34 protein-coding genes and 1 tRNA gene are annotated in these 42,289 nt (G+C 39.0%); 18 read left to right on the top strand and 17 right to left on the bottom strand.

All coding sequences use genetic code 11. The features are described 5' to 3' along the window. Window positions 1-230: 230 nt before the first annotated feature. Together lpdA and B9Y87_RS21450 are read right to left on the bottom strand one after the other, a co-directional pair. Complete coding sequence (gene lpdA, locus B9Y87_RS21455) at window positions 231-1,637, bottom strand: dihydrolipoyl dehydrogenase (protein ID WP_085500998.1); 1,407 nt, start codon at window positions 1,635-1,637, stop codon at window positions 231-233. A 116-nt stretch (window positions 1,638-1,753) separates the two neighbouring features. Then, window positions 1,754-2,212 (bottom strand): Lrp/AsnC family transcriptional regulator, encoded by a 459-nt coding sequence (locus B9Y87_RS21450; protein ID WP_085500997.1) that lies wholly within the window; start codon window positions 2,210-2,212, stop codon window positions 1,754-1,756. Between the two features lie 156 nt (window positions 2,213-2,368). On the opposite strand from B9Y87_RS21450, the gene B9Y87_RS21445 reads away from it, so the two are divergent. The 11 genes from B9Y87_RS21445 to ribB all read left to right on the top strand — a co-directional run bounded on the left by B9Y87_RS21445 (window position 2,369) and on the right by ribB (window position 13,626). Further along, complete coding sequence (locus tag B9Y87_RS21445) at window positions 2,369-3,589, top strand: aminotransferase class I/II-fold pyridoxal phosphate-dependent enzyme (RefSeq protein ID WP_085500996.1); 1,221 nt, start codon at window positions 2,369-2,371, stop codon at window positions 3,587-3,589. 61 nt (window positions 3,590-3,650) lie between these two features. Beyond that, window positions 3,651-5,126 (top strand): Na+/H+ antiporter NhaC family protein, encoded by a 1,476-nt coding sequence (locus tag B9Y87_RS21440; RefSeq protein WP_085500995.1) that lies wholly within the window; start codon window positions 3,651-3,653, stop codon window positions 5,124-5,126. Between the two features lie 363 nt (window positions 5,127-5,489). Beyond that, window positions 5,490-6,134, top strand: a complete 645-nt coding sequence (locus tag B9Y87_RS21435) for a peroxiredoxin (RefSeq protein WP_085500994.1) — start codon at window positions 5,490-5,492, stop codon at window positions 6,132-6,134. A gap of 75 nt (window positions 6,135-6,209) precedes the next feature. Beyond that, window positions 6,210-6,524, top strand: coding sequence for a thioredoxin family protein (locus B9Y87_RS21430; protein WP_085500993.1), 315 nt, complete (start codon window positions 6,210-6,212; stop codon window positions 6,522-6,524). Beyond that, a complete protein-coding gene (locus tag B9Y87_RS21425) occupies window positions 6,505-6,762 on the top strand; it encodes a DUF6952 family protein (protein ID WP_085500992.1) in 258 nt (85 codons plus the stop codon). The genes B9Y87_RS21430 and B9Y87_RS21425 overlap by 20 nt, the downstream gene beginning before the upstream one ends. A gap of 186 nt (window positions 6,763-6,948) precedes the next feature. After that, on the top strand, window positions 6,949-7,455 hold the full coding sequence (tpx, locus tag B9Y87_RS21420; RefSeq protein WP_085500991.1) for a thiol peroxidase: 507 nt from the start codon (window positions 6,949-6,951) through the stop codon (window positions 7,453-7,455). After that, a complete protein-coding gene (locus tag B9Y87_RS21415) occupies window positions 7,448-7,813 on the top strand; it encodes a diacylglycerol kinase (protein WP_072861222.1) in 366 nt (121 codons plus the stop codon). The genes tpx and B9Y87_RS21415 overlap by 8 nt, the downstream gene beginning before the upstream one ends. A 128-nt stretch (window positions 7,814-7,941) precedes the next feature. Continuing rightward, entirely contained in the window at window positions 7,942-10,323 is a 2,382-nt protein-coding gene (locus B9Y87_RS21410) for an FtsK/SpoIIIE family DNA translocase (protein WP_085500990.1), read from the top strand. Window positions 10,324-10,354: 31 nt separating this feature from the next. Further along, window positions 10,355-10,999, top strand: a complete 645-nt coding sequence (locus B9Y87_RS21405; RefSeq protein ID WP_085500989.1) for an outer membrane lipoprotein periplasmic chaperone LolA1 — start codon at window positions 10,355-10,357, stop codon at window positions 10,997-10,999. 72 nt (window positions 11,000-11,071) lie between these two features. Then, window positions 11,072-12,487 carry an LptF/LptG family permease gene (locus tag B9Y87_RS21400; protein WP_245808773.1) on the top strand — a complete coding sequence of 472 codons (1,416 nt, stop codon included), beginning with the start codon at window positions 11,072-11,074 and terminating at the stop codon, window positions 12,485-12,487. Further along, a complete protein-coding gene (gene ribB, locus B9Y87_RS21395; RefSeq protein ID WP_085500987.1) occupies window positions 12,484-13,626 on the top strand; it encodes a 3,4-dihydroxy-2-butanone-4-phosphate synthase in 1,143 nt (380 codons plus the stop codon). The genes B9Y87_RS21400 and ribB overlap by 4 nt, the downstream gene beginning before the upstream one ends. An 82-nt stretch (window positions 13,627-13,708) precedes the next feature. Here the strand turns inward: ribB and B9Y87_RS21390 are convergent, their stop codons facing one another. The 5 genes from B9Y87_RS21390 to B9Y87_RS21365 form a co-directional block, all read right to left on the bottom strand. Beyond that, on the bottom strand, window positions 13,709-14,497 hold the full coding sequence (locus tag B9Y87_RS21390) for a 3-keto-disaccharide hydrolase (RefSeq protein ID WP_085500986.1): 789 nt from the start codon (window positions 14,495-14,497) through the stop codon (window positions 13,709-13,711). 233 nt (window positions 14,498-14,730) lie between these two features. Beyond that, window positions 14,731-17,025 (bottom strand): GH92 family glycosyl hydrolase, encoded by a 2,295-nt coding sequence (locus B9Y87_RS21380; RefSeq protein ID WP_085500984.1) that lies wholly within the window; start codon window positions 17,023-17,025, stop codon window positions 14,731-14,733. Between the two features lie 44 nt (window positions 17,026-17,069). Continuing rightward, complete coding sequence (locus B9Y87_RS21375; RefSeq protein ID WP_085500983.1) at window positions 17,070-18,278, bottom strand: DegT/DnrJ/EryC1/StrS family aminotransferase; 1,209 nt, start codon at window positions 18,276-18,278, stop codon at window positions 17,070-17,072. A gap of 51 nt (window positions 18,279-18,329) precedes the next feature. Then, on the bottom strand, window positions 18,330-18,962 hold the full coding sequence (locus B9Y87_RS21370) for a nitroreductase family protein (RefSeq protein WP_085500982.1): 633 nt from the start codon (window positions 18,960-18,962) through the stop codon (window positions 18,330-18,332). 13 nt (window positions 18,963-18,975) lie between these two features. Beyond that, window positions 18,976-19,734 (bottom strand): sulfite exporter TauE/SafE family protein, encoded by a 759-nt coding sequence (locus tag B9Y87_RS21365; protein WP_085500981.1) that lies wholly within the window; start codon window positions 19,732-19,734, stop codon window positions 18,976-18,978. Window positions 19,735-19,843: 109 nt separating this feature from the next. Here B9Y87_RS21365 and B9Y87_RS21360 point away from each other — a divergent pair. After that, window positions 19,844-19,928 (top strand) — tRNA-Ser (locus tag B9Y87_RS21360). Between the two features lie 238 nt (window positions 19,929-20,166). After that, the gene (locus tag B9Y87_RS21350) at window positions 20,167-21,387 is read left to right on the top strand and encodes a site-specific integrase (RefSeq protein ID WP_085500980.1); all 1,221 of its coding nucleotides are present in this window, start codon (window positions 20,167-20,169) and stop codon (window positions 21,385-21,387) included. A gap of 68 nt (window positions 21,388-21,455) precedes the next feature. Here the strand turns inward: B9Y87_RS21350 and B9Y87_RS21870 are convergent, their stop codons facing one another. The 3 genes from B9Y87_RS21870 to B9Y87_RS21340 form a co-directional block, all read right to left on the bottom strand. Then, entirely contained in the window at window positions 21,456-21,659 is a 204-nt protein-coding gene (locus tag B9Y87_RS21870; protein WP_139827311.1) for a hypothetical protein, read from the bottom strand. A gap of 438 nt (window positions 21,660-22,097) precedes the next feature. Further along, complete coding sequence (locus B9Y87_RS21345) at window positions 22,098-22,946, bottom strand: RteC domain-containing protein (RefSeq protein ID WP_085500979.1); 849 nt, start codon at window positions 22,944-22,946, stop codon at window positions 22,098-22,100. A gap of 88 nt (window positions 22,947-23,034) precedes the next feature. Beyond that, window positions 23,035-25,461, bottom strand: coding sequence for an aminotransferase class I/II-fold pyridoxal phosphate-dependent enzyme (locus tag B9Y87_RS21340; RefSeq protein WP_085500978.1), 2,427 nt, complete (start codon window positions 25,459-25,461; stop codon window positions 23,035-23,037). A gap of 224 nt (window positions 25,462-25,685) precedes the next feature. On the opposite strand from B9Y87_RS21340, the gene B9Y87_RS21335 reads away from it, so the two are divergent. The 4 genes from B9Y87_RS21335 to B9Y87_RS21320 all read left to right on the top strand — a co-directional run bounded on the left by B9Y87_RS21335 (window position 25,686) and on the right by B9Y87_RS21320 (window position 28,101). Then, the gene (locus tag B9Y87_RS21335) at window positions 25,686-26,063 is read left to right on the top strand and encodes a DUF7793 family protein (RefSeq protein ID WP_085500977.1); all 378 of its coding nucleotides are present in this window, start codon (window positions 25,686-25,688) and stop codon (window positions 26,061-26,063) included. 77 nt (window positions 26,064-26,140) lie between these two features. Beyond that, complete coding sequence (locus tag B9Y87_RS21330) at window positions 26,141-27,094, top strand: helix-turn-helix domain-containing protein (RefSeq protein ID WP_085500976.1); 954 nt, start codon at window positions 26,141-26,143, stop codon at window positions 27,092-27,094. 108 nt (window positions 27,095-27,202) lie between these two features. After that, window positions 27,203-27,685, top strand: a complete 483-nt coding sequence (locus tag B9Y87_RS21325) for a MauE/DoxX family redox-associated membrane protein (protein WP_085500975.1) — start codon at window positions 27,203-27,205, stop codon at window positions 27,683-27,685. A 110-nt stretch (window positions 27,686-27,795) separates the two neighbouring features. Then, the gene (locus B9Y87_RS21320; RefSeq protein ID WP_072861202.1) at window positions 27,796-28,101 is read left to right on the top strand and encodes a DUF6520 family protein; all 306 of its coding nucleotides are present in this window, start codon (window positions 27,796-27,798) and stop codon (window positions 28,099-28,101) included. 92 nt (window positions 28,102-28,193) lie between these two features. On the opposite strand, the gene B9Y87_RS21315 is transcribed toward B9Y87_RS21320, so the two are convergent. From B9Y87_RS21315 to B9Y87_RS21280, 7 genes are all read right to left on the bottom strand, one after another. Beyond that, window positions 28,194-31,058 (bottom strand): M16 family metallopeptidase, encoded by a 2,865-nt coding sequence (locus B9Y87_RS21315; protein WP_176225703.1) that lies wholly within the window; start codon window positions 31,056-31,058, stop codon window positions 28,194-28,196. Window positions 31,059-31,074: 16 nt separating this feature from the next. After that, a complete protein-coding gene (locus B9Y87_RS21310) occupies window positions 31,075-32,469 on the bottom strand; it encodes a RagB/SusD family nutrient uptake outer membrane protein (protein ID WP_085500973.1) in 1,395 nt (464 codons plus the stop codon). Between the two features lie 10 nt (window positions 32,470-32,479). Continuing rightward, window positions 32,480-35,509, bottom strand: a complete 3,030-nt coding sequence (locus B9Y87_RS21305) for a SusC/RagA family TonB-linked outer membrane protein (RefSeq protein WP_245808772.1) — start codon at window positions 35,507-35,509, stop codon at window positions 32,480-32,482. Between the two features lie 701 nt (window positions 35,510-36,210). Beyond that, window positions 36,211-36,417, bottom strand: coding sequence for a hypothetical protein (locus B9Y87_RS21300; protein ID WP_085500972.1), 207 nt, complete (start codon window positions 36,415-36,417; stop codon window positions 36,211-36,213). Window positions 36,418-37,068: 651 nt separating this feature from the next. Then, a complete protein-coding gene (locus B9Y87_RS21290; RefSeq protein WP_176225702.1) occupies window positions 37,069-38,229 on the bottom strand; it encodes a DUF3800 domain-containing protein in 1,161 nt (386 codons plus the stop codon). A 181-nt stretch (window positions 38,230-38,410) separates the two neighbouring features. After that, window positions 38,411-38,911: an SH3 domain-containing protein gene (locus B9Y87_RS21285; protein ID WP_139827308.1), complete on the bottom strand. Its 501-nt coding sequence runs from the start codon at window positions 38,909-38,911 to the stop codon at window positions 38,411-38,413. Window positions 38,912-39,452: 541 nt separating this feature from the next. Further along, a complete protein-coding gene (locus tag B9Y87_RS21280) occupies window positions 39,453-40,403 on the bottom strand; it encodes a hypothetical protein (RefSeq protein WP_085500968.1) in 951 nt (316 codons plus the stop codon). A 234-nt stretch (window positions 40,404-40,637) separates the two neighbouring features. On the opposite strand from B9Y87_RS21280, the gene B9Y87_RS21275 reads away from it, so the two are divergent. Beyond that, window positions 40,638-42,200 carry an IS1182 family transposase gene (locus tag B9Y87_RS21275; RefSeq protein WP_085500967.1) on the top strand — a complete coding sequence of 521 codons (1,563 nt, stop codon included), beginning with the start codon at window positions 40,638-40,640 and terminating at the stop codon, window positions 42,198-42,200. The last annotated feature ends 89 nt before the right edge of the window (window positions 42,201-42,289 follow it).

Raw genomic sequence — 42,289 nt, 5'->3', positions numbered from 1 at the left:
GGTATTCATGAACCTCCTGCGTCGGTTTCATTGGAAAGCAAAGAAATCGAAGATTCACGAAATCCGATAAAAACAATAACAACCCATTGAGTAAATTGAAAGAATTATTTAATTGTTGGTTTTACTAGATTGCTCCCATTATTTAAAACTATTGTTCAAAAAACATGAGTGATCAAATTAATCCTAATTTTTACATAAACACAACAATTGTTCTTGATCCCTATAGTTTTCTATACATGTAAGGCTCTATTATCGGTTGCTGCCAAAGCAGCTTCTTTTACAGCTTCTGCAAAGGTTGGGTGTGCATGGCTCATTCTGGAGATATCCTCGGCGGATGCCCTAAATTCCATTGCGGTAACCGCTTCGGCAATTAAGTCGGCCATTCTTGCTCCGATCATATGTACTCCTAAAACTTCATCGGTATCTTTATCTGCCAATATCTTGACAAAGCCATCCAAATCCATACTGGCCCTAGCCCGCCCCAAGGCGCGCATTGGAAACTGACCTACCTTATAGGCTACTCCGGCTTCCTTAAGTTCCTCTTCGGTTTTTCCTACCGCTGCAACTTCAGGCCAGGTATATACCACACCTGGAATTAGGTTATAGTCTATATGTGGTTTTTGTCCTGCCAATATTTCGGCTACGAAAGTTCCTTCCTCTTCGGCCTTATGTGCCAACATGGCTCCCCTTACCACATCACCTAGGGCATAAATGTTGGGTACATTGGTCTGTAAGTGCTCATTTACGGCTATGGTACCGTTCTTTTCCAGTTTAACACCGGAAGCCTCAATGTTCAATCCATCGGTATAAGGCCTTCTTCCTACAGAAACCAAACAATAGTCTCCTTTAAAAGTTATCTCTTCCCCTTTTTTATCCTCTGCCTTAACAATTACTTCCTTGCCTTTGGCCTCTACCGATTTAACTTTATGGGATAGATTAAATTTTACCTTTTGCTTCTTCATTACTTTCAACAATTCTTTTGAAAGTGCTCCATCCATTCCAGGAATAATACGGTCCATATATTCTATTACCGTAACCTCTGCCCCTAATCTTTTGTAGACCTGTCCCAATTCCAATCCTATTACGCCACCTCCAATAACAATAAGGTGTTTGGGTATTTCCTTAAGTTTTAGGGCTTCTGTAGAAGTAATAACGCGCTCTTTGTCCAATTTGATAAAGGGCAGGCTTGATGGCTTGGATCCTGTAGCAATAATTATGTTTTTTGCCTCAATGGTCTCTGTTTTTCCATCGTTCTTTTTTATATTGATGTGGGTAGCATCCTTAAAACTCCCAACACCTTCATAAACCTCAATTTTGTTCTTGTCCATAAGGAACTTTACCCCGGCACAGGTCTGATCTACCACTGCCTGTTTCCTGCCGATCATTTTCTCTAGGTTGATCTTGATTTCCCCAGGAATTTCAATTCCGTGATCTTCAAAATGCTTTACGGCATCCTCGTAATGGTGGGATGAGTCCAATAAAGCTTTGGAAGGAATACACCCTACATTAAGGCATGTACCGCCCAAAGTTGAATATTTTTCTATTATCGCAGTCTTCATTCCTAACTGGGCGCAACGGATGGCTGCAACATATCCACCAGGACCTGAGCCTATAATGGCTACATCGTATTGGGTCATATTATTATGGTATTGTAAATATTAATTTCATTAATGTGAATACAAAAATACGAATGTTTTATTGTTGGGCAACATTCATATTAAATGGGATATTAACGTATTATGGACTGTTTTTGTTATACAAATACTTCTGTGGTACTTTTTACTTCATTGATGACAAAGGAACTTTGGGTACTTCCAATGTGGTTAATGGCGGTAAGTTTGGTAATCATGAACTCCCTATACTCTTCCATGTCCGCCACATATATTTTAAGGATATAATCATAATCGCCACTGGTATGATAACATTCCGCTACCTCATTTAATTTAAGTATCTCCCTTTCAAATTGAAGTACATACTCCTTAATGTGTTGTACCAATTTAACATGGCATAATACGGTAAAGGCCTTGTTTACCTTCTTTTTGTCTACCAAGGCCACATAATTGGTTATTACACCCAGCTTTTCCAGTCTTTTAATGCGTTCGTAAACTGCGGTGACGGACAGATTTAGCTGCAGGGCATATTCCTTGGTGGTCCTTTTGCTATCGTTTTGTAACAGCCCCAACAATTTAATGTCGATTTCATCAAACTTCATACTGGTATATTTTCTAAAGTCTACCTTAAATCAGATAACTTATATAAAAATAAACTATATATATGTAAAAATATAGTTTTATAATCTAATATTATTTATTTAGGTTGATTAAATGTTGTAATAACTTTAATTTTATAGTAAATTAAATATAGTACTATGGACTTTAAAGCAGCTGATAATTTACAGGATTTACAATATTTTGGAGAATATGGGGGTGTTAATCCCTCCATATCGGACTCTTCCACCTATACATTTTTATCGGCAAAAACCATGTTCGATACTTTTGAGGGCAACACCGAAGGCTGTTATCTCTACAGTAGGCACTCCTCCCCTTCCAATCTATATTTGGGAGAAGCCCTGGCCGCTTTGGAAGGAACGGAAACCGCCAATGTAACCGCAAGCGGTATGGGAGCAATAAGCGCCGTAATTTTACAGTTGTGCAATGCTGGCGACCATATTGTTAGTAGTAGGACCATTTATGGAGGTACTTATGCACTCATGAAGAATTTTTTAAAGAAATTCAATATTGGAATTTCCTTTGTGGATACCACTAATATGGACGCAGTGGCCATGGCCATAACCCCAAAAACAAAAATGATCTATTGTGAGTCGGTCAGTAATCCATTATTGGAAGTGGCCGATATAAAGGCACTTTCCAAACTCGCTAAAAAAAATAACATCCCCTTGGTGGTCGACAATACTTTTTCGCCCCTATCCATCTCGCCTGCAAAATTGGGAGCCGATATTGTTATCCATAGTTTAACAAAATTTATAAATGGCACCAGTGATTGCGTGGCCGGGGCAGTGTGTGGCACTAAAGATTTTTGTTTGGGCCTCAAGGATGTAAATAATGGAGCTGGTATGTTATTGGGCAGTACTTTGGATAGTTTAAGGGCATCTTCCATATTGAAGAACATGAGGACCCTACATATAAGGATGAAGAAACATAGTGAAAACACGATGTACCTGGCCAAAAATTTTGAAAACGACGGATTGCGGGTTGTATATCCTGGATTACAATCGCATGTGGGTCACGAGGTGATGAAAAAGCAATACAATATGGAATACGGTTTCGGTGGCCTAATGACTCTAGACGTGGGTTCCTTGGAAAAGGCCAATGCCTTAATGGAGTTAATGCAAAAGAAACATTTGGGCTATTTAGCGGTGAGTTTGGGCTTTTATAAAACCTTATTTAGTGCCCCGGGAACATCTACCTCTTCGGAAATTCCTTTGGAAGAGCAGTTGGAAATGGGGCTGACCAATGGTTTAATTAGATTTTCAATAGGCTTGGACGACCATATTGACAGAACCTATATGGCCATGAAGGATTGTTTGATCCAATTGGATATTTTAAGGCCTGAAAGCGCAAAGGTGTAAAATTGGGTTTGCAGAAGAGTGATCAAAATCGTAATATTACGAAGAAACTAATAGCTTCTAAATGCAGAACCTGAGTACCAACCCCGCTGGACCCGAAAACGAACATATTGTAGAAAACAAAGAATTGAATCTCTGGGAAGCCCTTATCCCGGTTGTTCTTTTGATGATGATGTTGGCCTATAATATTTTCTATGCGGAGGGAGAATGGTTTGGGGAATATTCCAATCAGATTATTTTGTTGATCGGTGGCGCTATCAGTGCCATTGTTGGGCTCTTTAATAAGACTTCCATAAAAACTATGGGGCTTGAAGTCTTGGAAAATCTAAAAAGTGTTCTTGTTCCGATCATGATTTTATTTTTGGTGGGGGCCTTGGCAGGTACATGGTTGGTGAGCGGGGTTATCCCTGCTATGGTTTATTATGGCCTTCAAGTTTTGAATCCCTCTATTTTTTTACCGGCTTCGGTGGTAATAGCTGCCATAATTTCCGTGGCCACAGGTAGTTCATGGACTACCTCCGCTACGGTAGGAATCGCATTGGTCGGTATAGGGACGGCCTTGGGCATTAATCCAGGTATGATTGCCGGTGCCGTAATTTCCGGCGCTTATTTTGGAGATAAGATGTCCCCTTTAAGTGATACGACCAACTTGGCTCCGGCCATGGCGGGAACAGACTTGTTTACCCATATAAAGTATATGGCCATTACCACTGTTCCCACCATTTTGATCACTTTAGGGATCTTTACCATCATTAGTTTTAACATCGAGACTTCAGGGAGTGCCGATGTTAGCGCACTCTTGGATACTATTAACCATACTTTTAATATAAATCCTTATTTGTTTATAGTGCCCGGGGTGGTCATTGCGCTAATACTTTTTAAAACCAAACCATTGATAGCCCTTGGTTCCGGAGTAGCCTTAGCCGGGGTATTTGCCCTGTTTTTTCAGACAGAGGTATTAAAGACCTTATCCGATTCCAATGTAACGGCAATTTTCAATTCCATTTTTACCGATACTGCTATAGTTACGGAAAATGAAAAGTTGAACGACCTGTTCAGTGCAGGAGGCATGAAAGGTATGATATGGACCATTTTGCTTATATGTTGTGCTATGGTGTTTGGTGGTATTATGGATGGCATTGGCGCCTTGGCCCGCATTACAAAATCTTTATTATCCATTGCAAGTTCCATATTTGGTTTGTTTGCCAGTACCGTAATGAGCTGTATAGGACTAAATGCCATAGCCAGTGATCAATACCTGGCAATTGTGATCCCTGGAAAAATGTTTAAAAAAGCCTTTCATGATAAGGGCTTGGCCCCGGAAAATTTGAGTAGGACATTGGAAGATTCAGGTACTGTAACCTCGGTTTTGATTCCTTGGAATACTTGTGGGGCTTATCAGTCGGGCGTATTGGGCGTTGGTGTTGCGGAATATTTTGTGTATGCCATATTCAATTGGTTAAGTCCATTTACGACACTGTTCTTTGCAGCCTTGCATATAAAGATTAGGCAGCTAAAGACGTCAAAGTTAGCTGGATAATAAACTTTAGTTCAAATCTTATTTATCGGAATTCCAGGATGCCTAAAATAGATTAACATTTGTCAAATATCTTTCCTAATTGCAGTTTCGCAAGTACCAAATGGGTGATTTTATTTAGAAATCAAAAAATTTTTGGAGTCTTTTATTTTGGATAATATCCGACTTCATATTTTTGCGCCATTTGTATTGTGAAATTGGAAAATTTAAGGGGTGTATTTTTTTAATTCCACAAGTAAAATCAATAATCGGCAGAGGTATATACAATTGTTATATAGGCATAAGATTTTTAAATCCATAATAGCACAAACCCCTTTAATAAGATGTAATTTTACATCAGAAATTAATTGTATAAATATTATAAATATGACTTTAGTAGGTAAAAAATTTCCAAATCTTAGCGTTAACGCAATGAATGATTTAGGCGATACATTCAAATTGAATGTATTGGAGGAAGCTCAAAAAAATAATAAGAAGGTTATCCTATTTTGGTACCCAAAAGATTTCACTTTTGTTTGTCCAACGGAGCTTCATGCTTTTCAAGCTGCTTTGGGAGAATTTGAAAAAAGAAATACAATTGTTATCGGAGCTTCTTGTGATACTGCAGAAGTTCATTTTGCTTGGTTAAATACAGCGAAGGATAACGGAGGAATTGAAGGGGTCACCTACCCTATTCTTGCAGATAGCAACAGAAACTTGGCCTCTACTTTGGGCATATTGGATATCACCAATGAGCAGTACAATGAGGAAACGGGTGTTGTTATGGTAGATGGTGACAATGTAACCTACAGAGCCACTTATTTAATAGATGAGGAAGGAACCGTATTCCATGAAGGAATAAACCATATGCCTTTGGGTAGGAATGTAAATGAGTATCTGCGATTGATCGATGCATATACCCACGTTCAACAAAAAGGTGAGGTTTGTCCTGCCAACTGGGAAGAAGGTAAAGAGGCTATGACGGCAGATAGAAATGGCGTTGCCAATTATTTGTCCGCACACGCAAACTAAATTCATGAATTAAATATAAGGAGTCAACCGCAATGAGGCGCTGGCTCCTTTTAAATAAAATTAAATTTAGAATTTATGATAGTTGAATTGGAAAATGATAATCTGAAAGAGATTATTGATCAAAATAAGAATGTGGTGGTTCAATTTTCGGCTACTTGGTGTGGCAATTGTAGAATAATGAAGCCCAAATTCAAAAAAGAGGCATCCATTAATGAGGATATTACCTTTGTTCTCGCGGATGCAGAAAAATTTCCTGAATCCAGGAAGTTGGCCAACGTGGACAACCTTCCTACTTTTGCCATTTTTAGTGATGGGGAATTTAAGAATCAGGTCCAGACCAATAAGTATGAAGTTTTAAAAGATTTAATCAGTGAAATTACCAGTAATTAAACACCTTACGGGCTTTATAGCTGAAAATGATGAGGATTATGTTTTGGAAACCATAGAAACATTGGAGTCCATTACCGAAGTAGCTTCATTAAAGGACGAGGAATTGGATGTTATTGGTGAGCTGATTTCCAATTTATATGGCGCCTTGGAGGTTCAAAAATCCATCAAGGAAGGTAAGCCCCAAAAAGAGGCTTTGAACGAATTTATGCAAAGGGTAGTAGGATCTATAGACAAATAATTGAAATAACATCTACCCACCAATTATGACAGATACCTTTATCCTTATGTGTAGTAGACAGGATAAAGGTATTTGCAATTATAGTCAAGCGCAAATAGACCTAACAACCTCCCTACTTTTTATCACTTATTCCTTATTTATAAAGCATATATTTTTTATTTTCACGCAAAATTTAAAAATATAATCATGGCAACAGTAACACTTAAAGGAAACCCAATAAACACAATAGGAACACTACCTGAAACTGGTAGTAAATCCCCAGGATTTTCATTGACCAAGGGAGATTTGTCCAATGTTCATTTAGATGATTACAAAGGTTCTAAAGTGGTGTTCAATATTTTTCCTAGCGTAGACACCGGTACATGTGCCCAATCTGTTAGGCAATTTAATAAGGAAGCTGCCCAATTGGAAAACACTAAGGTCTTATGTGTTTCCAAAGACCTGCCATTTGCCCAAGCTCGTTTCTGCGGGGCGGAAGGAATAGAAAATGTAGAAATGTTGTCCGATTTTAGGGATGGTAATTTTGGTAAGGCCTTTGGTTTGGAATTTGTGGACGGACCACTAAAATCCCTACACTCCAGAGCGGTGGTCGTATTGGACGAGGAAGGAAAGGTTATTTATACGGAGCAGGTTGCAGAAACTGTTGACGAACCCAATTATAAGGCAGCTTTAGAAGTATTGATGGATGCCTAAGGAAAGCTTTTTGGTAAATCGTATTAAAAGCGTTGGTTTCGCGTTAAAGGGAGCGTTACTATTGATCAGAACGGAATCCAGTATCAAAATCCAGGTTTTTATTACCTTGGTAATGACTGCTGCTGGATTCTACTTTGAAATTTCCAATACGGAATGGATACTTCAAATTTTGGCTATTGGATTGGTTCTGGGAATTGAGGGATTAAACACGGCTGTGGAGAAAATAGCGGATTTTGTGCAACCGGAATTTGATGAAAAAATTGGGTTTATAAAGGATATCTCAGCAGGAGCGGTTATGTTGGTATCCATTGCTGCATCCATTATTGGCCTCATTATCTATATTCCTAAACTCTTTTAAAATCTGTTAGGTATTCCTTATTCCCTTTCTGGCTTATACAGAGTTTATGTAAATTGCTATTTCTATAGGAAAAGTTCTGATGAGTTCATCAGTAAATTTGTAATTTAGCCACCAGAATTTAAGATTTAATGGCAAAAAAGGTAAAAAAACCAAAGTCAACACCCAATAAAAAAGGCTTTTCCTTAAAATTTTCACAACAGAACAAAATTATTTTTGGGGGGTTGTTAATGCTTTTGAGTATTGCGCTGTTCTTTTCTTTTGTCTCCTTCTATTTTACCTGGCAAGATGATCAAAGCTTGCTAACGGAATTTGCTAACAGGAATGAACAGGCCAGGAATTTATTGAACAAATTCGGGGCCAATGTAAGTCATTTTGTGCTCTATAAAGGGTTTGGTGTTTCATCCATCATATTTACCTTTTTACTTTTTATCACGGGGCTGTACCTGTTTTTGAGTATGCGGAACCAAGGACTGCTTCGTAAATGGATATGGGGCTTGGTATTTGTAATTTGGTTCTCCATTGCCCTGGGCTTTTTTGCTTCAGGAAAACCACTGCTAGGTGGTATGGTCGGATATGAGATGAACGATTTTTTACAGGACTATGGAGGAAAAGTAGGGGTTTTTCTTTTATTGCTTTTTGGTTTGATTGTAATTTTGGTAAGATTGTTCCAATTTTCTCCAGATAAAGCGGTTGCTTATTTAAACGAAAAGGGAAAATCTTTGGCTACCGAATTTAAAAATGGTAAGACAGTCAAGGTTAATGACAATGACAGGGAGAACGATATTTTATATACTGAAGAGAAGGATGAGACTCCTATTGTAATAGACACCTATACCCATAAAAAAGATATTCCTGTTTTGGCAAAGGAGGAAGATGAAGGGGAATTTGAAGTAAAGGTGGGGCCAGAAGAGGATACTATTGCCATGGAAGTAGAGAAAATTAAGGAAGAGAAAGAGGAGATTGATAATATTTCAGATAAGTTGGTGGAGGATTTTGGTGAATTTGACCCTACCTTGGAATTGGGCAATTTTAAGTTTCCCCCATTGGATCTTTTAGATCAACATGGTGCCACTGGTGGTATTACCATTAACCAAGAAGAACTGGAAGAGAACAAGAATAAAATAGTTGAGACCTTAAAGAACTATAAGATTGGGATAGCGCAAATAAAGGCTACCATTGGTCCAACGGTTACGCTATATGAGATTGTACCAGATGCCGGAGTGCGAATTTCAAAAATAAAAAATCTTGAGGATGATATTGCCCTATCCTTGGCGGCACTGGGTATTAGGATTATTGCCCCCATACCAGGAAAGGGAACCATCGGTATAGAAGTGCCCAATAAAAATGCCACCATTGTATCCATGCGTTCGGTTATCGCCTCAAGCAAATTTCAGAAGGCGGAAATGCAGTTGCCCATCGCTTTTGGAAAAACCATTAGCAATGAAACCTTTGTGGTAGATTTGGCTAAAATGCCCCACTTGTTAATGGCAGGAGCCACAGGACAGGGGAAATCCGTTGGTCTTAATGCAGTACTGACCTCTCTGCTATATAAAAAGCATCCAGCAGAGGTAAAGTTTGTTCTTATAGATCCCAAAAAAGTGGAACTCACCCTGTTCAATAAGATAGAAAGGCATTATCTGGCCAAATTACCGGATTCGGAGGAGGCCATTATTACGGACAATAACAAGGTAATCAATACCCTGAATTCCCTTTGTATAGAAATGGACAATCGTTACGAGTTGTTAAAGGTTGCCATGGTTCGTAATATAAAGGAATACAACGCCAAGTTTAAAGCTAGGAAATTGAACCCCAATGACGGGCACATATTTTTACCGTATATCGTATTGGTCATAGATGAGTTTGCCGATCTTATCATGACGGCGGGTAAGGAAGTGGAAACGCCCATTGCCAGATTGGCACAATTGGCCAGAGCCATTGGCATACACTTGATCATTGCTACCCAAAGGCCTTCGGTTAACGTTATTACAGGGATTATCAAAGCCAACTTCCCTGCTAGGATAGCGTTTAGGGTGACCTCAAAAATAGATTCAAGGACCATTCTGGATACTCAAGGGGCAGATCAACTGATTGGACGTGGGGATATGTTGTTTACACAGGGAAATGACGTTACCAGAATTCAATGTGCTTTTGTAGATACCCCTGAGGTGGCCAAGATTACCGAATTTATTGGTTCTCAGCGGGCATATCCAGATGCGCATTTGCTTCCGGAATACTCCGGAAATGACGATTCTGGCACAAGTATTGATTATAATATTTCCGATAGGGATGCCATGTTTAGGGAAGCGGCAGAAGTTATTGTAGTTGCCCAACAGGGTTCGGCCTCCTTGATACAACGAAAATTGAAGTTGGGGTACAATAGGGCCGGGAGAATTATAGATCAGTTGGAAGCGGCAGGAATTGTTGGTCCTTTTGAAGGAAGCAAGGCGCGCCAAGTGCTTGTACCTGATATATATGCCTTAGATCAACTATTGAGCAATGAGAGTGCATAAGAGGCACCGTTAAAAATTAAAACAAAAGAAAATGAAAATTAAATTATCTATTATATTATTGGTATTATCTACTTCGATATCTATGGCCCAAAACTCTGCAAAGGCCAAAAATTTGTTGGATGAAGTCTATAATAAGGTAAAAAGTTACGACAATATTTTTGTAGACTTCAAGTACAGTCTTAATAACGAGGAGGCCAATATTAACACTGAAACAAGAGGGGATGTGACCATGCAGGGCGATAAGTATTTGTTCAATTATTTGGGCTCCAAGCAAATATACGATGGTAAAAAGGTTTATACCGTTGTACCCGAAAATGAAGAGGTGACCATTGAGGAGAAATTGGATGATGAAAATACCATTACGCCATCCAAAATGCTTACCTTCTACAAGCAGGGACATAACTATGACTGGGACATCCTACAAAATATTCAAGGTAGAAAAATACAGTTTGTGAAGTTGACACCAATCGATACCAATTCTGAGATCAAATCTATTCTATTGGGTATAGATGTGGAGACAAAGCACATCTATAAGCTTATTGAAACGGGGAAGAATGGTACTAAAACGACCATTACTGTTAATTCTTTTAAAATAGACCAGCCCTTGTCCAAAACCTTATTTACCTTTGACGAGAACAAGTATAAGAATGATGGCTACTACATCATAAGAAATTAGAAATTGAGAATTTTAGACCGATATATATTATCGAGGTTCCTCTTTAATTTTTTCAGTTCGTTCGTAATACTGATGTTTATCTTCATATTCCAAACGATCTGGTTGTTTATTGATGATTTTGCGGGGAAGGGATTGGATATTTTCATAATTGGAAAATTCCTGTTTTACCTGATGCCCAACCTTATGGAACGTGTGATTCCTCTGACCGTATTGTTGTCTTCCATCCTTACCTTTGGTTCCTTTGCGGAGAATTACGAGTTTGCGGCCATGAAGGCCTCAGGTATTTCCTTGCAGAGAGCAATGTTGCCTCTTATTGTTTTTGTAACATTTTTGGGCGGGGTTACCTTTTATTTTGCCAATAATATTATTCCAATTTCTGAACAAAAAATATACAATTTAAGAAGGAATATTGCCAAGGTTAAACCTGCAGCCATTATTACCGAAGGGGTTTTTAGTGATTTGGAAGGTACCGAAATGAATATGAAGGTAGACCGAAAATATGGGGAGAATGATCGGTTTCTGGAAAATGTCATCATTCACGAGAAATCCAAAACCAAAGTTAATACCACAGTGATCAAGGCCAAATCGGGAGAACTGATTAGTAGTGAGGATTCGGATATTTTACAGTTGGTATTAAAGGACGGGCATTATTACTTGGACGTGTCCACCAAAAACAACAAGGAGAAGAAGAAAAATCCTTTTACCAAGGCCAATTTTAGGACCTATACCATAAACAAGGATTTGTCCGACCTTAATGATGTGGATTTGGACGAGGAGCGGGATGTAAGTACGGATAAGATGAAAAATATTTCGCGGTTAACCAAGGATATAGATTCCCTTAAGGAAGATAACGTAAGATTGGTAACCGCTTTTTCCAAGAATATTGTAGGTAGAATGGGTGCCTTCGTGCCTATGAAAAAGCCCGATTCCGTTGGTCAAATTGCAATTGACAAAAAAAAGAAGGAAATGGATTCATTGGGTACCAAGATGGATACCGATAGCATCTTGGCGCTCTATCCTTCCTGGCACCAGTCTCAGATTTTAAGTTCAGCAAAAAGTGCCACATCCAATATTATTACAAGTATTCAGGGAAAGAAAAATGAGCTTCAAATAAAATATAAGATTTATCGACTTCACATATTATCGCTCCACAAAAAATATGCATTGGCATTGTCCTGTATTATTTTATTCTTTGTTGGAGCACCATTGGGAGCCATTATAAGAAAGGGCGGTTTGGGTTTGCCTATGGTTATCGCAATTATACTATTCCTAACCTATTATTTTATTGGAGTATTTGCCGGAAATTATGCCAAAGAGGGGAATATCAATCCTATAATTGGGGCCTGGCTATCTACATGTATAATGTTACCTTTAGGTGTTTTTCTTACTAGAAGGGCTACGGCGGACAAAGGATTAATGTCCTTTGGAAGTATTTTGGATTATTTTAAGGGGATATTTAAGAAGAAAGATAAAATTGCAGTGACATGACAACAAAAGTTGAAAAGACTATTACGCTAAATACCATTGAGGAAGCAATAGAGGATATAAGGCAAGGCAAGGTAATTATTGTAGTGGATGATGAAAACAGGGAAAATGAAGGGGATTTCTTGGCGGCTGCTGAATTGGCCACTCCGGAATTGATCAACTTTATGGCTACCCATGGAAGAGGACTTATCTGTGCCCCACTTACCGAAGGTAGGTGTAAGGAATTGGGGCTGCATATGATGGTCCATAACAATACCGATCCTATGGAAACGGCTTTTACCGTTTCTGTAGATTTAAGGGGGCATGGTGTTACCACAGGTATTTCTGCTGCCGATCGTGCCAGTACGGTTAAGGCCTTAACAGATTCTAATATCAAGGCTCATGACTTGGGCAGGCCAGGGCATATATTTCCCCTTGTGGCCAAAGAAGGTGGCGTACTAAGAAGAACCGGCCACACCGAAGCCGCCATTGATTTTGCCCGCTTGGCAGGATTAAAACCTGCCGGAGTCATCGTAGAGATCATGAACGAGGACGGATCTATGGCCAGATTGCCCGAATTGGTCAAAGTGGCACAGACTTTTGATCTGAAGATTGTATCCATAGAAGCACTTATTGCCTATCGCATGGAACATGATAGCCTGATCCGTAAAATGGAAGATTTCAATATTGTTACCAGATTTGGTGAGTTTAGATTAAGAGCCTATCAGCAGACTACGAACAACCAAATTCATATTGCATTGACCAAGGGAACCTGGAAAAAGGAAGAAAAGGTTTTGACCCGTATTAATTCTACCTTGATCAACAATGACATTTTAGGTACCCTGACCAATAATCCGGATAAAAAATTGGAGGATATGTTCAATGCCATCAACGAAGAAGGTAAAGGGGCTATCGTCTTTATTAATCAGGAATTCGAATCTTTAAATCTTTTGGGGCGCCTGGGAGAATTGAAGGAATTACAAAAGCAAGGAGTATACAAGGCTCCCAAAGTAGATATGGATGCCAAGGATTTTGGGGTTGGTGCCCAAATATTGCACGATTTGGATATCGCTAAAATTAAACTGCTTAGCAATTCCAGCCATACCAAAAGAGTAGGACTTGTTGGTTATGGATTGGAAATAGTAGAATACGTAACGTATTGATAGTTAAGTTCTATACAATTATAAATGCCGAAGTACATGGAGGATACTTCGGCATTTTGTTTTAAGTCAATTTCACCAGGAACTATAATGGTCTTACCCATATATTCCTAAACTGTGTTTTGTTGCCGTGGTCCTGTAGTGAAAGTACGTCATCGCCATGGGCCGATGGGTAGTTGTGCAGACCAACATAATAGGTATTACCATTGATCTCCACATTATTTTGTACCAGAACACCGTTATGGAGTACTGTAATTTTTGCCTTGGCATCCAAACGGCCGTCAGCCTTAAATCGGGGAGCAGTATAAATTATGTCGTACGAATTCCATTCCAAAGGACTTCGCATGGCGTTGACCAAAGGAGCATGGTCCTTATAGATGCTGGCCGCTTGGCCGTTCCTGTAAGTGCGGTTATTGTATGAATCCAATATTTGAAGTTCATATCGGTTCTGCAAAAACAATCCACTATTGCCCCTACCCTGGCTATGGCCCTCCACTACATCGGGAGCGCTAAACTCTATGTGTATTTGACAATCGCCAAATTTCATTTGGGTACTTATCCCACCAGAACCCGGAACTACCTCAAAATAATTGTTGTCTATAATTTTCCAGGGAGCGGGCTGTGAATTATCTTTTTGGCTCACCCATTGGTCCAGGCTGCTGCCATCAAATAAAATTATAGCATCGGAGGGGGCGTCGCCCAATGTTTTTGCAGGGGTCACTACACTAACCTCAGGCTCCCATATTTCTGTCATTTCAGGTTTCATGGGCATAGGGGATACCTCCGGTGGTACACCGGTGTGCTTATTCTGAGCGCCAATTTGTATAGAAATGGATAAAAGTAGAGCGCCTGTGAAAATAGTCTTGTAGTTCATAAAAATTAAAGGATTTAAAGGTGATTGGATTTGATGTTTTAAATATACTTATATTCCTCAAAATATATATCAATCCATATTTATATTCTGGTGTAAAACTTATTCGATTTTCATTAGCCGAATTGGGGCGGAAGATAAATGAAATTGATAAAGATTCGATAGCTCTTGGACTATTTCCAGAGAAAAAAGGGATTTTGATTCTTGTGACTTAACCATAAGTATGTACAGTACTATTATTGGCCCATCTCAAGTTCCAGTTCCCCGCCATTTACTATTTGTGAGTGACGTACGGTGTATCCACGAAGTGCTTTACCATTTATAACGGCACTTTTTATTAGCCAATTATCCACATCGCTATTTTTTACACGTATAGTGAATTTATTGCCTTTAAAATATTCGGGATTAAGACTTATCTCTATGGTGTCAAAAACTGGACTACCCAATTCATAGACCGGATCATTTTCGGTTCCACCGTTCATTTGAAAAAGGCCTATTTTCATTAGAACGGATAAGCTTCCCATAAGTCCCTGGTCTTCATCCCCGTTATAACCGGTTGCAGGAGAAAGTCCACTAAAAACTTTGTCTACCACCTTTCTCGACCAAAATTGTGTTAGATCGGGCCTGTCCAACTGATTAAAAATAAATGCCGTTTGAATGGAGGGTTGGTTACCGTAATTAATGGGAATACGTCTGTATTCCGGGTGAAGCTCCTGTGAGTGCGAATTACCTGCGGTGAACCCCAATTTTTCCGCATCTTGGAATTGACGATTCAACTTTTCAGCGGCCTTTGATTTGCCGCCCATCAAGTTTGCCAAACCAGCAATGTCATGGGGTACAAACCATGTTGATTGTGCCCCATTGGACTCTATAAATCCGTGCTGGTGTTCATAAGGATCATAATTCTCCAACCAACTTCCATCCACATCCTTTGGTCTCATCCAGCCGGAAACTTTGTCGAATACATTTTGGTAATTATTGGAACGCTGGGCAAACACCTCATAGTCCTCCGTATGCCCCAGTTTTTTGGCCAATTGGCCCAAGGTCCAATCTTGGTAGGCATATTCCATAGTTAGGCTAGCGCCATCCTGGTGTCCGCCAAATTTGCCCTCGGGAATCGGATAGGGTACAAAACCGTTGTTCAGGTAATATTTAAATCCTCCACCAAGGGCCGTTTTATGTTCATAACCAGCCTTTTCCATAATACCACCTGGCATATGATTATTTTTTAATGCCTTATAAATTGATTCGAGGTCTTCCTTTATAATGCCCTTCTGAACGGCACTGACTATAAATGGTGTGGAAGAAGCTCCCGTCATAACATAGGTGTAATTGCCCCCTGAAGGTCCTCGTGGGATTAGACCGCCATCTTTAGAATATTGGATTAGGGAATGGACAAAATCTTCCATAATATCCGGATACACTAGTCCCCAAAGCGTATTTATGGTCCATTGGGCACCCCAGAAGGAATCGGAATTATAGTGGTTGAATTTAGGTTTTCCGGCAGCATCCAAGGGGATCTGACCTATTCGGAATTTTTCCCCGGTATTATCGGGGTAGGCTCCATTTATATCACTTATGACCCTTCGGCCCTGCAAGGCATGCCATAGATCTGTATAAAATCTGCGTTGTTGTGTTTCCGTACCCCCTTTAATTTTAATTCTACCAAGGTAACCATTCCACTCTTCTTCGGATTCGTCCACCACTTTTTGAAAATCCCAATGGTTCAGTTCCGAATCCATATTGGTTTGGGCATTTTCGACAGACGTATAGGATATACTGGCTTTCATTAATACGGACCGATTTTTTACATCGGTGTAAACCAAGTAATTTCCAGTCTCAGGATCTTGTACCAAAGCACTGATTTCTGAATCCAATTCTATCTTGAAAAACAATTTGAAGGGTTTGGGCCTTCTATGGGTAGGACTCATTTCCAACTCCCCGGTAAGCATCTTGTTTCCTGTTTTTTCCATTTTCCCGTTTACATTTTCACTGGGTCCCAAAAGCGTATTTAGATTAAAGAGTATGGCAGGACTACCCTCGGTAGGAAAGGAATATCTATGGAAGCCCACTCTTTTTGTACTCGTAAGTTCCGCCGATATGTCATATCGCTCTAAATCTACCAGATGATAGCCTGGAGATGCCTTTTCTGCTTCGTGCTTAAATTTGGAATAAAAATCTTTAAATATCGCCGTCTCGTTTTCAGAGGTAATTGTAACCGGCATTACTGATAGCCCGGAAATCTGCCAACCGTGAACATGACTAAAACCTTTAATGGTATCTGTTTTATATCTGTAACCACTTCCCCAAGCTCCATCAATTTCTGTGTCTGGACTTAAATTGACCATGCCAAAGGGTCTGGTTGCCGAGGAAAAAAAGAACCATCTCGAGTTTTCCGAATCGAGCTGTGGATAAACTAGGTCTACAAAATTAGTAGGTTTCGGGTTTTCCAATTGAACTTCCTTACAGGAATTAAAAGATAAAATAGTGAGGAACAAAAGAAAAAATAAAGATGCTGGATTGATTTTCATTCAGTTGATTTTATGCTAAATATCATTTTAATATCAATAATAACTCAATAATCGGAGAAATCAACAATATTGAGCAAAACATTTGCCATTATGTTGGCCCTGTTTCTAACTTCCTCATCGGTCCAGCCCAATTTTATTAAACAGGATATGTTTCTACTTACCCAATGATCCGACTTGGAAAAATCCGAAACCTTATAATTTGGAAGCCCGTTTTTAATTTCCTTGGAAAAACTATTTAAGCCATTCAAATCCTTTAAATGATTCCATTTTCGGTAATAATGCCAGTTGTTGTCGAACCAATAAAAGCAGGCATCCACACCATTTTCAGAAAAAGCCTTGATCGTCTTTCTAGCCGTTTCTTCCGTTGGGAGATAGAAACTTAGAAAGGAATAGTTTTCAACACCGTGTTCAGGAACTCTTCTAAAACTAATTCCAGGAATTTTTTCCAAGGCAGAACGCATGATGGAATAATTTTTTTTCTGGGTCGCAATAAAATCGTCCAATCGTTCAATTTGCGCAAGGCCAACGGCCGCATGTAATTCGGAAATCCTATAGTTATACCCTAGAATGGGATGGTCCTCCGCTCCCCTATCCTTTCCAATATGGTCATGTCCATGATCTGAATATTGGTCGGCACTCTTATAATATTCTTTGTTATTGGTAATAATGGCTCCACCCTCCCCACAAGTTATGGTCTTTACATAGTCGAACGAAAAACATCCCAAATCCCCATAACTACCCAAAGGTTTTCCTTCATAGCTGCCGCCTATAGCCTGACAGGCATCTTCCAATAGAATTAGGTCATGTTTGTCACATATACTTTTTAATGCTGCCAAATCGGCCATGGATCCACACATATGTACAGGCATTACTACTTTAGTTTTACTGGTAACAGCTTTTTCAACAGCAATTGGATCTAAGGTAAGGGTGTCGTCCACATCCACTAGGATGGGAATAGCCCCAACGGACAGGACAGCTTCAAAACTTGCCACAAATGTAAATGTTGGCAATATAACTTCATCTCCTGCACCTACCTTGGCACAGGCCAAGGCCACAGTTAAGGCTGCGGTACCACTGCTTACCAATTGTGCGTGGCTCACTTGCATGCGTTTTTGCAGGGCCTGTTCCAGTTCCTTGGCTTTCCAATGGCCATTCCTCATGCCATCAAATCCATATCGCATCAATACTCCCGAATCTAAAACGTCATTGACCTGTTTACGTTCCTTATCTCCAAAAAGTTCAAATCCTGGCATATCTTATTCTTAATTATTAGCTTATTAAATTGATTTTTTTTTGTGATGGTATCAGGGTATGTGAATGATGCTTTCATCCAAATCCCTCCGTACTTTTTTTAAGGTAGCGAACATATCGTCTGATGCCCTATAGCCAACAGGAAGTACCAATACCGAAGTAAGTCTTAATTTATCGAGCCCTAACAGCTCATCATAGAACATAGGCTGAAAGCCTTCCATTGGGCAGGCATCAATCTCTTCCAAGGCGCAAACGGTAAGCAGCGTTCCTAATGCTAGATAGGCCTGATTGGTGGCCCATACCTTGACCTCCTCCCTTTCCTTTTTAGAGAAACTTTCAACCAGTGCACCTTTAAAGGGGTCTAGAATTTCATCTGAAGTATTTCTAATTTGCTGTACCCTGGCAAAATAGTCGTGGATAAATTTCTGGTCAATTTGCTTTTCAATACAAATAACAAAAACGTGCGATGCTTGAGCCACCTGCTTTTGGCCGTAGGAAAACTTTACCAACTCCGTTTGTAGCTCCTTATTTTGAACCACCAATAGTTTGATGGGTTGTAACCCATAGGAAGTGGCCGTTAAATTAAAGGCTTGCTTTAATTTTTCCAATTTATCCTCCGTCAACATCTTATCGGCATTGAACTTCTTAACGGCATATCGCCATTCCAATTTCTTGATAATATCCAAAATTTATTTTCTTTTAATTAAAAAACCATAGTTTAATGGACATGAAAATAACCACAATGATCAATAATATTTTAACAATCCCGTCGCCTTTATTCACGGACCATCTACTGGTTATCCACCCCCCGAGGGTCTGACCAGATGCTAAAGTTAAGCCTATTTCCCAATCCAGCTTGCCGTTGAGCCCAAAAAGTATCAAGGCGGCACTAGTGTATACCACCATTACCACAGCCTTAATGACGTTGGATTTCATTAATGTAAGGTGATTTATTGTGGACAATACCAATAATACAAAAATACCTGTCCCGGCTTGTATAAAGCCACCATAAATGCCAATAAAGAAAAAGGAGACTATGGCCCAAAATTGTCTTTTACCTGTAATTGTTTCCTCAAAATTATCTATGCGTAGTCTTGGTTGTACAAGCATAACGATAACTATAAGTACCATTACGATTGCCAAAATCCTATTAAAGGCGGTTTCATTGATGTCTATGGCCAATTTGGAACCAATTAAGGTACCTATGGTCGCTATTATGGAAAGGTACAATATAAACGGGCTGGCAATAGCCTTTCCCTTACTCTTGTAACCGGCAACATTGGCAATGCCTTGGGTAAGTACGGCTATCCTATTGGTACCATTGGCTACGCTGGCAGGCAATCCTATAAAAATAAGGATGGGCAAGGTAAGTAAGGAACCGCCTGCAGCCAAGGTATTGAGTGCTCCAACCACTAGGCCCAACAAGGCCAAAAGCACATAATGGTACCATTCTTCCATAAGGCAAAAATAAGGTCTTGGGGAGAATCTATCATTATCAAAATAATTAAATAAAAAATCCCCTTTTCTTTTAAAAAGAAAAAAAGGTTTCTATATTTGCACCCGCTAAGGAGAAATGGCAGAGTGGTCGAATGCGGCAGTCTTGAAAACTGTTGAGGGTCACACCTCCGGGGGTTCGAATCCCTCTTTCTCCGCTGGGAATTGCGCAAATTCCACCAAAAGCCCGTAAACATTATGTTTTCGGGCTTTTTTAATTTTCCAAAATATCAAATAAAACCATAAAATATCATAAAAAAGGTGCGGTATTCGGTGCGTAATTTTTAATTTGATTTTACGCACCGATTTAGATGTAATGAACTAAATTTCAATAGCTTATAAATGTAATTTTAAAATTAAATTATTAATTTTAACTATCATTTTAAATACGCACCTATGAAAACAACATTTTCCGTACTTTTTTATCCAAGAGGTAATGATGTGGATAATGAGGGCGAAGCTCCTGTTTATGCTAGAATTACAGTTAATGGTAAGAGGGGTGAATTCAGTATTAAGCGTAAAGTACCATTGGCCAAATGGAATGCGTCCGCAGGAAAAATGAAGGGTACCACACAGAAAGTTCGCGAATTGAATGCCTATATGGATAAGATACGTTATCGAATTTACCAAATTTATGAGAGTCTTCTAAATAGCAATGATCCAATTTCTGCTGATTTAATAAAGAATATTTTTTTGGGAAAAACAGACAAAGAGAAAATGTTACTGAAAATTTTCCAGGATCATAATGATAAGATTGCCCAATTAGTTGGTAAGGAATATGCCCCTGGAACAATAGAACGGTATTGTACGGCCAAAAAGCATGTGGAAGCCTATATCAAAAAAGAATATAAAGTAGCGGACATCCCGATCAAGAAAGTAGATCACGCCTTTATTGATGGGTTTGAGTATTATCTAAAAACAGAACGTGATTGCGCCCACAATACGGCCGTTAAGTATATCACTAATTTTAAAAAGATTGTCCGCATAGCCTTTGCTAATGATTGGATCCAAAAAGATCCTTTCCTTCATTGGAAAGGCAGATTGAAAATTGTGGACCGTGAATTTTTAACAGAATCGGAAATTCAACAAATGTGGGAGAAGGAAATCAGTAATGCCCGACTCGATCAAGTTAAGGATATCTTTCTTTTTTCATGTTTTACAGGATTGGCCTATTCTGATGTCAAAAAGCTGTCCAATGACAATGTTGTCTTGGGTATAGACGGTGAAAAATGGATAAAAATAAAAAGATCCAAAACGGATACCAGGAGCAATATACCTATTTTGCCATCTGCACAGGCCATTATCGATAAATATGCGGAGCATCCGGCCGTGCTAAATGGAGACAGACTATTGCCTGTGTTGAGCAATCAAAAAATGAATGCCTATCTTAAGGAAATAGCTGATCTCTGTGGTATAAACAAAAATCTTACCTACCATTTGGCCAGGCATACATTTGCCACAACAGTAACCTTGACCAATGGTGTTTCTATTGAATCCGTTAGTAAGATGTTAGGTCATAAGTCGCTGAAAACCACCCAACATTATGCTAAAATATTGGATAGAAAGGTAAGTGATGATATGAAAATGTTGAGGAAGAGATTAAATTTTAATAGCTAGATCTAATATTCTGTTTGCTTTGATTGGCCTTTTTCAATTTCTATTTTGAAAAAGATTGCTCCAGTAAATCATTCCTTATATTTTAAGGTGTAGATACCCTTAGATGGGTTTTCCAAAATCCCCAGGTTTTTCAATTGGGAGATATAGACCAGAATAGAACTTATCTTCATTTGAGGGTAATCTTGCAATATTCGGTCAATCAATTGTTTTTTGGTCAGGATCTTTTGTCCCATAAAATAAGATTGTACCCTTAATTGGAATAAATTGTTCAAAATCAAACATTTAAAATACCAGGTACATAAAATTACAGACAATTATAGAATAATTGTATAAATATTTTGGGTTTTGACCGTATTTGCGATTGGCAAAAAAAAGCTGTTGTTTAACGATTGAGTTAATTTTAGTATTAAAAAAGAACTTTTTGGAGTACGTAATAGCTATATTTGGTAAACATAAGTTAAGACTTGCAAAATAGGTTATTAAGCAAATCTATTTTTACAATTTCAAAGAGGACGTAGGGGTGCGTCCTCTTTTTTATTGGCACCGCCAAAGGATATAATACCCCGAGGCTTGCCTCGAAATTTAAAGTTCGTTTCCTACGAATTCCCCCAGGTAGTTTACTATATATGATTGCTTATGCAATCCTGAATATGGTCTAAAATTGGTCCAATGGATATAACGGGGTTGGATATTTTGAGCTTTGATTTTCTTTATAAACTATCATCCTCATGAATTTTGTTATTGAAGCGTATAATTAGCTCTTCCAAAAACCTTGTTTTACTATCCTTTCTACTTTTTATCTCCGCGTAGGTTTTATATATGTTGTCCAATCGGATATTGAACAAATCTTCAAATGCCGTTGCAATACCTTTTATATCCTCCTTGCCATGGTTAACCGCGGAACTGGAATAAAGTGCATATATCAACTCAGTTAAGGCCGCCTTTGAGGCACTCCAAACCAAAGTTCTTTTAGGTTTTCCTAGCTGTAGTAAGGCTTTGTGCTTATGTAATTTTAATTGATTTATTCGCTCCTGAAGGTAAATGACGAATTTGTTCATTCCCTTTATCCTTGCCCAGAGCATATCATGTGAAGTAAAGAACTTAGGATCCAAATAACATGATTCAGGTAGGGAATAGAGAGGAAATACTTGATTGGATCGTGTAAAGTACTGAATATCCAAGTATGTGAGTTCTTGTTCCATGTAATGGACAAAATCCCAATTTCTATTGAAGAACTTGTTGATTCGTTTAATTTTCTTCTCCAAGAAGTTCAATTGATTTCCAAGGCCAATCTTGGGCATCAATAGCTCACATGATCGGACTTCGCTAAAATAAACCAGATGGCTTAGCGGTTCCGACTTTACTTTTTTAAAGAAGTATATTTCTTCCTCAATGGACTTAAAGCCATTCTTTTCCACTATTTTTTTCAACAAATAAAGGGCATTATTGCTTAGATGAATTCCTTCATTGCTTTTTTTTAGATCAATCCTTTTACTTGGTATAATTTCCTCTAGTTTTTGAAAATAGCCATCAATAATGTGTTTGAATCGGTTATCCATCCTACTAACTTTTTATGGTATGTTGGTGAATAGCAATTCAGAAGATTCAGTTCTGGATTTAATAATTTTGTGGGGCGTTTTATTTAATTTAACCACTGTTTTCAAGTATCCCAACCAATTCAAGGTTGTAATTGTCCTTGGACTGTATATAGGAAATCTGTGATATTGTTACTGCTCCTAGCTTTCTTTTTTCGAAGGCTGCGGTCATTCCAAATAGAATCTCTCTATATCCCAACTCCCCTGCCCTCTTTATGGTTTGGTACAACAGTTGACGATATACTTGATGAACTTTTGCATACTCATAATCCATTCCAATAAAGGATGGAATATAGGCCCTTGCAATATTTTTATAGCAAAACATTACACCTACTACTGGTTCCCTGGCATCCTTGGAATAACCGGACCTTAGCTTAAGAATAATGAATTCCCAATTTTGGTGGTCGCTCATATATTTGAATATTTTTTTTGGAAATGGGAAAGTGTTTAAACCAAGGTTGTTTTGTCTAACGTTTTCCAACAGCTTAAAAAAAAGATCGTATTCACGGGGTTCAATTGTATTTTTTATCTCTATTTTAAATCTTGCTTCATAAGGCTCAATATCCTTTCTAAAGTGACTTCGTGATCGCTTGGATAGATTTGATATGTAGCTTGGACTGTCTTTCCATATAAAGTTTGATATTCTGCTGGAATCCGGCATTGAGACTTGAATAAATCCAAGATTATGGAAAAACTCATGGAGCTTTTCATCTTTGATAAAATCCCTGAACACCACCATTTTAGAATTCAATTTACTATCCAATTTTTCCAGTTGATCCAACAGGCTGTGTAATGCTTCATGCCAAAGTGGATGAGAGGTGTCTAAATATAAGTGACTGCCTTCAGTGAACAGGGAACCCATCCCAAGTACATAGGAAGTCAAGTAATAGGGGTCCTGCTGTCTTATTTCCTCCACCTTCTTTGAGACCGATTCGGAAGCCAACATATCATCCTTCCATAGGGAGTAGGTAAAAAAGGTGGCCAATATGGGTTTGTCCATGAGGTCTCGAACAATGTAATAATGAAATTTCCAATTTTCTTCTTTCTTCTTGTTCTTTGAAAAAACCGATTCCAAAAAGTGAAGTCCCTCCCAATCGAAAATGCCATTACCACCTAACAAGGTATCCCAGTCATTTTTAGGTATCTTGGAAATGCTTTTGGCAAATTGAATATTAAGCTTAATTTTTGGTTTATTATTCGTTTTTTCTGTTTCGTTTATGGGAAGTTTAAAAGCTGATCTTACCTTAGCATCATTGGTGTAAGTTGCTTCCAATGCACGCGGATAATGATATTGCATGGCTTCCACCAAACCTTTGATCTCTTCCTTCTGATTGTGCCGAGAAATAGTTATTCGCACACCGGTATTCTTCACTGGTACGGCTGGGAACAATCCTAAATTGACAAAATAGCCCTCTTTCATCATTCGGTTTACAAAATTATAGCCGGTGACAGGCATCCCTGTACCAATGTAGAATACGGGTGAATTGTTCTGTTCAACAAGGGGTAGGCCCGATTCTGAAAGAAGCGTGTTAAAGTACTTAACACGTTCCATAAGATCGGTCTGTAATGAATATATTTCGGGAGTCAAATGTATATCTGCGGAAGCAATCGCGGCAGCGACTGAGGCCGGTTCCAATTGGGCAGAAAATGTCAAGGGTCCACCAAAATTTTTAATTTTCGCGTACATTTTGCGATTGGAACATGTAAGTAACGAACCGCTTGCCCCAAAAGTTTTGCTTAAAGTTCCAAAAAGCAAGACCTGTTCGGGAAGTTCTTTTAAATTATCGAGCACATAACCGGTGCCGTTCTTACCGATCCAGCTCATTCCATGAACATCATCAAAATAAAGGTGTAGTTGGGGATATTTATTACATAGCCCCATGAGTTCCATTACTGGTGAAACATCGCCAAACATAGAATAGACTCCGTCTGCCATATACCATATTTTCTTACGTTTGGAAGAAAGTTTTCTAATCCTATCTTCCAGCATTTCAAGATTATTATGCCTGATCATATCAATTGGAATGCTCCTGGATTTTAGAAGTTTGGCGGCGCTTTGAACGCTCCAATGCACTTGATGATCTAGAATTATAGCATCTTGATCGTCAACTGCGCTCGGAATGACACCGATATGGCCTAAGGTGCTGTTTTTAGTAATTATTACAGGATTGGAGTACATTTCTGTAACCTTTTCCTCCAAGGTCTTGTACAACGGGTGTGAGATATAGGTTTTAGAAAGTGGAAATTGTGTTCCATATCTATTAATGGCATCCACTGCGGCTTTTTTCAACCTTGAGTCTTGTTCCAAACCTAAGTATCCGGTAGTTCCGAAATGGAACATATCCTTTTGTCCTACCTTGATATGCCTACCGGTAAACTGGTCACCTTCTGCATAAAGGTGTAATATGCCCTGTCGTTTGGCATCATTGAATACGCTATCCACGGTATCAAGAAAATTATTGGGTTTTATCTTTGCCATTTTAACTTGGTTTATGTACGCTGCAATATTCCTATTATTAATTTTAGATATATAAAGTACACAAAATCAACAGTGTAAAACTTCTTTAGGTGGTCTTGTTAACGAATAAATCCTTTATAGAACATTAATAATCCCTTACAGATAAGTTCTAAAGCATTTTATCGATAATCCTACAAAATTTGTATAAAAATTATTACTTTGAATGGCATTTTTGAATAGTTACCATGAAAAATAGTTTCGAAAATGAATATGCTGAGTATTATATAGATAATGGAGTTGTCCGATTTATTTACAAGCAAAATTTAACTATTCAACTGGCCGGTGCCATGGAAATAGTGTCTGATCGATTACAACTTCAGAATGGTAAGGCCTATCCCATACTCTGTGATATTCGAGGAATAATAGATATAAGTAAAGATGCCAGAAGATATTTGGCAACTGAAGGCTCGTCACTCACAAAAGCTGTGGCCTTTATTTCAGATAATCCCTTGTCCCAAATTTTGACCGACCTATACCTATTGGCCAATATGCCCCCTATACCCACTAAGGTGGTAAGCAATGAGTTGGAAGGAATTGAATTTCTTTCCGAATTTATCAAATGAATGAACGTACTAAATTATAATTGAATCCATAATTAATAAGTATAAAAGGGTAATTAAGGACCATAGCCCATATATTCATGGAAAATATAACGTACAATGGCAGGCTTAACAAAGTTTTTCAACTGTTGATCGAATTATCAAGGGGTAATTTCTCCTATCGCCTGGAACGATCGGATAAGCGGGACGAGCTGGAGGCACTTTCTGCAATGGTGAATATTGTTGCAGAAGAAATAAAGGATTCCTTCTTGCATCAAGGGTATGTTAATATGCACGACTCGTATATGCATATGGTGCAAATGATTTTTTTCTTGGATGAAACCTTTAAGATAACTTATATAAATCAAGATGTCACTAAATTATTACACTGGGAAAATAGTGAGCTACTAGATCAACCTATGGTTAATTTATTTGAAAAAAAATCGATCCTAAAATGGGTCGATTTGACAAAATCATTAGGTAATGACCATGATTTTGAAAGTGAAATGCGACTGGTATTTAAGACCAAAACGAATTTGCAACTTCCTGCATATTGTAAGATGGTTGACCTTCCCCAAGTGGAAAACTCCATTGTTAGGTATATGCTAATATCATCGGATATTATTAAAAACACCAAGCTGTACGAAAGAAAACTGCAATCTAAAATATTAAAACAAATACGACTTACTAAGCTCAAACATCCTGTAGAAGAAAAGTCTTTTTTAAATATATCCGATTTGGAAACTTTTAGGGCCATAGGAAACTTTCTCAAGAATAATCTAGATAAGAATGCACCATCCCTTCAGGAGTTGGCCCATGAATTTGGAACCAATGAATATAAATTAAAGAAAGGTTTTAAGGAGTTGTTTGGTATGACAGTGTTTCAGTTTCTAAAAAATGAGCGGCTTAGAAATGCACATGTTTTGGTAAAAAGTTCCAATGAACCCTTTAAGCGCATAGCTCGGCAAAACGGATTTAAGAACGCTACCCACTTCTCACGGGAGTTCAAGGCCAGGTATGGCTATACTCCTCGAGACCTTAGAGCTAACTCTTGACCGCGTTACTTACTTAAAACTAATCCTTTTCAGAACAGTTATTATCCCAGACAGATAAATCAACCAGCTTAATTTTATACCATTCAATATCAAAACGATTCAAATGATATGAAATGGTATCAAAAGCATAGGGAGACAATTGTCGAGGTCATCTGTTTGTTATTCATTACCCTCTTTGCTTATGCCGGAATCACCAAACTCTTGGAAGGGCATCTGTTCTATGATAACATCAGAAACTCCCCATTGCTTGGGGGCAAGGCCATGGCTTCTTTGGCTTCTTGGACCGTACCGCTATCCGAATTGGCTGTTGCCCTATTATTGCTTTGGAAAAAAACCAGATTGATAGGTCTTTACGGGGCCGCAGTCCTGATGCTCCTATTTACCGGCTACACCCTGGCCATTGTATTTTTTGCTCCCTATAGGCCCTGTTCGTGTGGGGGCGTTATCTCGCTACTGTCCTGGGAACAGCATTTGGTGCTCAATGTGATATTGCTCCTGTTGGCCCTACTGGCCATATGGTACTCCCTCAAACATAAAAAAAAATCCATGGGACAAGATCCATCAAAGCCCTTAGATGGCCATGGGGTCTAAACATTAAATGTAAAATAATGAAGATATTTTGTTGCGCAGCAAGAGCAGGGGGAAGACCGAAAACCTGTACAAAAGAGTAGGCACTTACTATTAATTAAAATTATATTATCATGAAAAAGTTAAAATTGATTTTACCGATGTTGGCATTTGTTTTTGCCATTGCACTGTCGTTTGCATTTGCGAACAAATCAGCAGACAAGGATATCTATGACACCAAGTACATCTTGGTACAAGCACCCAACGGATGGGCAACTATTGATGTCTTGTGCAACCCGGATAATTCCGATTGTACAGTAGAATTTTCCGAAGAACCAGGAACCGAATATAGGGTTTATGACGAAAAGGATACTTCTAAGCCAACCGAGGGTGATGGTCAGATTATAGAATTAAATGGATCGGCACCGGATCCTGACTGATTTTATAATCCAGATTAAAGGGAAGGGGGGCGCATTGAATGCCCCCTTTCTTTCTTTCTTTCTTTCTTTCTTTCTTTCTTCAAAATACCATATTAATGCATCCTCTTGGCGGGGAGCATTTTAAACTCAAGTGGGTTGCCCTTTAACAGTCTTTTTGCCAAGATTTCGATATCCCTTGGTGAAATGCTTCTTATATATGCTTGCCGCTGTTCTAAACCACCCCGGGGCCATGAGGTTCCATACTTGTAATAATCGTATATCATTTTTGATGTTTCGCCTCTATGGTATTTTTTCCTTTCCAGATAATCCACTCTTTCCAACTTAAACCTTTCCAATAATTCCACATCTGCGCCATTATTTTTAAACGATCGCATAAATTGTTTGGCCGCCTTTATCAATTGTTCTACATCTTCCGGACTGGCCCCAAATTCTACATAGACCTCATTGAACAAACGGTCCTTATCAAAATTACACACTACTTTTATTGTATAAATGCCCTCATTTTCAATGGAATTAAATCGCATTTCCTGCATTATTGAAAAGTTCATCATGGACTGTAAGAGTTTTAATTTTAGATCTTGTTTCCAATCCAAATCTCTTTCCGTCAAATTTGAAATATATTCCAATTGCACCTTAACTTCTCGGTCAAATTCCCTGGCCACCACAACTTTTTCTTGGGGTTTTGGCAATTTGAACTTCTTTGTATTTTTAGGAATTTCACTTTTTGGCTGCACATTCGCTGTAGGTAAATTCCCCAAATACTTCCGGCAAAGGGACAATACTTCTTCTTCGGGAAAATCCCCTGTAAAAATAAAAGTGAAATTCTTGGCATTGGCAAAAAGGGTCCTGTATATCCCATATGCACGGTCCAAGTTGGTATTTGGCACCCCCTCCAAAGCCTTGGTGCCTTTGGGCAAAAAGGTACTGTCTCCCAACTTCAGTTTAATGAAATTCTTGAAATCTTCGGAATTGATGGAATGCAATGCATGGGATGACCGAGTCCTAAGCTTCCAATCCTCAAAAGCCAGACTATCCTTGTTGGGCTCCGTGAAATACAAATAAACCAATTGAAACGCCGTTTCCAGATCCTTTCCGGACGTACTTCCCCTTATTCCAGCTTCATCATACCCTATATAGGGCGCTACCTGAGCGTTGTATCCGTTTTTGGCAAAATATCTTTTCAACTCAAACCTATCCATTCCACCTACTCCCGAATTGTAGACAATGTCCGCTGCGTTCATTGCTGAAAAATAGTCACTTCCGGAATAGCAGCTTAGGCCCTTGGAAGAAAAACCGTGAAAACTCAGTTTATTTCGTTCCCGTGGTACAAGTACGGCATCAAATGGTTTTAATACTACTTTTATCCCATTGCCCAATGTGTATTCCGAGGCTCCGGGAATGTCCACTTTATTTTTCTGAAGAGTACTTGGCTTTAGGGTCTTTATGAAAGATGCTTCCATCAACTCCTTGGGTATCTTTGGAGGACTATATTTGGTAATGGGCAAATTATTGGCTTCAGAAATCCATCCCCTTATTTGCTTTTCAGTATAGGACAAGGCCCTGTGCCCGGATGGTGACAGCATAATAATATCCAGTTCTTGAGGATCTGTTTTGATATATTGCCTCACAAAAACGTTCAGTTCGTCCAATGTTAGGCCGTCCATCATATTTTTTAAAAGGGCCATTCTATTTGCGGGCAATATTTTATCATAAACAAAATGATCCACAATATTATCTTCCCAAAACATTTGTTTCATAGTATCAGCTTTGGACAAAGACTCCAAGTATTCTTTCTTGAATCTTGTAAATTCGGGTTCCGAAAAGCCATTGGTCCTTACTTCCTTCAAAAGCTGGATCGTTTTGGACAGTGTCCCTTCTAAAGTACCTTCTTCCATGGTAATATGTAATTTAATGCCTAGGGAAGATGGTAGGGCCATATAAGGGGACACGGTATAAGGGCTGACGTAATAATCCTGTTTCTCCTTTAACCTATTGTTCAAAATGTCGATTAAAAGGTGTCCTTTTTGTTCCTGTTTCAATAATTCCAGCCCATTTTTACCCAGATCTTCCCTTTGGCGCATATAAATACGCATATTTACCGCTTGTCTTTTGGATTCCTTTGTAGTCAAGCGATGCTCCCTATTCATAAATTGGGGAGGGGAATTTCTATAAGCCCCGAATGCCCTGATCGGGGAACGGGGATTTTTAAGGGGTTTGGCCCTGGAGAACTTGTCCTTTATTTCTTTTTCCAGGGCATCTACATCTACTATATCGCCTACAACGACAAGGGCCATTAATTCTGGACGGTACCAATCATCATAATACCTCCTTAGAGCATCGTAGGGAAAGGTATTTATAAATTGGACAAAATCGGCAGGTCTATCGGCCCCCCTGCCCATCATCGTACTTTCCAGATCGGTCAAAATGGATTTGGCACCGAATCCACCTCGTATCCCTTTTTCATTGAGGATTACCGAACGCTCACTATCAATATATTCTTTTTTGAGGTCCAAATCCCAGATAATATCATGGAAAAGCTGAAATGCAATTTTTAGTTTCTCCTTAGTGTCTACGGAACTAAAATAATATTGTGTAAAATCAAAAGGGGAATTGCCATTGATTTCACCAGACCGGAACCCCAATTCATTGGCTTTGGCCATTGTCATATGTTTCCCTGCCTTGAATGCGAGATGTTCCATAACATGGTCCAGTTCATATTGGTCCGCATCCTGGACCGCCGAACCGGCCTTTACCACAAGGCGCAGGGACATTTCAGAGCTGCCATCACCTGTGGGTTTTATATAATAGGTAAGGCCATTGGAAAGTTTCCCGTGCCGTATACTGGGATCAAGGGGCAGCGTATCCTTAAAGGTCTTGGAATACATAGTAACTGTACTCCAAAAGAAAATATTGATCACTAGCATTAAAATGCCCTTTCCCATTCTATGATTATTCATTGTAACTTCGTAAAGATTAGTAACCATCGTTTTGTTCCAAGTTTGGGTTTTTGTCTATTTCGCTTTCAGGTATTGGGTATAGCCCATCTGAAGGCTGCCAGGATGTTTTTATACTTCCCAAAACATCCGATGCCCTTTCGGTTCGTTTAAGGTCTAGCCATCGATGGCCCCATTCGGTAAACAATTCCCTGCGGCGCTCCAAGTGAATGGAATCCAATAAAGCGGACCTATTAATTCCAGGTGCAATTACCGAGAGCTGTCCAAGATTGGCGCGTATCCTTATTTTATCCAAGTCACTTATGGCCTCGGGTATTTTACCCAACTGAGCGCGTGCCTCGGCCCTTATCAGATATTGTTCTGCCAATCTCAGTACCATGGAGTATTCCGTTATTTCATCAGCGCTATTTACTTTGTACTTGAACGGATAGTGGTACACTTCATCTTCAGTGTCCAATTTCCCTATCCAATGTTCCCGCCTAATGTCCACATCGGCATAGGACCCTATCAGATCTTTGGTCAATGCAACCGGTTTTTGGGAATCGGGGGGAGGACTTGTCAAGATCAGGATACGGCCCTCATTGGTAGTATAACTGAGACTTCTCCCGGCGGGGGTTATCTGCCAAATGGCCTCCTTGCTATTGGCCAAAAAAACTTCATCCAGATTATTGAGGAGATCAAAATTTGAGATGTTCCCAATAACTTGGGTACTCGCCGCTTCTGCTTTTTCCCAATTTTCCCGGTACAGGTATACCCGTGCCAGCAAGGCCAACGCAGTATACTTATTGGGACGAATTCTTTGGCCGTCCAAAAAGGAATCCCCTAGATTGCTTATGGCCGTTTCCAGATCGGAGATTATGGATTCATAGATTACTTGGGCATCCGAACGGGAGGCCAAGGCATTTGTTCTGTAATCCGGGGATAGGATCAGGGGCAATTCCCCATAAAGATTCACCAGGTAGAAATAGACAAATGCCCTAACAAATGCCGTTTCCCCCAACAACCTTAGCTTCATTGTAGATGAAACCCCATCATATCTTTCGAGGCCGTCCATTACGGCATTGCACATATAGATAATATTGTAGGCACTGGACCACAGTGGCAAGTTATACGAGTTTTCGGCCATTATTTCGTTTTCGCCGAATTCTAACAGTTCATCGTTCAACGCCGTAGTCCAAAATTCGTCCGCTGAGAGTCCGCCCAAAAGGGAAACGGAACGTAGTCCGCCATTGGAAAAATCCGCTTTAAAAAGTTCGTTATAGATACCTGTGACCGCACTATTGGCGGTTTCATCGCTTCCGAACACCGTTTCGCTTACTATTTTGTTATCAGGTACATCCACCTCCACAAAATCCTCACAGGAAGTTTGTGCAAAACAGATACCTATCAAAAGGGTATACCATATATTTTTCATGTTCTTGATTTTATAGGTTTAATTGAATACCACATGTAATGGTTCTTAACGGGGGTACGCTACTTCTTCCCCCCTGCGGGTCCAATCCCTGATAAGGGGTAATGGTCAGGAGGTTCTGTGCCCGGACATACACACTCATTGCACTTATTTTAATTTGTTGCAGTACCGCTTTGGGCAAATTATAGGATAGGGACACGTTCTTTAATCGTAAAAATGCGGCGTCCTCCATTCCATAAGAACTACTGGCGGCCCTACTAAAGGCCGTACGGGCAGCACTTGACTGGGATAATTTCTGGATATGTGCATTATCGCCAGGCTCCTGCCAGGTGTTCAAAAAATCCACTGGTCCGTTTCCGTAACGACCAGGTGAAGGAGCTCCAAATACATTTCTTAAATTGTCCTGGTCAATGTACTCGAATAGGAACTGCAAGGAGAGACCCTTATACTGTAAATGATTGCCAAGACCGCCATAATACCTCCTTCCCCTGTTTATTATTACTTGCCTATCCTCGCTATTGTACCTTCCATCTTCGTTGATGTCCACCACCCGGTACAGACCGGTTTCGGGATCGATGCCGTCATATTGATAGACCATTGAAATGTTCAATGGATAACCTACCTTATATTGATTGTCATAGGAAGTCTGCCCAATATTATCGAATTCTAAAAGCTTATTGTCCGGGAAGGTTACATTGATGGAGGTACGCCATGAGAAGTTTTTGGTCCTAATGTTGACGGTTTCCGTTTGCACCTCCCAACCGGAGTTCTGAACCAGTGCCGGAAGGTTGGCCTGAACCGATCCGAATCCCGTAATGAATGGCAATGGAAAGCCTACCAATTGATTGGAAGAACGATTTCTATACCAGTTCAATTCCAGATTTATGCGGTCGTTTATAAAGCCTAACTGTAGCGAAGCCTCCAGTTTTTTGTTCACTTCCCAGGAGTAGTCGGGATTGTACAACTGGGTAGGGTACAGCCCGCCTACCCCATCCGTGGCCTCATAGGCATCCAAAAATCCGTAGTCCGGGATCTGGTCGCTCCCGGTAGTCCCATAACTTCCCCTAAGCTTTCCAAAACTCCAGAAAGGAACATTTTCTTGAACACCCCTCTTTTCGCGGAATATCCAGGCCCCTCCCAATGCCCAGAAGTTCGAGAATCGCCGATCTGGACCAAATCTAGAGGACCCGTCCCTCCTGCCCGTAAGGTTCAGAAAATACTTCCCGGCCCAATTCAGGCCCAAACGCCCAAATAGTGCCCCGTACCTATACTCCGTATTATCATCGCCCAAAACCCTGACCTCGTTGGCCGCGCTCAAATTGCCCATTAAGCTTTTGTTGGCATAGCCCGTGCTCGAAACATTCAGATAACTGTTCCGATTGTCCTGGAAGGTGGATCCTATAAGGGCATCCATGCCCAATTTGCCCCAATGCCGTTGGTACATTAATTGTGGTTCCACGATCCATGATAGCCTATTGGTAGCACTTTGGGCCGTTCCCAAATCTATTTTATCCCATCTTGCAGGGTTGTAACGTTCCCTGTAATATCTTATCATATCCTCACTGTCCAGTTTGGAATATCCAAGATTGACCTTGAGGTCCAATCCCTGTATAATGGTATAGGAGAGGGCCATATTGGCAAGCAGATTATTTGCCCTTATGTCCTGGGGCTGTTCCAAGACCGCCAAGGGATTGTCCACCACCCAATTCTCCCAATTGAGACTGCCATCTCCCTTATAGATCGGGGGTGCATTAGGGGGTGCGGTAAGAGCATAGTTTATAAAATTGGAACCATTGAAAATGCGATTTTTATCTACCCCATAATTGGCGGAAAAATCCAATTTAAACCTGTTATCTTTAGATCTATGGTTAAGGTTTATATTGGCCGTGGTCCTCTTATAGTCAAAATCCTCTGGAAAAACGGAACCTTGGGCGCGGAATGAGCCCCCAAAACGGTACGAGGTATAACCATTGCCCCCTGAAACCGCCATATTCACATCTGTCATTGAAGCAGTACCGCCAAAAAGTGTTTCCTGCCAATCCGTATAACGGTTTTGGTCCCATAACGTGAGTTCGGGCGCGTATACATCCTCCTGCGTAAAACCATCATTTTCTATGGCCTTTCTTCTAATGGCGAGATATTCCTCAGTGTTCAAAAGTTTAACCTTGTTGGACACCTCGGATATTCCGGAATAAAGACTAAGGTCCAAGGAGGTCTCACCCTGCTTGTCATATCCTTTTTTCGTAGAGATCAGTATTACCCCGTTGGCCCCTCGCGAACCATAGATGGCGGTGGCATCGGCATCCTTAAGTACCTCTATGCTTTCTATATTGGCATGGTTCAAGGTATTCAAGGGATCTATTCCTGTGGAAACGGTCAGCGAACCACCACTTTGTAAGGGTGTGGAATTAAGGGGGATTCCATCCACTATATAAAGTGGATAATTACCATCATTTCTTAGACTATTGGTGCCCCGTATGCGTATGGTAGGTGCCAGGCCGGTAATACCTACCCCCTGCTCCACTTCCACCCCCGCCATGCGGCCCTGCAGGGCCTCTAACGGACTTACAATGGGTTGCGGCTCAATTTCCTTGGCCGTGACCCTACTGATGCTCCCGGTGCGTTCCTTTTCCTTTACCGAATAGTAACCGGCATTGACCTCTACCTCTTGAAGCTCGGTGACCTCGGACTCCATCTGTACGTCCAGGGTGGTCCTACCCAAAACGGGAAGTTCCCTGTTGTGGTAGCCCAGATAGGAAAAGACCAGGATATCGGTATTGTTTACCAAAAGAAAGTACTCCCCTTGGAGGTTGGTAAAGGTACCCGTATTGGTACCTTTAATAAGTACATGTACCCCGGGCATGGGGCCGTAGTCATCGGTAACGGTACCGGAAATTTGTTGCTGTTGTGGCAGCAGTAGGTTGGGTGAAGTCTTAAAACAATGCCCATGGGGGAAATGGGCAAAGTATGGTGGGGGGACTAAAAAGCAGATAATTAGCAGGCAAATATGTAGCATGCCCTTATACTCAAGATTATTTTTCATAATTTTGAAGATTAGATGAAACTTAGTTTTATTTAGTACAGGCCTTCCAAACTTGTCGGTCAAACAGGGTTTGGGAGGCTATTTTTGTATATGTTCTATGTCATAGGCAATGGATTTTATTGATTGAACATTATTATTCTTTAGAATATCGTAGTGTTTAACCTTTGATCCGTTGATTTTAGAGGTTCATTGATGATTTGTGTATTATTTCCATATCTACTTTCATTTTTCATTTCTTTTGCTCGCCCAAAAGAAACGAAACAAAGAAAAAGGCGCCTTCTCCGATGAATTTTTTCGACAACTAGGTCGAAAAACCGTAAGCGCAACTCCGCGTCGCTCATTAATTCGCTCCTGCTCCGGAGCTTTCGCTAACTATTCCGCGGATAAGGAATCTTGGCTACGCCAGCTGATGTAAAAAATTAAACACTTTCAGTACCAGGACTTATAAGATTTTCGTCATCTCAAAATCTAGGATCTGTGCAAAGTTGACCCTACTCCATTAGCTATTGGTAATACAGCTAGCGGGCAATGGGCTAACCTAAGGTTATAAGGCTGCTTTGTCGTTATTTGGCCGGATGCCAAAAAATATGTGGATCGTGATTATGGGATAAAAGGATTTTCGAGTTCCGGAATAATGGGTACAACACAAATCCCATAATAAATGAACCGGTTTACGATTTTTAAACCAGTTCAGTGCAAACCTATATTGGGTTCTTGGGCTTTTTGGTAAAGAGAATGTCGTACACGGTATGCTGCAAAAGAACGGTAAGTTGCCCAGTGGCCGTTTTACCATTTAAGTTACATAAGGTGTGTTTCATAGCTCTTTTAGCCTTTTGGTTACTGCTTGCAAAACTTCCAAATAAAACAACGCTCAGATAAAGAGGGTTATATGCCTCTTTAAGATCCATGAACTGGTTTAGTACGCTGTGATAAGAAAACCCATGCCCCGGGTCATGGGCATCTTGCTTATCATCCCGTGCATCAAGTTACCAGTTTTTAGACCGGGAATCCAAGCGACTGCTTCCAGACTAATTCAAACAAAGAAGAATCGCAAACATATGTTACTGAGACAAATATAGTAAAATATATTAATCGTTCGCTATAGCGAACAGATATTTTTTAATTATTGATTTGATTTGGGTGTGATACTTTTTTATGATAAATAAAACGGACAAAAATGAGATTAATAAGGCCAATGCTTTGGTCAATAAGTATTTGTGTTCGTTTATATTTGAAAAATTCCTAATTAAACCAAAAAATCAACTTGGTATCGAAATAAGTCAGAACCAATATGCCAAATTATGTGGGTTATCTTCATCGACTATTTCTAAGTTAAAAGAGCCTAAAGGATATGACATACCATTGTCTACTATTTACAATATATGTAGACACGAACAGTATTCCTTACAAAAACTTTTCAAAGAATTTGAATCTAAGTATGGAGTAAACATTCCAATTTAAAATATACAATATCATTTAATAGCAATTTTTTTCAAGATTTATAAATAGCAATGGGCGTAATTAGAAATGTTCTAAAAAGGTAATGCTACAATATGTAGTCACCTACTGGCCGTCACCTCAATTATTTCTTTTAATAATTCATAATTGTTTTCTTCTAGTAGATTTATATTACCAGAAGTGGCACTTTTTATTACAATGTCTGTTTTGCGTAAAGTTTCAATCATAGGCATGATTTGAGAACTATAGTTATTAAAGAATCTAATTAAATCACCTTTGCAACATGGTATTTTATAACCACTTTGAGAACTCAATATAAGAATTTTGCTATCCCTTAATTGTCCAATTATTTCCCTACTAAAGACTCTTTTGTTGAAATTAATATCTCTAATTTTAATCCTATCGATTATTTCATCGGAATAGATATATTCAAAAGGATCAAGTTTGAATCTATAAATTAGATAGTTCAGACAAATCAATTGATTTTTTATTTCTATCTCTGTGCTTTCTTGATTAGCATTAATATATTCATTAATTCTAAAAAATATAAAGTCAACTAGTCCTTGATTATAATTTTCATCTTCATTTTCTATTTTACGTAATAATTTAGGAGGATTTTCTGGCCATTCTCTTAGGTGTAAAATATGGCGGTTTAATACCTTAGGTATTTCAAGACTTCTTTGTTCTATCTTTTCTGGTTCGTAACATTTTGCAATACTTCCGGTAATAAAATCTGCTAGCTGAATTAGGGGTTCGGACTTACTATCTGAAAACTGAAATTCTGGACCTCTAAATAACTCAGTTTGATTGTGATTACTTTCAACGTAATTTATGAATCCTTCCATGAATTGATCCGTACCATGATTATCAGCTACTAGTTTTAAATAAGGATAATAATCATATAATTCGCGGTCTAATAATCCATTTACATATTTGAAGAAACTATTTCTGAACTGTAAACCGCTGTTTTCGAAAATTTTTCTTTTATCTACAATTACACTGTAAATCCTAAAGTCAAGATTTGAAATATCTTTTAGAAAATTTATTCTTTTATCAATATCTCTAAATGCCTTTGCGTTAGATTTAATTTCTGGTGCTTGTGTATAGTTACTTGCAATTTTTTTAAATTCTTCACGAATTTGCTGAATTGATCCTTCATCAATTATAATTGCGCTAACGATGAAAAAGGTTGTTACACCTACCTTTTCAAAGTGTATACTTTTATCGCCAAATTCATCTATGAATCCTATCTTTTTACTCAAAATTTTATTTTCGGATTACATTTTCAATTATAGTTCTAATTTAGTAAATCTTTTTGTTGGCCTAGTTAATAGTTAAGGGGCTTTTTACCCTTTTTATCAATTATCATAGGCGTGTTGGGCCGGGCTTATTCTACTAGTCTCTAATTTTTTTCTTGAAATGATCTAGTATGAATATCGAAAATCAATTACACATGCTTCTGTCTACATAAGATTTATTTCCATTAGAATTAATATAATAACAACCACCTCTTGGACCTCTATAATAGGTCCTAGAATTGTAGGTTTTTCTCGTAGTACTGTTATAGTTAGTAGAAGGCGAAACTGACTTTATTGAAGTGCTTAGGTCAGGCCCATTTGTATTCAATACTTCTTTTTCCAAGAAAATCCTGTGTACAAATCCAGTCTTGTTTCCAATTTCAACTTTCATATAATCTCCATAATGGCCAACAACAATAAGCCTTGCATTTTTTTCGAAATTGTCTATGATGTTAGAAGTGAATTTTGGAGACTCCATTAATTTAGTTAATCCTTTACAAACATATATTTCTCCGGATTCCGTGGAAGTTATATTGGATTTGTTAAATTTCAGTTTGTTTAGTTCAACGTTGCAAAAATCCAACGAATCCTGCAGAATTTTTATTTTTTGCTCAATTAACTTCTTTTTCCCTTCTAATTCTGCCAACTTACTACTTTGGGAAAAACTAGCTGTACTAAATATAAAGTAACATATTAAAACTGTAAATTTCCACATAATAATTTAATGCTTTGGTCAATACTCGTGTATTGAGTTTATTCAAGCAGCTATTCTCTCTACATCCTTAATTAATTGTAATTTGTCATAGGCTTGTTAATTAGAAACATTCCATTACTCCTATCAGAGTCAACCTAGTATCATTGGGGGAAGTAGGGCTAATATAATGTAAATACTTTTATACTTACGAAATTATAATGAGACTCTTAAACAATTTTGTTCACTTTACTACATCAGCCTTTTGGGAGTCGAAGGAATGAAATTCAAGAGGAATTGCCATGTGTAGACCTCTACAGTAAATAACGAATAATATCCAAGTTGTTTGAGTTTGTACAGCCAGACTAGTTACAGAAAATTGACACTCAAAATTATACACCCCAAAATCAACATTATAAACTGATAAAAAATAAAATATTAACTTTAGGGAGCTTGATTAGTGCTTTTCATAGGATACATTGTTACCTGTAGTTTTTTATTCTATTTTATCACTTAGTTTGCCCAATGATTCTTGAATCTTTCGAATTTCAATTTTAATGGATCTTATGTCAGACGAGCTACTAGCCACGAAATTTTCAATTTGGTTTTCAATGTTTTCTGTTTCGGCTCGTGTATATCGAATTATGCTGTCTGTCTGTGACTGTACACTTTGAAGGTTTCTTTTTGTTGAATTTAGCTCTTCTCCCGATTTTAAAAGTGAATTATTAAACAAATTGAACTGCTTTTCATTTAGTGTAAATGGCTCTTGCTTTTTACTTGATATGAAAATATTTATTGCAGTACCTATGACAAAAATTAAGATTGTTGCAATCAAAGTATACCTACTATACCTTAAGGATTTATTTCCTGATTCTAAAGACTTTGAAGCTAGATCTAAACTCGTTAAGCTACTTTTCAGGGACTCGTCCGCTAGCTTTAGGTTTTTCTTGGAATATTCAATAGACTCAATGTGCTTGAGGTCGACTTCAGTTTTAAAGTCATTCTTTTCAAAGTCGATTAAAGACTGATTGATTAGAATTGTCTTTTTCGAGTATTTAAGTAAAGAGCTTATCGCTTCTTGGTCATTTATTCTACTCGAAATGTACCTGTTTCCATTAATCAATCTGCCAAATCTTGAGTTATTAACATTTGGACTTTCTTGGAACATAAATAACATTCCTTCTTTTTCCAAATCACGCAATAGGTTAATATATAGCATCATTCTCCAAGAAAACTCGCGAGCAAAGTCAGTAAACAGATTTTGGTTTTGATTATACAGATTTTGGTCAAATCTATATTCCACTTGTTTGTTGAAGTAGTCTAAATAAACATCAGTATTGTTGAGTTCTCTATCGACTACATTAGCAAGAAATACGTTGTGTGAGATTCCGGAAATTTTAACTAATTCTTTCACAAATGACTTTTCTTCTGTCGATAGTGTTCTCATATTTTGGTCTTATGAATCTGTTTTTTTAAAATTACAGGTAACGGTCTTGTATATGAAAAGTAGCGGATTTTTACGCACTAGATTTTCAGTTTATAAATGACCTTTATTTTATTATTTATCTTTCGTTTAAGCACCTAAACCGCTATTTTTTATATACGTTGTGCCTGTTGCACAAGTTATGAAAAATTAATATTGGCTTAATATTAAAAATAGGTCGATTTTGTAACTTATGGTATGCAAGGAAAAAAGACCTATCAAGAAAAGCTTTTCAATAATTTTCGATTAAGCGATCGAGTACCAAGAGAGAATTTTTATAGACGCTTAAAAGGTGCTATAGCTTTAGATTTTCTTTATCCGATGACCAAATCCTTCTATGGTTCCAGTGGTCAAAAGAGTATCGATCCCGTTGTGTTTTTCAAGCTCTGTTTAGTGGGATATTTGGAGAACATCATCAGTGACCGCAAGCTTATCGAGCATTGCAGTATGCGGTTGGATGTTCTTTATTTCATCGGTTATGATATTGAGGAAGAGCTGCCTTGGCATTCCACCATCAGCCGTACCCGGCAGTTGTTCCCTGAAGATGTGTTTGAAGCGGTTTTTACCAAAGTGTTTACTCTTTGTGTGGAAGTCGGAATGGTCAGCGGGCACACTCAGGCTATTGATAGTGCACCTGTAAAAGCCAATGCCTCTATGGACAGTTTGGAGCTTAAAGTACCTGAGGAAGAATTGGAATCTCACCTTCGCAAGGTGCGCCACATCAGTGCGATGGATAAAGAGCAGCCTTTTCGCAAGAGTAAGGGTGATAGGTCAGATAAAGGTCAGCGCAGTATAACCGCCAATAAAAAAGAACTTCAGGCCATTACTACTCGCAACAAGCGTTGGAGCAAAGATCAGGATCAGCGTCCCGGAGCAGGGAACAAAGGGAGTAAGTACACTAGCAATAAAACGCATTACAGCCCTACCGATCCTGATGCTCGCATCAGTGTCAAGCCTGGCAAGGCCAGAAAGCTTAATTACCTGAGCCAGCTTAGTGTGGATACCGGTCATCACGTGATTACTGATATTAGAGCGTATCATGCTGATGGAAAGGACAATCAACAATTACCCGATATAGTAACCAGATTAAAGCGACGCTTGTGGCAACAAGGCTTGGTTTGGGAGAATTGTGTAGCTGATACCGGGTATAGTTCTGGAGAGAACTATGCATTATTGGAACGTCAGGGACTCAAGAGTTTTATCCCTCCCCACGGAACTTTTAAAGGCGGCCCGGACAATTTTACCTACGTCGAAAATCAGGATCATTACCTGTGCCCACAAGGAAAAGTAATTCCTTTTACTAAAGAGTTTAATGACTATAGAACAGGAACCCAAAAAAAGGAATACCGTGCCCGTAAGCACATTTGTATTGATTGTCCTATACGCAGTAGTTGTCTGGGCAAAAGCGCACAGGAAAAGAAATTTAGTGTCACTTATTACCGAGCAGAATACCAGCGTAACATCGCCAGGGTAGAAAGCCCTCAGGGCAGGTATATGAAAGGCAAACGGCAAAGCACCGTAGAACCTGTCTTTGGAACCTTGACCCAGTTTATGGGACTTGGAAAGGTAAATACCATTGGACTAAAACAGGCAAACAAGTGTATGCAGCTCTCCGCCATTGCCTACAACCTCAAAAAGTATCTGAAATTCACGCAAAAACGAGTAAAAAGCGGAGCAGGAATGATCGACTTGTTTTTTGTTCTGAAAAACAGACCGACAGCAGTCGATAAATCCGTTTTAACGGGTATGAATTTGGTCTAAAACCAGGTGATCAAAAAAAGAAAAACCGCTTAGAGCGGCTTATTTGAGTTGGTAATTTTACATTTTACAGGCTTGTGCAACGGTTACCG

The sequence above is a fragment of the Arenibacter troitsensis genome, from assembly GCF_900177645.1.
Lineage (GTDB): Bacteria > Bacteroidota > Bacteroidia > Flavobacteriales > Flavobacteriaceae > Arenibacter > Arenibacter troitsensis.
The sequence above is the reverse complement of the archived record's forward strand: the minus strand, read 5'-3'. Positions and strand labels throughout refer to the sequence as shown.

What these genes read in the sequence shown, in the direction of transcription:
- B9Y87_RS21445 (WP_085500996.1), top strand. Translation starts at nt 2,369, where the DNA reads ATGGACTTTAAAGCAGCTGATAATTTACAGGATTTACAATATTTTGGA.
- tpx (WP_085500991.1), top strand. Translation starts at nt 6,949, where the DNA reads ATGGCAACAGTAACACTTAAAGGAAACCCAATAAACACAATAGGAACA.
- B9Y87_RS21275 (WP_085500967.1), top strand. Translation starts at nt 40,638, where the DNA reads ATGCAAGGAAAAAAGACCTATCAAGAAAAGCTTTTCAATAATTTTCGA.
- B9Y87_RS21375 (WP_085500983.1), bottom strand. Translation starts at nt 18,278, where the DNA reads ATGCCAGGATTTGAACTTTTTGGAGATAAGGAACGTAAACAGGTCAAT.
- B9Y87_RS21305 (WP_245808772.1), bottom strand. Translation starts at nt 35,509, where the DNA reads ATGAAAAATAATCTTGAGTATAAGGGCATGCTACATATTTGCCTGCTA.
- B9Y87_RS21430 (WP_085500993.1), top strand. Translation starts at nt 6,210, where the DNA reads ATGATAGTTGAATTGGAAAATGATAATCTGAAAGAGATTATTGATCAA.
- lpdA (WP_085500998.1), bottom strand. Translation starts at nt 1,637, where the DNA reads ATGACCCAATACGATGTAGCCATTATAGGCTCAGGTCCTGGTGGATAT.
- B9Y87_RS21390 (WP_085500986.1), bottom strand. Translation starts at nt 14,497, where the DNA reads ATGAACTACAAGACTATTTTCACAGGCGCTCTACTTTTATCCATTTCT.
- B9Y87_RS21300 (WP_085500972.1), bottom strand. Translation starts at nt 36,417, where the DNA reads ATGGATCTTAAAGAGGCATATAACCCTCTTTATCTGAGCGTTGTTTTA.
- B9Y87_RS21450 (WP_085500997.1), bottom strand. Translation starts at nt 2,212, where the DNA reads ATGAAGTTTGATGAAATCGACATTAAATTGTTGGGGCTGTTACAAAAC.
- B9Y87_RS21435 (WP_085500994.1), top strand. Translation starts at nt 5,490, where the DNA reads ATGACTTTAGTAGGTAAAAAATTTCCAAATCTTAGCGTTAACGCAATG.
- B9Y87_RS21400 (WP_245808773.1), top strand. Translation starts at nt 11,072, where the DNA reads ATGTTTATCTTCATATTCCAAACGATCTGGTTGTTTATTGATGATTTT.
- ribB (WP_085500987.1), top strand. Translation starts at nt 12,484, where the DNA reads ATGACAACAAAAGTTGAAAAGACTATTACGCTAAATACCATTGAGGAA.
- B9Y87_RS21330 (WP_085500976.1), top strand. Translation starts at nt 26,141, where the DNA reads ATGGAAAATATAACGTACAATGGCAGGCTTAACAAAGTTTTTCAACTG.
- B9Y87_RS21440 (WP_085500995.1), top strand. Translation starts at nt 3,651, where the DNA reads ATGCAGAACCTGAGTACCAACCCCGCTGGACCCGAAAACGAACATATT.
- B9Y87_RS21340 (WP_085500978.1), bottom strand. Translation starts at nt 25,461, where the DNA reads ATGGCAAAGATAAAACCCAATAATTTTCTTGATACCGTGGATAGCGTA.
- B9Y87_RS21310 (WP_085500973.1), bottom strand. Translation starts at nt 32,469, where the DNA reads ATGAAAAATATATGGTATACCCTTTTGATAGGTATCTGTTTTGCACAA.
- B9Y87_RS21315 (WP_176225703.1), bottom strand. Translation starts at nt 31,058, where the DNA reads ATGAATAATCATAGAATGGGAAAGGGCATTTTAATGCTAGTGATCAAT.
- B9Y87_RS21345 (WP_085500979.1), bottom strand. Translation starts at nt 22,946, where the DNA reads ATGGATAACCGATTCAAACACATTATTGATGGCTATTTTCAAAAACTA.
- B9Y87_RS21365 (WP_085500981.1), bottom strand. Translation starts at nt 19,734, where the DNA reads ATGGAAGAATGGTACCATTATGTGCTTTTGGCCTTGTTGGGCCTAGTG.
- B9Y87_RS21415 (WP_072861222.1), top strand. Translation starts at nt 7,448, where the DNA reads ATGCCTAAGGAAAGCTTTTTGGTAAATCGTATTAAAAGCGTTGGTTTC.
- B9Y87_RS21380 (WP_085500984.1), bottom strand. Translation starts at nt 17,025, where the DNA reads ATGAAAATCAATCCAGCATCTTTATTTTTTCTTTTGTTCCTCACTATT.
- B9Y87_RS21350 (WP_085500980.1), top strand. Translation starts at nt 20,167, where the DNA reads ATGAAAACAACATTTTCCGTACTTTTTTATCCAAGAGGTAATGATGTG.
- B9Y87_RS21405 (WP_085500989.1), top strand. Translation starts at nt 10,355, where the DNA reads ATGAAAATTAAATTATCTATTATATTATTGGTATTATCTACTTCGATA.
- B9Y87_RS21325 (WP_085500975.1), top strand. Translation starts at nt 27,203, where the DNA reads ATGAAATGGTATCAAAAGCATAGGGAGACAATTGTCGAGGTCATCTGT.
- B9Y87_RS21335 (WP_085500977.1), top strand. Translation starts at nt 25,686, where the DNA reads ATGAAAAATAGTTTCGAAAATGAATATGCTGAGTATTATATAGATAAT.
- B9Y87_RS21410 (WP_085500990.1), top strand. Translation starts at nt 7,942, where the DNA reads ATGGCAAAAAAGGTAAAAAAACCAAAGTCAACACCCAATAAAAAAGGC.
- B9Y87_RS21280 (WP_085500968.1), bottom strand. Translation starts at nt 40,403, where the DNA reads ATGAGAACACTATCGACAGAAGAAAAGTCATTTGTGAAAGAATTAGTT.
- B9Y87_RS21320 (WP_072861202.1), top strand. Translation starts at nt 27,796, where the DNA reads ATGAAAAAGTTAAAATTGATTTTACCGATGTTGGCATTTGTTTTTGCC.